41 protein-coding genes and 2 pseudogenes are annotated in these 57671 nt (G+C 68.3%); 25 read left to right on the top strand and 18 right to left on the bottom strand.

What is annotated here, in order from left to right; genetic code table 11:
- Nucleotides 1-246: 246 nt before the first annotated feature.
- The 5 genes from AC5L36_RS39200 to AC5L36_RS39180 form a co-directional block, all read right to left on the bottom strand.
- Complete coding sequence (locus AC5L36_RS39200; RefSeq protein ID WP_441223755.1) at nt 247-864, bottom strand: TetR/AcrR family transcriptional regulator; 618 nt, start codon at nt 862-864, stop codon at nt 247-249.
- Between the two features lie 23 nt (nt 865-887).
- Nucleotides 888-2030 carry a pyridoxal phosphate-dependent aminotransferase gene (locus tag AC5L36_RS39195; RefSeq protein WP_441223824.1) on the bottom strand — a complete coding sequence of 381 codons (1143 nt, stop codon included), beginning with the start codon at nt 2028-2030 and terminating at the stop codon, nt 888-890.
- 5 nt (nt 2031-2035) lie between these two features.
- Entirely contained in the window at nt 2036-2695 is a 660-nt protein-coding gene (locus AC5L36_RS39190; protein WP_441223754.1) for an RraA family protein, read from the bottom strand.
- 317 nt (nt 2696-3012) lie between these two features.
- Nucleotides 3013-5265, bottom strand: coding sequence for an ABC transporter permease (locus tag AC5L36_RS39185; protein ID WP_441223753.1), 2253 nt, complete (start codon nt 5263-5265; stop codon nt 3013-3015).
- Nucleotides 5265-6062, bottom strand: coding sequence for an ABC transporter ATP-binding protein (locus AC5L36_RS39180; protein WP_441223752.1), 798 nt, complete (start codon nt 6060-6062; stop codon nt 5265-5267). Before AC5L36_RS39180 ends, AC5L36_RS39185 begins: the two co-directional genes overlap by 1 nt.
- Before the next feature lie 201 nt (nt 6063-6263).
- Between AC5L36_RS39180 and AC5L36_RS39175 the strand changes: the two genes are divergently transcribed.
- The 4 genes and pseudogenes from AC5L36_RS39175 to AC5L36_RS39160 all read left to right on the top strand — a co-directional run bounded on the left by AC5L36_RS39175 (nt 6264) and on the right by AC5L36_RS39160 (nt 9450).
- Nucleotides 6264-7484, top strand: coding sequence for a sensor histidine kinase (locus tag AC5L36_RS39175; protein ID WP_441223751.1), 1221 nt, complete (start codon nt 6264-6266; stop codon nt 7482-7484).
- On the top strand, nt 7481-8170 hold the full coding sequence (locus AC5L36_RS39170) for a response regulator transcription factor (protein WP_441223750.1): 690 nt from the start codon (nt 7481-7483) through the stop codon (nt 8168-8170). The genes AC5L36_RS39175 and AC5L36_RS39170 overlap by 4 nt, the downstream gene beginning before the upstream one ends.
- A 157-nt stretch (nt 8171-8327) precedes the next feature.
- Nucleotides 8328-8930 (top strand): annotated as a pseudogene (locus AC5L36_RS39165) (sugar isomerase domain-containing protein); the annotation flags it as partial.
- Nucleotides 8931-9183: 253 nt separating this feature from the next.
- Nucleotides 9184-9450 carry a hypothetical protein gene (locus tag AC5L36_RS39160; protein WP_441223749.1) on the top strand — a complete coding sequence of 89 codons (267 nt, stop codon included), beginning with the start codon at nt 9184-9186 and terminating at the stop codon, nt 9448-9450.
- Between the two features lie 82 nt (nt 9451-9532).
- Here the strand turns inward: AC5L36_RS39160 and AC5L36_RS39155 are convergent, their stop codons facing one another.
- The 3 genes from AC5L36_RS39155 to AC5L36_RS39145 are packed head-to-tail and all read right to left on the bottom strand — an operon-like array spanning nt 9533 to nt 13611.
- Entirely contained in the window at nt 9533-10219 is a 687-nt protein-coding gene (locus AC5L36_RS39155) for a response regulator transcription factor (RefSeq protein ID WP_441223748.1), read from the bottom strand.
- Between the two features lie 17 nt (nt 10220-10236).
- Nucleotides 10237-11418, bottom strand: a complete 1182-nt coding sequence (locus AC5L36_RS39150; RefSeq protein ID WP_441223747.1) for a sensor histidine kinase — start codon at nt 11416-11418, stop codon at nt 10237-10239.
- Nucleotides 11419-11451: 33 nt separating this feature from the next.
- Nucleotides 11452-13611, bottom strand: coding sequence for an MMPL family transporter (locus AC5L36_RS39145; RefSeq protein WP_441223746.1), 2160 nt, complete (start codon nt 13609-13611; stop codon nt 11452-11454).
- Between the two features lie 416 nt (nt 13612-14027).
- Between AC5L36_RS39145 and AC5L36_RS39140 the strand changes: the two genes are divergently transcribed.
- Nucleotides 14028-15476 (top strand): serine hydrolase, encoded by a 1449-nt coding sequence (locus AC5L36_RS39140; RefSeq protein ID WP_441223745.1) that lies wholly within the window; start codon nt 14028-14030, stop codon nt 15474-15476.
- Here AC5L36_RS39140 and AC5L36_RS39135 read toward each other — a convergent pair.
- Nucleotides 15473-16528 (bottom strand): MFS transporter, encoded by a 1056-nt coding sequence (locus AC5L36_RS39135; protein WP_441223744.1) that lies wholly within the window; start codon nt 16526-16528, stop codon nt 15473-15475. The genes AC5L36_RS39140 and AC5L36_RS39135 overlap by 4 nt on opposite strands.
- Nucleotides 16450-17061, bottom strand: a complete 612-nt coding sequence (locus tag AC5L36_RS39130) for a sigma factor (RefSeq protein WP_441223823.1) — start codon at nt 17059-17061, stop codon at nt 16450-16452. Before AC5L36_RS39130 ends, AC5L36_RS39135 begins: the two co-directional genes overlap by 79 nt.
- Nucleotides 17062-17387: 326 nt before the next feature.
- Between AC5L36_RS39130 and AC5L36_RS39125 the strand changes: the two genes are divergently transcribed.
- The 3 genes from AC5L36_RS39125 (at nt 17388) to AC5L36_RS39115 (ending at nt 20845) form a co-directional block, all read left to right on the top strand.
- On the top strand, nt 17388-19394 hold the full coding sequence (locus tag AC5L36_RS39125) for a sensor histidine kinase (protein WP_441223743.1): 2007 nt from the start codon (nt 17388-17390) through the stop codon (nt 19392-19394).
- Nucleotides 19382-20047, top strand: a complete 666-nt coding sequence (locus AC5L36_RS39120; RefSeq protein ID WP_441223742.1) for a response regulator transcription factor — start codon at nt 19382-19384, stop codon at nt 20045-20047. The genes AC5L36_RS39125 and AC5L36_RS39120 overlap by 13 nt, the downstream gene beginning before the upstream one ends.
- A 114-nt stretch (nt 20048-20161) precedes the next feature.
- Nucleotides 20162-20845: a hypothetical protein gene (locus tag AC5L36_RS39115; RefSeq protein WP_441223741.1), complete on the top strand. Its 684-nt coding sequence runs from the start codon at nt 20162-20164 to the stop codon at nt 20843-20845.
- A gap of 326 nt (nt 20846-21171) precedes the next feature.
- Here the strand turns inward: AC5L36_RS39115 and AC5L36_RS39110 are convergent, their stop codons facing one another.
- Nucleotides 21172-23070 (bottom strand): PQQ-dependent sugar dehydrogenase, encoded by a 1899-nt coding sequence (locus tag AC5L36_RS39110; RefSeq protein WP_441223740.1) that lies wholly within the window; start codon nt 23068-23070, stop codon nt 21172-21174.
- 347 nt (nt 23071-23417) lie between these two features.
- On the opposite strand from AC5L36_RS39110, the gene AC5L36_RS39105 reads away from it, so the two are divergent.
- Nucleotides 23418-26192: a glycoside hydrolase family 30 protein gene (locus AC5L36_RS39105; RefSeq protein ID WP_441223739.1), complete on the top strand. Its 2775-nt coding sequence runs from the start codon at nt 23418-23420 to the stop codon at nt 26190-26192.
- Nucleotides 26193-26265: 73 nt separating this feature from the next.
- On the opposite strand, the gene AC5L36_RS39100 is transcribed toward AC5L36_RS39105, so the two are convergent.
- Nucleotides 26266-26457, bottom strand: coding sequence for a hypothetical protein (locus AC5L36_RS39100; protein ID WP_441223738.1), 192 nt, complete (start codon nt 26455-26457; stop codon nt 26266-26268).
- A 26-nt stretch (nt 26458-26483) separates the two neighbouring features.
- Nucleotides 26484-26633, bottom strand: a complete 150-nt coding sequence (locus AC5L36_RS39095; RefSeq protein WP_441223737.1) for a hypothetical protein — start codon at nt 26631-26633, stop codon at nt 26484-26486.
- A gap of 430 nt (nt 26634-27063) precedes the next feature.
- On the opposite strand from AC5L36_RS39095, the gene AC5L36_RS39090 reads away from it, so the two are divergent.
- Both AC5L36_RS39090 and AC5L36_RS39085 read left to right on the top strand, forming a co-directional pair.
- Nucleotides 27064-28572 carry a GDSL-type esterase/lipase family protein gene (locus AC5L36_RS39090; RefSeq protein WP_441223736.1) on the top strand — a complete coding sequence of 503 codons (1509 nt, stop codon included), beginning with the start codon at nt 27064-27066 and terminating at the stop codon, nt 28570-28572.
- 117 nt (nt 28573-28689) lie between these two features.
- Nucleotides 28690-30096, top strand: a complete 1407-nt coding sequence (locus AC5L36_RS39085; protein WP_441223735.1) for a GDSL-type esterase/lipase family protein — start codon at nt 28690-28692, stop codon at nt 30094-30096.
- Nucleotides 30097-30304: 208 nt separating this feature from the next.
- Here the strand turns inward: AC5L36_RS39085 and AC5L36_RS39080 are convergent, their stop codons facing one another.
- Together AC5L36_RS39080 and AC5L36_RS39075 are read right to left on the bottom strand one after the other, a co-directional pair.
- The gene (locus tag AC5L36_RS39080; protein WP_441223734.1) at nt 30305-31861 is read right to left on the bottom strand and encodes an RICIN domain-containing protein; all 1557 of its coding nucleotides are present in this window, start codon (nt 31859-31861) and stop codon (nt 30305-30307) included.
- An 86-nt stretch (nt 31862-31947) separates the two neighbouring features.
- The gene (locus tag AC5L36_RS39075) at nt 31948-33255 is read right to left on the bottom strand and encodes a BNR repeat-containing protein (RefSeq protein ID WP_441223733.1); all 1308 of its coding nucleotides are present in this window, start codon (nt 33253-33255) and stop codon (nt 31948-31950) included.
- Between the two features lie 648 nt (nt 33256-33903).
- On the opposite strand from AC5L36_RS39075, the gene AC5L36_RS39070 reads away from it, so the two are divergent.
- The 4 genes from AC5L36_RS39070 (at nt 33904) to AC5L36_RS39055 (ending at nt 39581) form a co-directional block, all read left to right on the top strand.
- Nucleotides 33904-35175: a carbohydrate-binding protein gene (locus AC5L36_RS39070; RefSeq protein ID WP_441223732.1), complete on the top strand. Its 1272-nt coding sequence runs from the start codon at nt 33904-33906 to the stop codon at nt 35173-35175.
- Between the two features lie 140 nt (nt 35176-35315).
- Entirely contained in the window at nt 35316-36692 is a 1377-nt protein-coding gene (locus AC5L36_RS39065; protein WP_441223731.1) for a cellulase family glycosylhydrolase, read from the top strand.
- Between the two features lie 16 nt (nt 36693-36708).
- Nucleotides 36709-38439, top strand: a complete 1731-nt coding sequence (locus AC5L36_RS39060) for a right-handed parallel beta-helix repeat-containing protein (RefSeq protein ID WP_441223730.1) — start codon at nt 36709-36711, stop codon at nt 38437-38439.
- Between the two features lie 107 nt (nt 38440-38546).
- A complete protein-coding gene (locus tag AC5L36_RS39055; RefSeq protein ID WP_441223729.1) occupies nt 38547-39581 on the top strand; it encodes a PaaX family transcriptional regulator in 1035 nt (344 codons plus the stop codon).
- Between the two features lie 95 nt (nt 39582-39676).
- On the opposite strand, the gene AC5L36_RS39050 is transcribed toward AC5L36_RS39055, so the two are convergent.
- Nucleotides 39677-41596 carry a glycosyl hydrolase 53 family protein gene (locus AC5L36_RS39050; protein ID WP_441223728.1) on the bottom strand — a complete coding sequence of 640 codons (1920 nt, stop codon included), beginning with the start codon at nt 41594-41596 and terminating at the stop codon, nt 39677-39679.
- A 216-nt stretch (nt 41597-41812) separates the two neighbouring features.
- Between AC5L36_RS39050 and AC5L36_RS39045 the strand changes: the two genes are divergently transcribed.
- Nucleotides 41813-43972 (top strand): carbohydrate-binding protein, encoded by a 2160-nt coding sequence (locus tag AC5L36_RS39045; RefSeq protein ID WP_441223727.1) that lies wholly within the window; start codon nt 41813-41815, stop codon nt 43970-43972.
- Between the two features lie 254 nt (nt 43973-44226).
- On the opposite strand, the gene AC5L36_RS39040 is transcribed toward AC5L36_RS39045, so the two are convergent.
- On the bottom strand, nt 44227-46218 hold the full coding sequence (locus AC5L36_RS39040) for a beta-galactosidase (protein ID WP_441223726.1): 1992 nt from the start codon (nt 46216-46218) through the stop codon (nt 44227-44229).
- Nucleotides 46219-46379: 161 nt separating this feature from the next.
- On the opposite strand from AC5L36_RS39040, the gene AC5L36_RS39035 reads away from it, so the two are divergent.
- From AC5L36_RS39035 to AC5L36_RS39000, 8 genes and pseudogenes are all read left to right on the top strand, one after another.
- Nucleotides 46380-47735 (top strand): ABC transporter substrate-binding protein, encoded by a 1356-nt coding sequence (locus AC5L36_RS39035; RefSeq protein WP_441223725.1) that lies wholly within the window; start codon nt 46380-46382, stop codon nt 47733-47735.
- Between the two features lie 8 nt (nt 47736-47743).
- Nucleotides 47744-48691: a carbohydrate ABC transporter permease gene (locus AC5L36_RS39030; RefSeq protein WP_441223724.1), complete on the top strand. Its 948-nt coding sequence runs from the start codon at nt 47744-47746 to the stop codon at nt 48689-48691.
- Nucleotides 48688-49581, top strand: coding sequence for a carbohydrate ABC transporter permease (locus AC5L36_RS39025; RefSeq protein WP_441223723.1), 894 nt, complete (start codon nt 48688-48690; stop codon nt 49579-49581). Before AC5L36_RS39030 ends, AC5L36_RS39025 begins: the two co-directional genes overlap by 4 nt.
- Nucleotides 49582-49927: 346 nt before the next feature.
- Complete coding sequence (locus AC5L36_RS39020) at nt 49928-51172, top strand: cellulose binding domain-containing protein (protein WP_441223722.1); 1245 nt, start codon at nt 49928-49930, stop codon at nt 51170-51172.
- A 182-nt stretch (nt 51173-51354) separates the two neighbouring features.
- A complete protein-coding gene (locus AC5L36_RS39015; protein WP_441223721.1) occupies nt 51355-53625 on the top strand; it encodes a rhamnogalacturonan lyase family protein in 2271 nt (756 codons plus the stop codon).
- 90 nt (nt 53626-53715) lie between these two features.
- Nucleotides 53716-54126 (top strand): annotated as a pseudogene (locus AC5L36_RS39010) (CBM35 domain-containing protein); the annotation flags it as partial.
- Between the two features lie 42 nt (nt 54127-54168).
- Nucleotides 54169-55215 carry a glycoside hydrolase family 53 protein gene (locus AC5L36_RS39005; protein WP_441223822.1) on the top strand — a complete coding sequence of 349 codons (1047 nt, stop codon included), beginning with the start codon at nt 54169-54171 and terminating at the stop codon, nt 55213-55215.
- 132 nt (nt 55216-55347) lie between these two features.
- A complete protein-coding gene (locus tag AC5L36_RS39000; protein WP_441223821.1) occupies nt 55348-56253 on the top strand; it encodes a non-reducing end alpha-L-arabinofuranosidase family hydrolase in 906 nt (301 codons plus the stop codon).
- Between the two features lie 58 nt (nt 56254-56311).
- Here AC5L36_RS39000 and AC5L36_RS38995 read toward each other — a convergent pair whose 3' ends face one another.
- Nucleotides 56312-56902, bottom strand: a complete 591-nt coding sequence (locus AC5L36_RS38995) for a TetR/AcrR family transcriptional regulator (RefSeq protein WP_441223720.1) — start codon at nt 56900-56902, stop codon at nt 56312-56314.
- Between the two features lie 51 nt (nt 56903-56953).
- Here AC5L36_RS38995 and AC5L36_RS38990 point away from each other — a divergent pair, with 51 nt between their 5' ends.
- Entirely contained in the window at nt 56954-57298 is a 345-nt protein-coding gene (locus tag AC5L36_RS38990) for a DoxX family protein (protein WP_441223719.1), read from the top strand.
- The last annotated feature ends 373 nt before the right edge of the window (nt 57299-57671 follow it).

Here is a 57671-nt window from a genome sequence, read left to right as displayed (position 1 = left end):
TAGTCGATGCGTGCGTCGCGCCGGGTTCGCGCTCAACCTGCTGCCTTACCACTGCTACCCCTGTCGAGAAATAGCGAGAGACATCCCTGACTTGAGAGGATCTTATCACATAAGAGGTGCCGGGAAAGGCCGCGCTCGCCACCGCTGAGTAACCGGATCAGCAGCAAGTGCGCCGCGCACGGAACAGCCGCGCACCGCCGGAGCCCGGCGCCGAGTTCGTCGGGTCGGCGCCTGCGCCCGGGACGATCAGCCGGCCCGGGCCCATCCACGCAGCGCGCCGCCGTAGGCCTCGGTCAGCCGCGTGATGACCTCGGGGCGGGACAGGTCCGTCTCCTGTAGCAGATCCTGGATTTCCCGCGGGTCGAACATCATGTTGGCGAGGAACACGGCGTACTCGATCATCTTGTCCGGGAGGCCGATGTCGTCGAGCAGCCCCTCCACCGGCCTGCTCCAGGCATCCCGCACCGCGACCATGATCTCGTTCCCATCATGGAGCCGCTCCAGATAACCTCGCCTGGATCGGAGCTGCACCAATGCCGGCCCGTGCTCGGCAAGCAGGTCCACCCATTTGTTCACGACGGAATCGAACAGCGGTCGCCCTTCCGCGGTCGATGCCGCACTGAAATCGCGGAGCTCCTCGACGACGCTGAGCACATAAGCCGCGAGCACCTCGTCCAGCGAGGAGTAGTAGCGGTAGGCGGTAGCTGGGCCGACCTCCGCGCGGGACGCGACGGCCTGCATGGTGAGCTGATCGGGCGCCTCCCGGGCAAGCTCGCCGACGGCCTTGAGGAGGCGCCGACGGTTGCGGCGGGTGTCACTGCGTGGCTGGCGCCCGCCGCGCCGGGAGGCCTGCTGATCGGTCATGGCCCCTCCGCCCTCGCCGAACCTCATTGGATTCTCTCATCGCCGAGATGACGGACGATGCGGGCCAGGCCGGTCCGCAGCTCCTCCTCAGAGGCCGCGAACGAGATCCGGACGTGCCCCTCGCCCGAGGGCCCGTACTCGGCGCCGGCCCGCACCATCACCTCCCGCTCGGCGAGCTCGCGAACGACCGCCTCGGAGGGCAGGTCGGCGTCGTAGCGAAGGAACCCGTAGAACGCTCCCTCCGGCGGAACCAGGTGCAGCCCGGGAATGCCGGACAGGTGGGCGACCACGAGCTCGCGACGCTGCCGGTACCTGTCGACCATGGCATCAACGACGCTGTCCGGCAGATCAAGAGCAGCAAGGGCCGCGTGCTGGACCGCCGTATTCAACGAGCCGTTGTAGGTCCGGTGCGCGTGCGCCACCGCGTCCACCACCGCACGCGGCCCGGTCAGGTACCCAACGCGCCAGCCGGTCATCGCGTAGGTCTTGGAGAACGTCTGCACGTACACCGTCCGATCGCGCAGCGATTCGATCTCCAACGCCGAGGTGAACACATGCCCCGGATAGACCAGCCGGTGGTACGCCTCATCGCTGACGACCAGGGTGTCGGAGCCGTCGAGCAGCTTCCCGAGGGCCTCGAGCTCCTCCTCGCGGTGCACGATGCCGGTCGGGTTCGACGGATTCGAGAACATCATCATCGCCGCCCCGGGAAGCGCGGCGGCCAACGCGTCGAGGTCCCAATGCAGGTCCGGGGCGAGCGGGACGAAGTCCACCGTCCCCCCGGCGAAAACGACCAGATCGGCGTAGAGCGAGTAGGCGGGCTCCGGAATGACGACACGGTCGCCGGGGTCGATCATCGCGAGCACGGTGGCCGCCAGCGCGGCAGTCGCGCCGTGCGTCACCACGACGTCCTCCGCGGTCCACGTCCGGCCCGGATGCGCCGGCAGCCTGGACGCCAACGCGGCGCGCAGCTCCGGCAGGCCCTTCTGGTCGGCGTAGTGCGTGTCTCCCCTGCGCAAGGCCGCCGCGGCGGCCTCGATCACCGGTGACGGTGTCGGGAAGTCCGGCTCGCCCATGGCAAGGGAGACAGCCCCCGGCGGTGCCGGGCCAAGGGCCGGGCGCCGCGAGCAGCGGCGCAGCTCCTCCATCCGGAGGGCGGGCACCATGGTGGTCACAGGGCCACCGCCGCACGGCCGGCGCGCGCGGCAAGGATGCGCTGCCGGAGCGCCTCCTCCTTCTCGCCGATCCCGTCGACCGCCTCCACGACCTCCATCACGCGGTGCCGTGGAACGACGACGACGCCGTCGGAATCACCGACAAGAACGTCACCTGCTGCCACCACCACGCCGCCGACCGCCACCGGCGCACCGATGGTGCCGGGCCCGTCCTTGAAAGGTCCGGCGGGGGTGACCGCACGCGCGTAGACGGCCAGGCCCAGCTCGGACAGCGCCTGGACGTCGCGGACGGCACCGTCGACCACCGCGCCGACGACCCCGGCATTCACCATGATCTCACCGATGAGGTCCCCGATCAGCGCACGGGTCATGTCCCCGTGCCCGTTGACCACCAGGACATCGCCCGGTCGGGCCTCGTCGAGCGCCCGGTGGATGGCCAGGTTGTCACCCGACCGCACGTCCACCGTCAGCGCGTTTCCAAGTAGCGCGGCGCGCTCGGTGAACAGCCGGATGCCGCCGTCCATGACGGTCATCCGCTGCAACGCGTCGCCGACGTTGGCCGCCGGCACCTGCCCCAGACGGCGAGTCTTCGCCACCGCCATGCGATCCCAGCTCGGAGCGATGAACAGCCTGTCCGTCGCCGCAACAATGAACACCGTGGGTTCCGTTCTCAAATAAGAGAGTCATCTCAGATAGGAGAACCATAGCCCACGAGGCGTCCGGCTACAACGACCCGAGCTGCCCGAGCTGCTCAACGCGCGGAGGGAGTCAGCCCGGAGCGGCCTCAACGGAGCGGCAGAAACCGCGAAGTAGGTCCGGATGGCCCACCTCGATGACCTCCGGACCTCCTCTGCGACTCACATCGGATTGGAAATAGGGCGTGAGTGGGATAGACCCGCAGCGGACCGAAGGCCGCTCCCTGCATCGCCGCGCCCGCAGCGTGAGGCTCTCAAAAGGCCGAGGTGTGCCGAGGCTATTCGATGGCGAGCGCCGCCTCGGCCGGCCGGCCACGCGTCGCCCGCCACGCGGGCAGGAGCATGGCTCCGAGCGTCAGCAGGACGGCGAGTGCGGCCGTCGAAACATAGATCCACGGGGAGCCAGCGGGTACGACCGAGTCGAGGCGCTTGAGGCTGACCGGCACCAGGACTCCGATCACGGCAACCGTGCCGAGCGCGATGCCGCTGGCGGCCAGGATCGCGCCCTCCAGGCCGACCATCCGCAGCACCTGGCCTCGAGTCGAGCCCGCGAGCCGCTGCAACCCGAACTCCCGCCGCCTCGCCGCTGTGCTCGACGCCAGAGTGTTGATCACCGTGATCGCCGCGTACCCGGCGATCATGAGGACCATGATGTAGATCGCGAAGTTGGCGGTCTGCTTCTGGTCGTCATGCTCCCTCAACAGGACGTCGCGTCCGGTGACGGCCAGTCCCTTCTCGGCGGAGGTCACCTCGGTCAGGTCCGCCACCAGCTGCTCGGGGTCGGTGTTCGGGCCAGATCTGACCAGGATGCGTGTCGGGTATCCCTCGGTGGTGTGGGCGGCCAGGGTGTCGGCGGGGAGCAACAGGGTGTCGTAGTCGTCCGGAGCGGAGAACAGCGCGGCCACCCGTACGTCGAGAGCGGTGTTGTCGCCCATCCGCAGCCTGATCGTGTCGCCGACATCGACGCCCAGCGTGTCGGCGTGCTGGTCCTCGATCGCGATCGTGTCGTCGTGCAGGTCGGCGATGCTGCCCGCGGTGACCTGGACCGGCGTGGTGGCGTCGGCGCCCTCGGCGGTGACGCCCTGAAGGGTCCAGCCCTCGTTCATCGGAGAGCTGTCCTTCGGACTCTCGATGAAGCCGACACTGTCGACGTACGCCGAGGCGCCGGCGACGCTCGGCAGGTCGTCGATCCGTTCCACCAGGTCTGCGTCGAAGCGGTCCTGAGTGGTCACCACGGCGTCGGCGACCAGGTTGTCGGCGAAGCTGCGCCGATCAGCCTGGTCGTTGGTCGCCTGTAGGTACAGGATGCCGGTCGACACTGCGGTCAGCAGGATGACCGGCCCCATCACGGCCGCCATCCGGCCGCTGCGGCCGCGTGCGTTGAGCACGGCGAGTTGGCCGGTCACCCCACCCAAGGCGCGCACGGGCCACTGCACGGCGAAGGTTGTGACCTTGGTCAGCACGGGTGCCAGCGAGGCGAACCCGATGGCGAGGAGGATCACGGCAGGTGCGGCGGTGGCCGGCGTGAGCGGTCCACTCATCACGGCGATGGTCACGATGGTCATGGCCAGCCCACCGCCGAGGAAGATCACCGCCAGCAGCAAGCGCCCGGCGCCGATCAGCCTGCCTTCGACGGAGACCTCCGTGAGCGCCTGGGTCGGCTTGACGCGCGACGCCCTTCTGCCGGCGCCCAAGGCACCGGCCAAGGCCGCGAGGATCGCCACCGCCATGGCGGCCGCGGTCGGGATCCAGCCTTGATGGAAGACCACGCCCTCCGCGGCGATCCCGCGCTCGGCCAGTTGGTCGAACACGAGCTCGCCCAGGAACTGGCCCGGGAGGTAGGCCAGTGCGGTGGCGAGCAGGGACAGCAGCAGCGTCTCGCGAAGGATGAGCCGGCGCAGTTGACGAGGTGTCGCTCCCACGGCTCGCAGCAACGCCAGGTCCTGCTGGCGCTGGGCGATCGCGAGGGCGAGCATGGAAGCCACCCCGAAGATCGAGACCAGGATCGCGTAGGCGGTGAGGACTCCGGCCAGGGCCATCACCGTGACGCCGCTCGCCTTGGCCTCGCGCAGTTCGGCCTGCCCGCGTTCGTCACCGACCAGGGTGATGGTCCCGCGGTCCAACTCGGCGTCGATCCGCTCCCGGAGCTCGCCGATGTCCACTCCCGGCTTGGCGATCACACCGATCGCGTCGACCGTACCCGCCGGCGGGTCACCCTCGAAGACGAAGCTTTCGGTCTTTCGCACACCGGGCAGCGCCGCGATCGTGTCGGCCAGCCCCGCGTCGATCCGGACCCGCTCGGGCAGGATCGGCGGTTCGTCAGGGTCGCCGCCGGAGTCGTGGTATTCCTGGTCGCCGGCGACGACGACGTCGGCCGAGGCCATCTGGCGCGGCGGCACAGCCGTGCGGATGCCGGTCTCGATCAGGCCGCCACAAGCCATCATGATGGCCGCTGCGATGAACATGGCGAGAAAGGCCGCCACGAACATGCCCGCGCGAAACCGCAGGGTGCGCAACGCGAACGCCAGCATCAGCGCTGCCCTCCCCGGCTCGTCGCCAACCGCGGGAGCGGGCCTTCGTCGGCGAAAGCACCCAGGTGGGTCATCCGGTCGGCCACGGACTGAGGAGTCGGCGCGTCCAGCTCACCAGCCAGCCGCCCGTCGGCGAGGAACAGGACGCGATCGGCGTACGAAGCCGCGACCGGATCGTGGGTCACCATCACGATCGTCTGGCCGGCCGCCTGTGACGCGTGCCGCAGCAGCGCGAGAATGTCACGCGCGGTCCTTGTGTCCAGCGCGCCAGTCGGCTCGTCGGCGAAGATGACGGCGGGTTCGCTGACCAACGCCCGAGCGATGGCGACCCGCTGCTGCTGCCCACCGGACAGCTCCGCCGGACGGTGGTTGCTCCGCTGGGCCAGGCCAACCTGCTCCAGGACGGTCGAGACCCGGCCCCGGGCCGGTTTGCGGCCGGCGAGCCGCAGCGGCAACGTCACGTTCTGCCGCACGGTGAGGACCGGCAGCAGGTTGAACGCCTGGAAGACGAAGCCGATCCGGTCTCGGCGCAGCTTCGTCAACTCGGTCTCGTTCATCTCGCTGAGCTCGTGCTCCTCGATCCGAACCGAACCCGACGTCGGCTGATCGAGCCCGGCCGCGCATTGCAGCAGGGTGCTCTTGCCGGAGCCCGAGGGCCCCATGATCGCTGTGAACGTTCCTCGGCCGAACCGCGTCGTCACGCCATCGAGCGCGACCACCTGGTTGTCGCGCCTCCCGTAGACCTTGCGGACGGCCGTCAGCCGCACCGCGTCGGTGATGTCTCCGGTGTCCTTCAACGTTTCTTCCCCGCCGCTTTGCCGTCCGACCCGGTGCCGGACGATTCACTCACCAACCCTGTCGTCCACCGCGGTGCCGCACATCGTTTGCCGAAACCGTCTTCGCCTGGTGCACGCGGACCAGCCCCAAACTGCTTCTAGTGCAGACGCACTACACGCGTACGCAGCCGGTACGGGGTGACCGTCCCGTACCCTGGCCGTGTGCTGCGTCGGTCAATGTCGAGGGCGTGGTGGTGGCGGGAGGCAGCGGTCGTCGCGGTAGCGTTCGCGCTCTGCCTGCTCGGAGGTTTGCTGCACGACGACGACACGTTGGCGCCGCCACCGGCGCCGACCTACCTCATCGCCGCGGTGTCGTCGGCGATGCTCCCAGCGCGGCACCGCGCGCCCATAGCCACCACCATGGCCACCACCGTGTGCGGCATGCTCGTCGCGCCGTTGGGCCTGTTGCCCAGCCCACTCATCGTGGCCCCCGCACTCATCAGCGCCTACTCGCTCGCCGTACGCCGCGAACTGCGGGTAGCGGCTGCGGTCCTGCTCCCATCGGCTGCGCTGCTGGTCGCCTTCACCCCCTTCTTCGAGACCGACTTCTCGTGGGAGGACACAAGTAGGCTGGTAACCGTGGCCGCGTCGCCGCTCGTGGCCGCCGTATTCGGCCGCTCGGCGCAGCACCGGCGGGCCTACCTGGCGCTCATGGAGGAGCGGGCGCGTCGGGCCGAGGAACGTCGGGACAGCGAGGCCCGCCGGAAGGTGGCCGAGGAACGGGTCCGCATCGCACGCGAGCTGCACGACCTGGTGGCCCATCAGATCACCCTGGCCAACGCGCAGGCCGCCGTCGCCGCCCACCTCTTCGACACCCGCCCGGAGCAGACCCGCGTCAGCCTCGAGGAACTGGTCAAGACCACCCGCCAGGCGCTCGACGACCTGCGGGCCACCGTCGGTCTGCTGCGCCAGCCCGACGACACATCCGCACCCACCGATCCGGCGCCCGGGCTGTCACAGGTCCCCACCCTGCTGAGGGCGTTCCGCCGCGCAGGCTTGGAGGTGTCGATGAACGAGGACGGCACAGCCAGGCCGCTACCACCGGCAGTGGACCTGACTGCCTACCGCATCATCCAAGAGGCCCTGACCAACGTGACCAAGCACGCTCCCACCAGTAGCGCCCAGGTGCGCCTCGCCTGGCACCGCGACCACGTGACCGTCACCGTCACCGACGACGGCAAGGGCTCTCCCACGCCGGAGCGCCCACCTGGCTACGGTCTGATCGGCATGCGTGAACGAGCAACCGCGGTCGGCGGAACCCTCACGGCTGGCGCGCGCATCCAGGGAGGCTTCCTCGTCTCCGCCCACCTGCCTCTTCCAGCTGCCGAGAACACAGCACGGAGGACTGACGGAGCACCAGCAGAGGCCAGGGATACGCTGTGACGCTCCGAGTGATCCTCGCCGACGACCAGGCGTTGCTACGCGGTGCTTTCCGCACTCTCCTCGACAGCGCCGACGACATCGCCGTGGTCGGCGAGGCAAGCGACGGCAGGGAGGCGGTGGCCCTGACCCGCGAGTTACGTCCCGACGTGGTGGTCATGGACATCCGGATGCCCGACATGGACGGCCTCACCGCCACCTTGGAGATCTGCGCCGATCCGGATCTGCGTGCCACCCGCGTACTGATCCTCACCACCTACGAGACCGACGAGTACGTCGCACAGGCCCTACGCGCAGGGGCCAGCGGCTTCATCGGCAAGGGAATCGAGGCCCAAGAGCTACTGAACGCCGTGCGTACGATCGCCGACGGCGACACCCTCCTGTCCCCGGCCGCGACCCGCTCCTTGGTGGCCCGCTTCCTCGCCACGCCGGTCGACACCACACCACGCCATCCCGAACAACTCGCCGCACTAACCCCGCGCGAACGCGAAATGGTCGCTCTTGTCGCGACCGGTCTGTCCAACATGGAGATCGCCGACCGGATGTATCTCAGCCCTTTCACCGTCCGCGCCCACGTGCAGCGCGCCATGACCAAACTGGAGGCACGCGACCGCGCCCAACTCGTCGTCATCGCCTACCAGACCGGTCTTGCCCGCGCCGACCCCAACGGCAGCACCAACCAGGTGTGACGGCCAAACGAGGAGCCAGTGAAGCGCCACGCAACACCCTCAGTTGCGCCAACAGCCAACCCTCCGACTCGATCGGCGTAAGACGCGACGTACACCCGAAAGAGAAGCGGGCTGGTGGCCGTTCCGGCCCAGCGAAGCCTAGTCAGCTTTCGGCACCGGGCACTCCGAGGCGGTCGCCCTGGAAGTCGCCGGCCGCGCGGGCGGCCTCGTGCCCACCAACAAGCTCGCGCTCCGCGACCTGGTGATCCTCGGCGGCGCCGCGCCCGAAAGCGTGGACACATACGCCGAACGGGATCCGGACACCGCGCGACGCGTATTCGAACTGCACGACATCGGCCCGTCGGACGCGTTCGTCATCGCCTCGAACTCCGGCGGCAACGGATCGACCGTCGAGATGGCAAGGCTTGCCCAGGAGAACCAACTGCCCGTCATCGCCATCACCTCGCTAGAGCATTCACGTGCGATCAGCTCGCGGCATCCTTCCGGGAAACGACTCTTCGAGATCGCGGACATCGTCATCGACAACCGAGCGCCTTACGGGGATGCCGTACTCGAGACAGAGCACGGCCCGGTCTGCGCGGTCTCGTCGATCACCTCGGCCATGGCCGTGCAGATGATGGTCGCCCACGCCATCGACCGGCTCATCGCCCGCGGGTTTCCGCCACCCATATACCTGTCCGCCAACATCGCCGGCTCGGACGAGCACAACCAGCGGCTGGAAGCCCGCTACAAGGGCCGCATCAACCGGAGCGCCCTGTGAGCATCGAACCATCGATCGCGGTGTTCTGGCCGCCACCGCCGGAGGAAACCACCGTCCAGCGGTACCAGGAGATCGCGGACCTCGGGCGCCAACCTGGTGATCACCGGCAACTGACCGGGCCGTACGAGGACTACGTCGGCGAGTTCGTCGACACCGTCGACCCCAGGGTGCTCTCACGCCGGTCGCCCACCAGCTGCGCGATCTGCGGTCCGTCCACGTCGGACACATCGACCAGGTGCCACGGGGCGCGGACGTGTTCCGCCCGGATTCGTGGATCCGCTCCATTGAGGGCTCCGCCATCGCCGGCACTTTCACCGGCACCGGTCCGGATCGGCAGCTGTTCGTCTGCAACGCGAGCCATCGAGACGCCAGCACGGTCATCGTTAGGCTGGACCGCGAAGCTTGCACGGCCGACAGGTTCGACCCGCGGATCCAGACCTACCAGCCGATCGCCGGCCCCGACGTCGTGCTGTCACTGCCGCCCGCCGCGGGCAGCCTTCTCCGGCTGCGGTCGGCGTAGCCCGGCCAGGGCGTCGGTGCGTGGCCGCCGCCGGCTTCGAGAAGCTGTCTGGGGCTTGCGAGCGCCTGGCTCAGTGGTGATGTCAGTCGTTGAAGGATGGCCGCTCGGGGCGGACCAGGCCGGTTTGGTAGGCGATGACCACGAGCTGAGTGCGGTCGCGAACGTGCAGTTTGGTCATGGCTCGCTGGATGTGAGTGCGGACGGTCAGCGGGCTGACCACGAGGTACCGCGCGATCTCGGCGTTGGATCTGCCCTGGGCGGCCAGGCTCATGACCTCGCGCTCCCGTGCGGTCAGTGCCTTCAGCTCCTCGATCGCTCGCGGGAGGGCATCCATCGGCGCGGTAGCGAGAAATCGGCTGATCAGGGCGCGGGTAGCGGTCGGGGAAAGCAGGGCGTCGCCGGCCGCGACGGTACGAATGCCGTCAAGCAGCGCGTCGGCCGAGACGTCCTTGCCGAGAAACCCGCTGGCGCCGGCGCGTAGGGCCTGAGCCACGTACTCGTCGGTCTCGAATGTGGTGAGGATGAGCACCCGCGTGTGGGAAAGGCTCGGGTCGGTACAGATCGTGGTGGTTGCGGTGAGGCCGTTGACTCGAGGCATGCGGATGTCCATGAGTACGACGGTGGGTTTGTGGGTCCTGGCCAACGCGACTGCCTCGTCGCCGTCGGCGGCTTCGCCTACGACCTCCATGTCAGGGGTGGCCTCGATAAGCATCCGGAAAGTCGCGCGCAAGAGCATTTGGTCGTCGGCGAGAAGGATGCGGATGGTCACGGATCGCCCTTCGATCGTCAGCGCAGGATCGGCAGCTCGGTGGCGACGGTGAAGCCCCCGTCGGGCTGAGGCCCCGCGTGGAACCGGCCGCCCACGGACTGGACCCGCTCTCGCATACCGACGATCCCGTAGCCGCCGCCGGCCGGCTGTGAAGCGGTGGACTTGGCTGGCCCAGCGCCGTTGGCGATGATTATGGTCAGCCGATCGTCGCCGTAGGCGAGCCACACCGCGGCGGTACTCGTGCTGGCGTGCTTGGCCACGTTGGTGAGTGCCTCCTGCACAATGCGGTACGCGGTCAGATCCACGCCCTCGGACAGCTGCCGTTGCTCGCCCTCGATGGTGATCTCGACGTCGAGCCCGGCCGAAGCGAACGTGGCAGTGAGGTCGGACAACTGTGCGAGGCCGGGCGCCGGCTCGAGTGGGGAGCTGACGTCATCGGGCTGGCGTAGTAGACCGACGGTGGCTTTGAGTTCGCGCAGCGCGGCGGAAGTCGTGCCAGTCAGCTCGGTAAGGATCCGTTCCACCCGATGTGGATGCTCGCGCGCGAGGTAGGCCGCCGTGCTGGCTTGGGCGTTGGCAAGCGCCAAGTGGTGGGCAACGACGTCGTGCAGCTCCCTGGCGATGCGCACCCGCTCCTCGGCAACCCGGTAGCGGGCCTCTTCTTCACGGTTGCGCTCGGCGTACTCCGCGCGCGCGGTAACGGCGGCAAGGTTTTCCTGGCGCAGCCGGGCGGACTCGGCCAGGACGACCGGCAGCAGGAAGAAAACGACAGGGTTCAGGATGGTGAGGAGCAACGGGTAGCCGTGCCGGTCGCCGGCCAATGCGGCCACGACGACCGCCACCGTGGCCACCAGGTAGTACCTGTGGGTGGTCCGGCCGGGCAGGCGTAGGGCCAACTCGTAGAGGGCGATCATGACGGGAGCCAGGAGTACCGGGGTAACCAGATAGCCGAACCCGCCCCCGGCGGCGGCGCAGGCCGCGGTGACCGCCACCACGATACGGGGGTGGCTTCGTCGCCACAGCAGCGGCAGTGAGCTGGCGAGCGCGAGCGGTATCGCGGACCGCCAGCTCAGGTTGTCGGTCGCGGACAGGTTGCTGTTGAGCGCGAAAGGGCCGGACGCGGCACAGAGCAACAGCGCGATCACCGCTACGTCGACGACCCGCGGATGGTCCTTGAGATACCGACGCCACCTAGTCACCGGTAATCCCTATCAGCGTGACGGCCACCATGATCAGCGTACCGCGCCGGACACCTCGGCAGCCGGGGATGGCTCGATCTCATTGGGCTCGATGTGTACACGGGGCAGCCAGTTCAGCGAACGGGGCAGCCGCCAGTTTCGATCGCCGAGGATGTACATCGTCGCCGGGACGAGGATAAAGCGGATCAGGAAGGCGTCGAGCGCGACCGCCACGGCCAGCCCGAAGCCAATCTCCTGGAGAAAGCGCTGCCCACCCAGCAAGAAGGAACAGAAGACCGCGATCATGATGACCGCCGCGCCGGTGATGATGCCGCTGACCCGCCCCATCCCGTCATGCACCGCTCGGTCGTTGTCGTGATGTGTGTTCCATTCCTCTTGGATACGGCTGAGCAGAAACACCTGGTAGTCGGTGGACAAGCCGAAGACGATAGCGAACATCATCACCGGCAACGCGAAATGAACCGGGCCGCCGGATAGACCCGTCCAGCCAAACTGGAACACCACAATGACAGCGCCGAGCGCTGCGCCTATGGACAACAGATTCATGACGGCGGCCGTGAGCGGGATAGCCACTGAGCGAAACACAATCAGTAGCACAAGGAACCCGATGGCGACGACGACCGCGATGAACGGCACGAGTCGGCTACCAAGCAGGGACGCGAGATCGACGAAGGTGGCAGTGGACCCACCGACGTGCACGGCGACGTGCGTGCCGGCGGTGGCCTGAGGGATGGTCGTGTCACGAAGCCTGTGGACAAGGTCCGTGGTCTCCTCGCTCTGCGGAGAAGTCAGCGGGTAGACCTGGAGGACGGCGGCAGTGCCTGTAGGGCTCATGCGCGGCGGACTCACCGAGCCGACCGCGGGGTCCGACTCGACGGCATCCGCGAGGCGTTGAAGCACGGCGGTGTCGGATGCGGCCGGCAACGTCGCGGCGAGCACGAGCGGGCCGTTGAAGCCTGGTCCGAACCCCTCGGCGAGCAAGGTGTAGGCCTTGTGGGTCGTCGTGTCGGGCGGGTTTGCGCTGGCATCGGAGCTGCCCAGCCGCATGGTGATGACCGGCAACGTGAGGACCCCCAGTACCAGGATCATCGCTATGGCGAGCGGCCACCTTCTGCGCCGCAGGAAGTTGGTCCAGCCCTCGAGTCGAGGAGAAGGCGTCGTGGATCCGGCCGGACGTCGGCCGGGAACCCGAAAACTGTTGATCCGCGGCCCAAGGAGGGAAAGGACAGCAGGAAGCAGCGTGAGCGCGGCGGCCATGGTAAACGCGACTTCCACCGCGGACGTGATGGCGATCCCGTTGGTAATGCCGACGCCCAGCAGCAACATGCCCAACAGGGCAAGCACCACAAGCGCCCCAGCGAACAACACCGCTCGCCCCGAGGTGTTCACCGCCCCGGCTGCCGCCTCTTTCGGGTCACGACCCTCCGCCAGGAGGCCACGGAACCGCGACACGACAAACAGCGAGTAGTCAACGCCTACGCCCAGGGCGATCATCAAGGCGATAGCCTCGGTAGCGGTATTGATGTCGATGACATGGCTGATGAGGGCGTTGACACTGATGCCCGCGGCGATCGCCACCAACGCGGTGAGAATCGGCATCAGCATCGCGGTCACCGATCCGAACAGCACCAGCAGCACCAGCGCTGCGACGCCGAGCCCGACTCCCGTGGCCAGCCCTGGCCCCTGCGACTCGGTCTGTTGGACCGCCTGCCCTCCCAGCTCCACCTGCACTGTGGAAGTACGCGCGGCCTGCGCGGTGCTGATCACCGCGGTGATGGCTTCTTCGGGTAGGTCATTGGCTTGCGCGTCGAAGGTGACGGTGGCAAACGCCGTCTTCCCGTCCTTCGAAATGGCCTGCCCGTTTGACGCGTAGGGATCCGTCACGGTGACGACGTGCGGAAGCTGCTCCACGCGCGCGAACATCGACCGCATTCGGCTCTGGACGGCAGCGTCTGTCACACGTCCCGTCTCGGTATGGAAGACGATCTGATCACTGTCCCCGGCGGCACGCGGAAACTCCTTCTCCAGCACCATCCGCGCGTCCTGCGAGTCGCGGCCCGAGAAACCGAAGCTGTTCTTGTGGACCGCGCCACCGGCCAGCTGTGACAGCACCACCAGCCCTGCGAGCAGCATCAGCCAGGCCCCGATCACCCACCACCGGTGACGCACCGACCACCGCGCGAATGCCTGCACCTCTAAACCCCCATATCCGAGGTCCGGAATCAGTCCCCCCAGAGTCACACCCCGGAACCGTCGCGTCGTCATGCGTTTGCAGGCACCTCGTACTGAAATCGCACTACTCCAGCCGCGGCCGGAGAGTGGTCGTGTGCCAACCACCTCGCCGCAAACCCAGACCTACCAGCCGATCGCCGGTCCCGGCGCCGTGCTGTCACTGCCGCCGGTCGCGGGCAGCCTCCTCCGGCTGCGGCCGACCTGACTCAGCCATGACGATCCCTCGTACACAGTGGACACTGATGGAGACGGGCGCCACCGACCAAAGGTTGCACAGAAAACAAGACTGAGTAATTGTCCACATTGTAGTCTCCCTCCCATTGATGGCGGCGTACGGTGCGACGCGACGACGTTGATCACAACGGGAAGGATTGACGATGCACGTACGCAAAGTCGGCCTGGTGGCGGCGGTCGCGGTCCTCGCCGTGGCGGCCGCCTCGGCTGGCGCTTCGGCGCAGGCGACGACGACTACGCCAGCGGCGAGCGGATCACGCGATGCCGTCGCCGTCGCCGAGTTTCTGCGGCAAACCTTGGACGGGCTAGCGTTCCAAGAGGTTGTCGACCTGGCGCCGCCCGCGACCGCGCAAGGCAAGGCGCTGAATGCCGACGTCGACACCGACGCGACCACACCTGAGCAGCGTGCGCAGCAGTACGCCGCGGTGGCCGCCGCCGCGCAGCCGATCGTCCAACAGCCGCAGATCGACGCGTCGGTGCTCGAACTGGATGACGCCGGGCGCATCGTGTCGTCGGGGACCGTCCTGATGAGCCCGCAGTATCCGCATGGTGTCGTGGTGCCGGTCGATGCCAATCACCACACCACGGCCGTGCGCTACCGCCAGTGGGACACCGCCGGCTGGTACGCCAACCAGGGGCAGGGCACGATCGACGTAGTGCCGGGCAGGGAGTCCGCGCCGCTCGATTTCATGTCGCCGTATCCGGCGTCGGTGCTCAAGCTGATGGTGAACTTCGGGATTCTGCGTCTGGTCGACCAGGGCGTCGTCGGATTGGACGACACGTACAGCTACCAGCCGGAGACCGTCAGCCCGCTGTGCGGGCCAGCCAGCAGCAACACCATCCGCGCGTACGTCGACGCCTCCCTGACCGCGTCCTCCAACGCCGCGACCTGCGCGCTGATCAAGCTGCTGTGGGACCACAACGCGATGGACGGGCTCAACCAGGCGTTCCAGGATCTCGGTCTCGAGACGTTGCAACTGGTCGGCACCCGGCCGTCCAACGGCGGCAACTGGTCCAACGCCATCACGATGAGCTCACTGGACACCGCCAAACTGCTGGTGCTCGTCAACGGCGCCCGGGGGAGGCTGTGGACCACTCCCGCCGGCGTCCCGGTGACCGCCTCGTCGGCGCTCAGCGCCCCGTCACGCCAACTGTTCGCCGCCAAGCTCGGGCAGCAAGGCTGGAACTGGATGCTGTCGACCACGAACTACTGCGGTCGCGGATATCCGGCACCCGGTATCCCGCAGACCACGGCGAGCCGATGGATCGCCCCGGACGGCACCGTGACCGTGGACGGCAACCGGTTCGGGCAGGACGTGCGGCCCTGCAACAAGGCCGCCCAGGTGAGCTTCGCGCACAAGCCCGGCTGGACCAGCAACGCCGGCGCGGACGCCGGCATCGTGAAGTCACTGCCCGGCAAACCACACCGCAGCTACGTCATCACCGTGTTCTCCAACCTCGGTGACCGATACCAGGACCCCCAGCGCCCGGCTACGCCCACCGGCGTCGTCCCGGTCGAGTACACGCAGAAGTTCGCCCAACTCGGCGCGGCGATCGACCAATACGAGGTACGCCGCTGCGCCGCCCGCTAACCGCGTCGATCGGGGTCGGGCGGCCCGGGGTTCGAAACCCTGGGCCGTCCGCCCATCCGCGGATCTCGGACGGTCCGGGCCGCGTACGTGACCGCCACCAGCAGCGGGATGATGCCTGCCAACGTCCACGTGAGCCCGACGGCGTCGGCGACCCAGCCGATCACCGCCGGGGCGATCAGAATGCCGGCATAGGTCATGCTGGTAAACCGCGCCACCATCGCCGCGGCACCAGCGTCGGCTCCGTGGTCGCGGTCCGCGCCGAGGCTGCCGACCACGCTGTACAGGACTGGCAAGCAGGTGGCCAAGCCCAAGCCCATCAACGCGAAGCCGACGATCGCCAGCACCACCCACGGGCTGACCACGACCACGGTCAGGCCGGCCGCGGCGACGCCGGCGCCGAGACGGAGCATGACCGACGCCGACGTCCGGGCCAGGATCGAGTCGCCGACCAGGCGGACCAAGGTCTGGCAGACGGCAAAGGCGGCGTAGCCAATGCCCGCCATACCCAGGGTCGCCCGCCGCTCGTGCAAGAACACGCCACTCCAGTTGGCGACAGCGGCCTCGGCGGTCAGCGCGATGGCGCCCATCGCGCCGAGCACGAGCACCGGCCTGCTCCAACCGGTCCGCCAGGTCAGACCTGTGTCCGGCCGCCCGCCCGCCGTCTCGCCGTCGGCGGCGTTCAGCAGAAACCGTCCGGTCACGACAACGAGTGGCACGAGCACCGCGGCGAGGATCGCATAGTGGACGCCGCGCGACAGTCCTATGTGGGCGGCACCCGCGCCGAGGAGCGCACCGCTGACGCTGCCGATACTCCAGGCGGCGTGACAGCCGTTCATAATGGGGCGCCCCAGAACCCGCTCGACCGTCACGGCATGGGCGTTGACGCTGACGTCCAGCAGCCCGACGACAGCACCGAGCATCAGCTGCACGGCAGCCAACGTCAAGACGTTGGGTGCGACACCCATGCCGACCATCAGCACCGGTTGCACGAGGGATGCCGCTCGCACGAGTGAGCGGCTGCCGAATCTGACCGTAAGGCCCCTGGCGGCCATCGGCTGTCGCGGCCACCCGCAGGGAGACCGGCTGCCCCGGCGCGGCGCCCGGCAGCGCGGCCGAGAACCGGTTGCCGGCCACCCTGCGCACCGGCGCCTCGGTCCAGGTGCTCCCGTCGTCCGTCGAGGTCCACGCCCGCAGGCCGGTGACCCGCTGCGGGGATGTGTCCCGTGCCTGGTGGACGGTGAAGGCGGTCGGGCCGCCGGCTGCCTGGTCTGCCGGTACGGCGTAGTCGACCGAGAGGAGCGGCACCGGCGTGGACCCGTTGCCGGAGGGTGGCGCCGACCGGAACGTCCACGCCGTACTGACCTTTGTGGAGCGTGCCGTTGACCAGCATCCGGCGCAGGTAGGCCTGCGGGTCGCCGCGCGCGGCGACCTTCCGCCAGCGCACGTACAGCTTCACCAGGCAGTCCTGGAGCAGCTCTTCCGCACGGAGGGGGTCGCCGGTCAGGAGCCGAGCCACCCGCAAGTGCTGGTCCCAGGCCGTGCGCACGAAGTCGGCGTAAGCGGCGTCGCTCGTCGGCGACGCCATCGCGTGATCACTCACACCCCTCACACGTGGCAGTGCCGCCAAGGGTTGTCCGCGCCGCGGATCAATTCAGCCGATGACGTGACGCTCGCGGCGGAACGTACTGGCCCGTCGCGACGTACGGGATGTAGATCTCCCGGCCGGTGTACCGATGGCCGGAGCCACGTGGTCGTGCCGCTGACGGCAGCGTTGTCGGGCACATTCCGGCTGCGGCGATCGACAGCGTGGAGCGTGGCGTGAGCTTTCCTGCCGCGTTCGGGCGTGACATGCGGTGATGAATCGGTGTTGGCACGGTTTCCTGGTCGGGTTGGGGCTGGGACGATCTACCGGTGGGCAAGCGTGTGGTCGGCGCGGTGGTGGGGCTGCTGGTGGTGGCGGCGACGGCGGTGGCTGCGGTGGTGACGGTTGGCACCTATGTGTCCGGGTTCCGGTATGGCGCCAATGCGCCGGTGTTCGCTGTGCCGTTGGCGGTCGGGGTGTTGGTGACCGCTGGCGGGGCGGGGTGGCTGTTCGGTCAGGGTGAGCGGCGGGTCGGCTGGTGGCTGGCCGGCACGGCGGGTTCGCTGCTGCTGTACCTGGTGCTTGCCGCGGCCGCGGCCGACTACGCGGGTGTACGCGGGCATCGGGACGCTCTGGCGCACCTGCTGGTGTTCGCGGTCGGCCTGGCCTACGCGCCACCCATCACGTTGCTTCAGCTGACGTTCCTCGCCGCGGTGGACCGGATCGACGGGGGGAGTGCGCGCCGTCGCCGGTTCGGTGTGGCCGCCTTGTGGTACGTAGCCGTTTACACCGGGCTGGGCGTGGCCACCGGGTTCGAGGATCCGGCCTACCCGGGCCTGCACGCGGGCCCGCTGGCGGCTCTGGCGCCGCTGGGTTGGGTGCTGTCGGTGCCTTGGATGGCTTCGGTGCTGCTCGGCCCGGTGGTGGCGTGGCGGTCGCTGCCGCGGCAGCGTGGTGAGCGCCGGTTCCGGCTGTTGCTGGTCGCGGTGCTGTCGATCGTGCCGATCTTGACCATTGTGTTCTGCGTGCTGTCCGGGCTGCTGGCGTACGCGTTCGGGGTGTTGTCCACATCGGCCGGTGAGTCGGGTCTGTCGGTGGCGTTCTGCCTGCCGTTCGCTTTGTGCGCGCCAGGTCTGGTGTTGGCGCTGCGGCCGGGTGAGTTGTGGCGGGTGCAGCGGATGACGCCGGCGGTGGCGAGCACCGTGCTGACGGTCGTGATGGGTGTGCTGTTCGCCATCGTGGTGGTCTCGCTGAGTGCGATCCTCGGCGCCCAGTTCGGGCCGGGTGCGCTGCTACCCGTCGTGTTGGCGACGCTCGCGGTGGCGGCGGTGTTCGCGCCGCTGCGCCGGCGGTTGGTGCGGCTGCTGGTGCTGCGCGCCGACCCGGTGCGGGCGAGGGCGGCCGTGCTGGTGCGGGAGGCCGGCGCGGATGCTCGGGTCCGTCCGGCGCACACCGCGGAGCAGATCCTGCGCCAAGCGCTGGGGGACCCTACCGCCCGCCTGGTGCTGCGCCTGCCCGATGGGCACGGCTGGGTCGACGTGGACACCGCGCCGACCGACCCACCTGTAGCGGAGTCGCTGACATGGGTGCCCGGCGGAGATGGCGGGCCGCATGCCGCGGTGGCGCACACCATGCCTGCGGTGGACGCGGCCGGCGCGGTCGCTGAGCTCGGCCCGCTGATCGACCAGGCGGTGCTGGAGGTCGCGGTCCGCGACCAGGCACGGCGCATCGCCGTGGAACGCGAGCGTGCCGACGAGGCGGCCGCCACGGAGCGGCGGCGGCTCGAGCGGGATCTACACGACGGGGTACAGGGTCGCCTGCTGGCGCTCGCGCTGGAGTTGCGGATGGCGCAGCGCGAGCTGGGTGACGGCGCTGCCCAGTTGGTGCTGTCCGACGCGGTCGACGGCCTCACCACGGCCATCGAGGAGCTGCGCACACTCGCCGCAGGTGCCACACCGGAGCTGCTGAGCCGCCGCGGGCTGCACGCCGCTCTGGTCGACCTGTCCCAACGGATACCCGTGCCGGTCACGCTCAACGTCCACTCCGGACGCTTGCCGCCACCTGTGGAGACCGTGGCTTACCTGGTGATCTGCGAAGCGGTCACCAATGCGCTCAAGCATTCGGCCGCCGCCGCGATCACCGTCGGCGTCGCGGTCGAGGATGGGGCCGCCGCGGTCACGGTGACCGACGACGGGCGCGGTGGGGCGGACATCCGCGCCGGGACGGGGCTGCGTGGGCTCGCCGAGCGAGTCGGTGCGGCAGGCGGCCGGCTGGTGGTCAGCGACGCCCGACCGAGGGGTACCACGGTGGAGGTGATCCTGCCGTGCGTGTGGTGATCGCCGAAGACCTGGTGTTGCTGCGGCAGAGCATCGCCCGCATGCTCGCCCACGACGGCATCGACGTCGTGGCGCAGGTCGGCGACGGCGGCGCGCTGGTGTCCACTGTGGTCGCTGAGCGGCCGGATCTGGTGATCGCGGATGTCCGGATGCCACCGGCGTTCACTGATGAGGGCGCTCGTGCCGTGCTGCTGCTACGCGACCGCTTCCCGGACCTCGCGGTGGTCGTGCTTTCCCACGTCGTGGAGCCGGCGCTGGCGATGAGGCTCGCGGCGGACCGGCCGGCTCGCTTCGGCTACCTGCTCAAGGACCGCGTGTTGGACATCGACGAGTTCGTCGCGGTCGTACGCCGGGTCGCTGCCGGCGGCACGGCCATCGACGAGCACGTCGTGCGGCACTACCTCGGCGCTGCGCGCGGTGCCGGGCTGGCCGCGCTCACCGAGCGGGAACGCGACGTGCTGGGCCTGCTCGCCCAAGGACTGAGCAATGCCGCGATCGCCGCCCGGCTCTATTTGTCCGAGCGCACGGTGGACTCCCACCTCGGCTCCATCTTCACCAAACTCGGCCTGCCGCCCAGCGCCGAGCAAAACCGACGGGTCCGGGCCGCGCTCGCCTGGCTTAGCGGCACGAGCGCGCATCCCGATCCAGCCTGACCGGCGCGGTTCGGTGCTAGCTCCGATGTGTACGGCGCCCTGGCGGCCATAGCGTCGAGGACGACCCCGCCCAGCAACTCCTGGTTTGAGGCGGGCGGACCAAGGAGCATCACCATGACCAGTACCACCGCTTCCGTTCAGACCACAGCGGCGACGGCCGGCGCGGGTGTCGGCTTCGGCCGCCGGGCGTTGGCCGTGCTCGCGCCGGTCGGGCCGCTGGCGATGGCCGGCTGGGCGCTGGCTGTGCCGTACGCGCTCACCGACGATCCCGCCGAATGGATCCCGAAGGTAGCCGACGACATGGGCCGCACCGAGCTTTCGTTCTGGTTGCTGCTGGTCTTCGCGGTCACCGCCGGGGCCGGCGCCATCGTCACTGGCATGGTGGCCCGCCGCGGCTCGCTGCGACTCGGCACGATCGGCATGGCATTGGCTTTTGCCGGATTCAGCGCGCTGAGCTTCAGCGGCGCCGGTTACGACGGCGCTGCCGCGGCCACCATCAACGCCGGCCTCGACGTGCCGACCGCCGAGAACGTGCTGCGGGAGATCGACGGTTACCAGGCCACCGCCGTCGGCGGCGCCCTGTTCATCCCGCTGATGTTCATCGGTGTCCTGCTGCTGGGCATCGCCCTCTGGCGGGGCCGCACGGTGCCGCGCTGGGCCGCCGCCGCTGTGCTCGTGGCGTTCCCGGTCATCCTGGCAGGCGGGTTCGTCGCGATGGTGGTCAACGCGCTGGGCTGGCTACTGCTCGCGGTCGGGTTCGCAGCAGCAGCCGCCGCATACGCCGGCCGCGTCGACTGACAGAGATGCGCGTCGTGCTCGCCCGGCTCGCCACGGGTCTGCGCCCGCCACCCCACCTACCGATACGTGCCGAGCTCGCGTGGACCGCCCTGTTCACCTGAGCAACAGCGGCTCAACGGCGCTTGACGGATCGGCCCATGGCCGGCTGTCGACGCGACAGGTGTATCGCGGTTCCACCATCGACCTGGGAGCGTTCGACCATGCGGTTCACGATCCGTCTGACGCCCGCACCCGGACAGCAGTTGGCGGACGACGAGGCGGAATCGTTGCTGCTGCCGCAGGAGCTACTCGAGGGCCCTGACAGTGGCGGTTCCCAAAACAGTGCCTTAACTGGATGTCCGGGTGGCGGTCACCTTCCAGATCCGGCCGTTGGCCTTGGCGAGCAGGTACAGCTCGCCCGCGCGGTCCACGCCGAGCCGCAGGTCCACTCGGGAGTCGCCGGCCAGCGCGGCCATCGACGTCTCGGTGCCAGTGGCGGTGAGGACGCGTAGCTGGTAGAGCGGCGCCAGCCCGCCGCCGCGGACCATCTCTGCCTCGTTGGTGTAGAAGACGCGGCCGTCGACGATGTCGCCGAAGACGTACTTGCCGCGCAGCGCTGGCAGCGCGCTGCCGCGGTAGACGAAGCCACCGACGATCGCCTTGCCGGCATCGTCGCCGCACGGGATGGTGGCGGCGTTGTGGTCGTACGCCGCGACCGGGTAGTCGTAGCCGAACCGGGCGTCGTCGGCTGGAAGCGAGTAGAGGTTGCACGGCGCCTGCCGGTCGAACACCCAAGAGCCTTCCCGTTCGCTCCAGCCGAGGTTGTCGCCGGCCCGAAGGTCGTAGACGCCCTCGATGTCGTGTTCGCCGATGTGGCCGAGGAACATCCGCCGGGTGCCGCCGGTGTCCCAGCTGAACCGGTGCGGGTCGCGCATGCCCAGCGCGTAGATCTCGCCCAGCGGGCCGCTGTTGCCGGTGAAGGGGTTGGCCGTTGGGATGCCGTACCGGCCGTTGGCGCTGTTCGTACCACTGGGGTCGATCCGCAGGACTTTGCCGTGGGGCACACCGAGTTGTTGCGGCACGGTCGAGGAGCTGCCACGTCCGCCGTCACCGACCGCGACGTACAGCAGGCCATAGTCGCCGCTACCCGGTACCGCGTTGGGGTTGAAGTCGATCTGTTGGATGGCGTGGATGTAGGTGGCGAACCCGATCCGCAGCAGCGTCCGGCGGGTGCCGCTGAAGGACGCGGCCGCCGGGTCGGTCGTCGTCCACTCGGTTAGCACGCTGTGGATGACCGCCCCGGACTGGGTCCAGTCCGGCGTGATCGACCCGAGCGCGCCCAGGGCCTCGGTGTGCACGGTGTAGAAGCGGCCGTTGGTGGCGAACTCGGGGTGGAAGGCGACGAAGCCGAAGCCGCTGCCCAGACCCCGGCCGGAGAAGAAGTTGGCGCCGACGGTCGCGGCCACGTCGAGGTAGACGGTCGGCGTGCCACCGGCCGCCGGCAGGGTGTACAGGCGGCCGTTGAGGTCGGGCGTGAACAGCCGGCTCCCGCCGGGAATCTGCCCGACGTAGTTGATCCGGGCTGTGCGCATCAGCCGCGGATCGGTGGGCGCCGGCACCGGGCTGGTCTGCGGGAACTGCGCAAACTGCGTCAGGACCAGCCCGAGCTCGGACCGGATCGGCGCCTGGGGGATCGGATCGGCGATTGGCGTGCGGGGCGGCACCGAGCCGGTGGGGGACACGCTGGGAGACGGCGAGGTCGGCAGCCCGTCGTCGTAGCTGAGGGAGTCGACGTTGGCCAGGCCGCGCGATGTCGTCGCGGCCAGGCGCACTACGTTGGCGCCAGCCGACAGGGAAGTGCTCAGCGTCTGGGTGCGCCAGGTCGACCAGCCGCCGGTGGCGGGAAACTGCAAGGTGGCCCGCAGGCTGCCGTTGACCGACACCGTCGCCGGACGGTTCGTGCGAGTGCCGTTGGCGTACCGGATGACGAGCGTCCGGGCACCGGCTGCCGGCACCGGCACCGCGAACTCGATGGCCGCCCCGACCGCGTTGGCACTGTTGACGTATCCGGTGCCGGTGAAACCGGGGTACTCGCGCTCCACCACACCGTTGACGATCGTGGCCTGCTCCGCCTCGTACCGTCGCTCGGCCGCCGTGGCCGCGTGGTGGTCGGGGACTGCCACGAGGGCGGCCAGGACGAGGGCCACCAGGCCCGTCCCAATGGCGGTGCGAACGGACGGTCTCATCTGTTCTCCAAAGCTGATCGCGGCGTCAGCCGGGCCGCATGGGGTGTAGCGATGTGAGCAGGGGACCTGCCGTCGCCCAGTTGAGCGACGGTCATCGATTGAGTGACCGAATCTTGCACCGGTGGGCGCCCAGCTGTAAAGGGTCGGGCGTCACTGGCGTCCGGCCCCAGCAATGTGAGGCACATCGATTGACAGTTGTGCGCCCGATCGGGACACTGCTTGATGCAAATGTGAACTCGGCAGGAGCGCTCACAGGTGGCAGCGAAGCCAACCACGCAGTTCAAGGGCGATTTGCTCGATTTGGACGCGCACGAGGGCCGCCGGTCGACGATGGTAGGAGACCACCCGTGACAGTCTCTTCTCGGCATCCGTGGCGACGCGTGCGTGTCCTCGCCGCCTCGACCGTTGCGGTGCTGTCCCTCGCGTTTGTCGGGCCGCCGGTACCGTCCGCCGCGGCGGGGCACCTCGCGGGGGAGACGACCTCGGCGACGACGCCGGAAGCGGGGCTGCCTGAGCTGCGCCTGGACGACCCGTCGATCGACTGGAAAGAGGTCGTCGTCGACGGCGGCGATGTCGAGCGCCGGCCGGGCGGCGCGGCGTACAACCTCTTTGGCGGATTCGGTTCGGTCTCGTGCAACAACACGTCCAACCTGCTGCTCGACTACAAGGAGGAGAACCCGCGCGCCTACTGGCAGATCATGCGGATGCTCTTCGACCCGGTCGAGGGGGCGGGGCTCACGCATATCAAGGTCGAGCTGGGCGCGGACAGCAACAGCTCGTCCGGAGCCGAGCCGGCGACGAAGCGCACCGCCGACGAGCCCGCGAATGTGCTGCGTGGTGCCGGCTTCCACTTCATCGCCGACGCCCTGTCGATCAACCGCGACGTCGAGGTGGAGGCCCTGCGCTGGGGTGAGCCCTCGTGGACCGGCAACGACTGGACCAAGCGGTACCAGTGGTACAAGGAGACGATCGACGCCGCCTACGACATGTTCGGTGTCGAGTTCGACTGGATGAGCCCGGCGCAGAACGAGGTCCGGCACGCCGAGTACCAAATTTCCGAGCTCAACTGGACGATCCAGTTCGCCAAGTGGCTCGAGCGTGACGCTGTCGCGCCGGACGCGCGCTACGACTACTCGCGGATCAAGATCGTCGCGCTCGACTCCTACCGGGACGGCAACAATGTCGCCGGGCGGATTCTCGCCAACCCGGAGGCACTGGCGCACGTCGACGCCCTCGGCTTCCACTACGACATCGTGGGTGGCCCGAACGTCACCCGGCTGAACAAGGAGTACGGTCTGCCGATCCTGTACTCCGAGGGTGTCGCCCCGATGATCGACCCGCAGTACCGCCTCGCCGCCGATCCGGCCCGGGGTGGCGTCGGCGGCACCGTATCCGCCGCCGACATCGCCGACCGGTTCATCAACGCCTACCGATGGAGTGGGGCGGGGAGCGACCCAGCGCACATGACGACGTTCCTCTTCCAGCCCGCCGTCAGCGCCATGTACGAAGGCACCCAGTATTCCCCCAAGCACCTTATCCGGGCCTCCGACCCGTGGTCGGGGTACTGGGAGGGCGACGTCGGGATCGCCACCGTGCGCCACTTCCATCAGTTCATCGACCGTGGTTGGGAGTACGTCGAAGGCGCTACCGGCGGCGACGGCACCAAGGGCGACGGCGGCACCAACGTCGACACCTCCACCCGCACCGTCCTCACGGCGCGGACGCCCGCGAGCGCCGGCGGCTCTCCAGAGTGGACACAGGTGCACGCCAACAACACCCGGACGGATCGGTACTTCGAGGTCAAGGTGGCGGACCTGGGCGAGCGGGGCCGTCCGCTGTACGCCTGGCAGACGCGCGGCCCGGATGCCGGGGAGTCGTACGACGCCAACTATTTCCAGAACATCGGCTACTACGCTCCCGTGCGCAGCGAGGTGATCGACGGCGTCGAGCACGACGTCTACCGCGTGCGGGTGCCGGCGTACTCGATCCTCACCCTGTCCACGCTTCGGCGCGGCGTCCACGGCACCACCGCGACGTACCGGCCGGGCGACTTCGCACCCCGGGCGCGGGACGAGATCCTCGCGTTGCCCTACCGAGACAACTTCGAGTACGACGACTACCCGACCACCGTTGTCGGCGGCCGCAAGATGACCTACCTCGAGCGCCGCGCCGGCACCCCGCGGTACACGGCCGACCAGGACGGCGCCTTCGAGGTGGTGGCGGCAGGCCGCCGCGGCGATCGCCACGTTTTGCGGCAGCAGAACCACGCCCACAACCGGGGCTACCTGTGGAACGTGTGGGGCGACGGCCGGCAGAACGTGCCGTCGACCGCCGCACCGTCGACAGTGCTCGGCGACCATCGGTGGGCAAATTACACCGCCACCGTCGACTTCCGGCTCGACCTCGTCGACCGGGATACGACGCTGGCGAACTTCGCGGGCCTGGGAGTGCGGCAGGTCCACGCCCGCGGCGGCGACCAGGCCACCTACGCCGTCCGTGTCCACGAAGACGGCCGGTGGGAGCTGCGCAAGCTCGACACCGTCGTCGCATCGGGCACCGTGGCGCTGTTCGACCCTGGGGCGTGGCATCGGCTATCGGTCGAGGCGCGCGATAACGTCATCACGGCGACGCTCGATGGCGCCCGGCTCACCTCGCACGTCGACACGTCGGTCAATCCGGTGATGGCCGGCCGGGTGGCTCTGGTGAGCGGGTACTACAACACCCTGTACGACAATCTCGCGGTTACGCCGATCAAGGGCCAGGCATGGAAGTCGACGAAGATCGACGACTCCGACCCCCGCATCGCCTACCCCGACGGCTTCACCTTCAACCAGGCCGGTTTCGCGCACTTCAACCGCACACAGCACGTGCTGGCGGCCGGCCAGTCGCTGGCGCTCGATTTCACCGGCACCGGGCTGAACCTGTTCGGGGCGACCGGCTCGGCGACCCTGGAGGTGCGCGTCGACAACCAAGCGCCCCAGACTGTGCAGGTCGGGACCGTCGGCACGAGGCAGACCTCGTACTGGCTGCGGGACCTGCCGCAACGCCACCACAACATCACGGTGCGCGTCGTCAGCGGGACTTTCACGCTCGATGGCATAGATGTCCTGAGCGGGCGTTGAGCACCTGCCAGATGCTGGCCGCCGCCTCCCCAACAAAACGGTGAACCCGGATCCGCCTGTGCATGGGGTCTGCTCACGTCGTCGTGGTCAGCGCGGCCCAGGACTCGGGGGGCATCGAGACGGTGACGGTGTCCGGCTCGGCGCCGGCGGTGGTGGCCAGCGGCGTGAAGCCGTAGGTGAAGGCGGTCGCGCGGACTCTTTCGTCGGCGACGAGGAGCCGCCCGGACCACGCGGTGCGGCTGGCGCCTCGGGACCGGATCGTCACGGTGGCCGGTTCGGCTGAGCGGTTGGTCAGGTACGCGCTGAGCCGCCCGGTGGAAGGGTCGAGGATGGCCGCGGCGGCGACGGCGGGTACGTCGCCGTGCCGGCCCGCTTGCGGCTGTGCTTGCGGCCGGCGACCGCGTCGATCGTGGCGGTGACGCCGGTGATGAAGTCGTCCATCGCCGCGCCGAGCCGGACCGTAACTGCCCCAGGACGGCGCGACCCAGGTGCCCGGACGAGGCGTGCTGTCCAGCACCAGCGGCTGGAGCGACGGCCTGGCGGTACCCCGCTGACCATCACGGTGCGCGGCTGGCGAGCCAAAGCCAGCTGCGCCAACAAGTCGAGGCGCATCGATTGACAGTTATGTGCTCGATCGCGACACTAGCTGATGCAGGCTAGCGATGGGAGCGCTCACAGATAGCTATTGGCCTCGACTACCCACCTGAACAAGCCGACGTAATCAGCATCGGGTCCCAAGCGGGCGAGTGCTTCTGTGAGCGCTCACTGTCGTTCCCCATCCGGCTGCACGGCCGGGGGCCCGCCCGCCACCGAACACTCAACTGCACAAGCCCCGTAGCGGGTCTCGTCATCATCCGATCTGGAGATCATCATGCTTTCACGCAGACAGCGCGTTGGGCTGCTCTCCGCCTGCGCGGCGGTGGCGGTGACGGGTGCCGCGGTGCTCACCGCCGCGGTGGCTTCCGCGGCGGTGACCCGCTACGAGGTCGAAAGCTCGCCGGCCACATGCGACGGTGTCATCGAGTCAAACCACACCGGCTACTCCGGTAGCGGCTTCTGCAACGGCGACAACACGGCGGGAGCGGCGGCCCAGTTCACCGTGACCGCGTCCGCCGCCGGCACGGCGACGATCGCCGTCCGGTACGCCAACGGCGCCACCGCCAACCGCCCCGCCGACGTGCTCGTCAATGGCGCCGCCGCACAGTCGGGCGCCGCGTTCAACGGCACCGGCGGGTGGACGACGTGGGCCACGGCGACCCTGACCGCATCGCTGAACGCGGGCAGCAATACCATCCGGCTCAGCCCCACCACCGCCACCGGGCTGGCCAACATCGACTATCTCGACGTCGAGGTCGGCGTTTCGCCGTCGCCCTCCGCGACCGCCTCACCCACCATGACGGCGTCGCCGCCGCCGGGTCGGCCCGCCCAGTGCACCGGGAGTTCGCCGATCACCTGCCACTTCGCTGTCTCCCCGGGCAACTACACGGTGACCGCATGGATCGGTGACCGCGCCTCGGCCGGCAACACGTCGATGTCCGTGGAGGCCCGCCGGCGGATCCTGCCGGCGGTCACCACCGCCGCGGGCACCATCACGCAGTACGTCTTCACCATCAACGTGCGACAGCCAGAAGGCCAACCCACCGGGCAAGGTGGCACCGGCACCCCGGGGCTGAGCGTGACGTTCGCAGGACCCGCGCCGAGACTGTCCGGGCTCACTGTGCAGCCGGCGAGTAATCCGCTGGTGGTGTACCTGGCCGGGGACTCCACGGTCTGCGATCAAATGCTCGCTCCATGGACCGGGTGGGGGCAGATCCTGCCCTTGCACGTTGCGGCCGGCGCGGTCGTCGCCAACTACTCCGACTCGGGCGAAAGCTCGGGCAGCTTCCTGAACAACTCGGCACTGTTCCCCGCGATGCGACCGTTGATCAGAAGCAACGACCTGGTGCTGATCCAGTTCGGCCACAACGACAAGTCCACGACCGCCTCGACCTTCCGCGGCAACCTCACCACGATGATCAACCAGGTGCGCGCCAGGGGCGGCACACCCGTCCTGGTCACCCCACCGGTGCGACGGCGGTTCGACGGCAACCAACTCGACGCCACCGCCCGGCACATCAACGGTGTCGGCGTAAACCTGCCGGCCGAGATGCGTAGCCTCGGCTCCTCGCTGGGCGTGCCGGTGATCGACTTGACCGCCAAGAGCGAAGCCCTGGTCGAGTCCATGGGCCCCACCAACTCCGCCCAGCTCTTCCTGCGCCAGTCGGTCGACGGCGTCACGGACAACACCCACTTTTCCGAGTATGGCGCCGGCAGGATGGCCGACCTGGTCGTCGAAGGCATCCGCGAACGCAACCTCTCCTTGGTCAGCTACCTGCGCTGACCACCCGTGGCGGCCCGGCGTGGTACGACGCGCCGGGCCGCCCGGGGCGACGTCGAATTTTGACCAGGCCGCGCCAGCGCGCGCCTGTGACGGACCGGTCTTACATCAGGAGAAGCCATGAGACTCAAGTCCTCGCTCATCGCGTGCACCCTGCTCGCCACGGCGGTCATGGTGCTGGAAGGCAACGCCGCGGTGGCGGCGCCGACCCGCTACGAGGCCGAGGTGGCGCCGGCGACCTGTACCGGCACGATCGACTCCAACCACACCGGCTATTCCGGGACCGGGTTCTGCAACGGTGACAACGCGGTAGGCGCGGCGGCCCAGTTCACGGTGAACGCGCCGGCGGCCGGGACGGCAACGCTCGGCATCCGTTTCGCCAACGGCACCACGACCGCCCGGCCTGCGGACGTCGTGGTGAACGGCTCGCGCGTCACGGGGGTGTCCTTCGAGGGCACAGGCGCGTGGACGACATGGGTGACCGCGACGCTGACGCTGTCGGTAAACTCCGGCAGCAACACGGTCCGGCTCAGCCCGACCACCGCGGGCGGCCTGCCGAATACCGACTACCTCGACTTCGAGGTGACCGGTGACCCCGTCGGCGGTAACGGCAGGCCGAACGACCCGAACATCCAGTACTACGGCCGCTGGAAAACATCGGATCCGGCGTACTACGCCATGGGCTGGGCCGGCGGCTACCTCGAGGCCCGCTTCACCGGAAGCTCCATCGGCGTACGCCAGCGAAACACCATCGACCTGTACTACTCCATCGATCAGGCGCCGATACAGTGGCGCCGCAACGTGTCCGGCAACATCACCCTCGCTAGTGGACTGACCGGCAGCTCGCACACCATCCGCATCGGCTACCGCGAGCGCGCCGGCTCGTACACGGGCGACCCGGTTTTCGGCGGCCTCATCCTCGCCAACGGAGCGCAGACCACCTCCATAGGACGGCCGACGAGCCTCGTCGAGTTCATCGGCGACTCGATCACGGTGGGTCAGCCCAACGCCAACCGTCCCTTCACCGCGTACCCGTGGCTCGCGGCCGAGGCGCTCGGCGCCGCTCACACCCAGGTCGCCCAGGGCGGCGCCTGCCTGGTCAGCCGGGACTGCTACGGAATGATGGACTGGTTTCGCCGCTCGTCGAACTCGGCGACCTACGACGACTGGAACTTCTCGACCTACCAGGCGACCGCGGTCGTGATCAACCTTGGCACCAACGACGTCGGCCATGGCGTGTCGACCACGCAGTTTCAGCAGGGCTACATCACCATGCTGGCGCGGGTCCGCCAAGCGTATCCAAACGCCGAGATCTTCGCGATGGGCGTCTTCCGCAACCGATACGTGACCGAGACCCGCAACGCCGTAGCGGCCCGCAACGCCGCCGGCGACACAAGGGTCCACTTCGTCGACACCGCTGGCTGGGTCAACCCGGCCACGGACACGAGCGACAACGTCCACCCGACCGACGCCGGCCACGCGAAGATCGCGCAGCGGTTGCGGCCGATCCTCGACCAGTACATCTGAGTGACAGCGCCCCGGAGGACCAACAGACGTCATAGTCGACGTGCCGTACGTACCGGTTGGTGAAGTTGCACGACTGCAACCGGTTGACCGGCACGGTGGGAGTGCTGCCGCCGACGCCTGTGCTGGTCCGCGCGACGCGTTGGATGGTGCCGTCGCCGCTCCCGCCCCTGCGTGACGGGAGTGGCGAACGGCATGCCACCCGAGCGAGTCAGCCCCACCGTTGGAGCAGCCGGTCGTACTCCGCCTGGGTGATAGGCAGCACCGTGCCGTGTCGTGGGCGGCCGGGCATCGTGTAGCTAGAGATCGCGGTCCACTGTCCGGAGTTCAGGTCGGTGGTGGTGAAGGGGATGTATCCGCGGCCGCCGTACTCGTCGATGAACATGTACCACCGCTCCTCGGTGTTCGATTTGAACACCGTTGGCCCCTCGCCCTGGCTGATCGTGCCTCGGCCGATGCATTCGGCGACGAAGGAGTAGCCGCGGTTGAGGATGGTGGTGGACTTCTCTTCGAGGATGAACTTGCCGCACGCCGACTGGGAGCTGCTCCGCTCGTCTTTGGTGAGCCGGTAGTACGTGCCGTTGTGTTTGGTGAGCGTCGAATCGATGGTCGAATAGCCCTTGTCCACCCACACCTGGGCCGTGCTGAAGGTCCGGAAGTCGCTCGTCGTGGCGTACATCATCCGGTTGTAGGTGGTGCCGGTGTGGTTCGGGTCGCTGGCGGAGTAAAGCTTCGAGGCCCAGAAGACGACGTACTGGCCGAGGCCCTCGTCGTAGTACGCCTCGGGCGCCCAGGTGTTGCCGGCCGTGTCGGGGGAGATCCGCTGGAGCCGTGGAGTGCTCCAGTTGACCAGGTCGGTGGATTCCCAGACCACGATGGACTTGCTGCCGGTGCGCTGCGCGGCGTCCCAGTTGCCGTTGCCGTAGATCCGGAGGTCGGTGGCGATCTGGTAGAACTTGTCGCCCTGCGGTGAGCGGATGATGAACGGATCCCGCACCCCGCGGGTCCCGATGCTCGAGGTCAGCACGGGTCGTCCACCGTTGAGTTGGCGCCACCGGGTCGGGTCGTTGCCCTGACTGAGTGCGAAGTAGACCTGCTCACCGGTGGAGGTGCCCTCGCCGGTGAAGTGGGTGAACAGATAGCCGGCGTACTTCTGGCCGGGCCCCGGGCTCGAGGTTGGAGTCACGCTCGGACTGGGGTCGGTGCCGACGCGGACGAGCTGCCACTGCTGGTTGGTCCCACCGTTGTCGGTGTACTGGGAGATCCGGGCGCCGTCGGCGGTGGACCGCTCCCACACGTCCAGCGCCTTGCCGCTGTTGCGGTTGATCAGCTTGACGTAGCCGCTGTCGGTGTCGACGACCCGGAAATGCTGGTTGATCCCGCCGTGGTCGGCCCACTGCACGACGTTCGCACCGTTCGCAGTGGACGCGCTCGCCACGTCTACCAATTTGCCGCTGTGCCGGGCCCGGATCTTGTAGTAGCCGCCGCCCGCGTCGACGAACTGGAACTGCTGGTTGGTCTGCTGGGTGCGGGTCCACTGCTGGACCGCGGCGCCGTCCGCGGTGGACTGGCCCGCAATATTGATCAGCTTGCCGCTGTGCCGCGACACGATCTCGTAGTGTGCCGACGTGTCGATCGTCGCCGCGTTTGCCCCGTGCGGCGCGAGCAGCACCGTCGCGCCGGCGACGACCGCCACGCCGATCAGCGCCAGCGCGGCCGGGTGTCGGCGTTGGCGGCGGTTACGGGCCGGGAGGGGAGAAGTTTTCATCGTTTGCCGTCCATCGATCCGTCGTTGCCTTGTGACCCGCGCGGGTCCTGAGCGCCCGGGCCGAGGAGTTACAGATTCTGTCGACATCAGTCGAGCCTGAAGTCGACGACTCGAATTGACGAGGGTGTGGTGCCGCTCGACCGCCGCTGGTACAGGATGGACAGCACCCCGTCGGTGGCCATCCGGGAGCGGTCGACGACGACCTCGCCGAAGGCGTTCAGGCCGGACCCGTCGAATCGGAGCGTCCAATCGGTCCAGCCGCTGGCTTTGCTGGCGGTGACGATGCGTCCGTAGGGCAGGACCACGTAGGCGTTGTCGGCGCTGTCGAGGACGATCTGGGAGCGGCCAAAGGCGTTCAACGCCACCGGAATCTCGATCTTGCGCCAGGTGCCCTGCGCGTTGCGGACGAGGTGGAACGCGCGCGCGCTCGAGCGCCGCTGGCTGGTGAAGTTGTTGACGCACTGGGTGAATCGGCCGGGCACGTAGCTGATGACCACGTGCGGCTGACCGGTGGAGTCGACGGTCTGGCTCTCCTGGTTGATCAGTGCGTGGTCGGCGTTCAGCGCGTCGACGACGTGCCCGGGGGAGGTGACCGAAACGAGGGTGCCGTTGGTGGTGCCGACCTGTTGGCCGGCGTTGTTGCGCCAGGTTCGGCCACGGTCGTCGCTGTAGACATAGCCTGTGTCGTGGTTGCTGAGTCCACCGCGGTTGCACATGACCGCGGCGTTCTGCTCCCGCCAGGTGAAGGCGGCGTGGAGCCGGCCGTTCGGCCCGTACGTGAGGCCGTGCAGGTACATGTTGCGGCGCGTACTGGTCGCGCCGTGCTGGCTCCAGTTGCCCGTGGCCGACGACCACCGGCCAAGGCGGCGCCAGGTGGAGCCGTCGTACTCGACCAGTTCGTTTGTGCCGTTGCCCGAGCTGCCGGTGCGGTAGCTGAGTTGCAGCCGGCGTTCCGGGGTGATGGCGAACTGGGGGTAGGTGATGGAGCCTAGCTCCAGGCCGTCGAGCGTGCGCTGTACTGGTCCGAACGTGGTGGCCACCCAGCTGCGGGAGCCGGCGTCGGTCAGGAGGCCGGCCTCGGACTTGACGTAGAAGACCCGGCTGTCGTGGGTGTCCATCGCCACGTGCAACCGGCCGTCCGACGGCGACACCCCAAGCGAGATGGAGTTGTGCGAGTCGTTGGTCGTCAACGAGTGGGGCAGTTGAAGTGTTTGCCACGCCCCGCTCGGGAGCTGCCGGCGCGCGATCACGACTCGGCGGCTGGCTGTGTACCACGCCGCGTACTGGTAGCCGCCGAAGGTGAGGATGCCGTCCTGCTGGTAGGAGGCGTTGTTCACGAGGCCGTCGTACGACACGAAGTACAGCGCCCGCGGGTCGAGCTCGGTGTCCGCCACCCGCGTCACCGTCGGCCCCGCGGCTGCGCTGACCGCCGCCGCGGCCGTCTGGGCGCTGCTTGCCGTTGCGACGGTGACCGGGATAGCAAGCCCCGCCACGAGGATGGACGCGGTCAGGGCTCTTCGGGTTGCACGCGTTCGAGATCCGATCATTGCGGGTTCCTTACGCCTGGGTGGCGGCATGGCCGCCGGAGAACGTCGAGATGACGGTCCAGTGCGCGCCAGGGGGTGTGGCCGCTCGGTCAGGTCCCTGTGAGCGCTCCCAGGCCCGCGCCGTATCAGACAGTGTTCCGGCCGAACAGCTAACTGTCAATCGATAGACATCGACCGAATGGATGACTGGGTGCTGCGCTGAGCCTTGGTGTGCGACCACGCGGCCTGCGGCGGTCTCGCGCGTCGCGCCGTCAAACCGGGTGACGGCCGTGACGGCTGCCCGGCGGCCATGGCTGACGTGGATCAGTTGACAATTCGATGTCCGGCGGTAACATTCGTTGACACATATGAATGTGAGCGCTCACAGTATCGGAGCACGGGTGGCGCGAGGCCGTCGCCAGCCGGACGTTGGCGGGCCCGATCCGCTGCGCCGGCGGCCCGAAGCGGCAGGCCTGCCGAACTACCTATAAACCCCACGAAGGAGTCATTGTGTCGATGCGACGACGGACGTTTCTCAAGGCGGGCGCTGCGGGTGCGGTGGCCGTGGGAGGTGCGGCCGTGCTGGGTAACTGGCAGGCGAACGCCTCGGCTGCCGCCTTGGATCCCGCGCCGACCACGCCGTTCAGGGTGGGCGTACGCCGGTACAACTGGACGCGGGGCAGCCGCCCGTGTACCACGTATGTCTACTACCCGGCCACCGGCACCCCCGGCGGCAACCCCGTCACCGACGCCCCCGTCGCGGCCGGAGTCTTCCCTGTCTACAACTTCACCCATGGCTACGACAGCAGCCCGCAGAACTCGCTGTTCATCATCCGGGCACTGGCGGCGGCGGGGTTCGTCGTGCCGGCCCCGCACTTCCAGCACAACTTCGGCGATGTCAACAACGGCAACACCTCCAGAGACGTCTCGGAAATCATCACCCGGACCCTGGCCCTCAACAGCAGCGGACCGCTGGCCGGGCACATCAACACCAGCATCGGTGTGGGCGTGTCGGGTCACTCCCTGGGTGGTATGACCACGCACGGGCTGCTGACCTCCTGGCCGGACAGCCGGATCGTTTCGGCCAACCCGCAGTCGTGCACAGACATGGGCAACCCGGCCAGCTCGGTTGCGGCCAAGGTGCTGTTCGTCCACGGCGACCGGGACGACCTCACGCAGTACTCCTCGGCCCGGCAGGCGTACTCGGAGATGCCCGCGCCCAAGGCGTTCCTGACCTTCGTGGGTGGCAGCCACACCAGTTTCTGGAGTGACAGCCGGTTCCCGGCCACGGTCGTGGACTGGGCGCGCTGGAGCATGTACGGCGACACCGCCGCCCGGGACCGCCTCCCGTCCGACGCGGCCGGCTCCAACACCAGATGGGAAGCCAACCTGGGCATCCCGCCTGCGGGGCAGCGGTACGAGGCGGAAAACTCGCCGGCGGTGTGCCAGGGCACGATCGATTCCAACCACACCGGCTACTCCGGCAGCGGGTTCTGCAATGGCACCAACGCGCTCGGCGCCTACTCCGAACTCACGGTCAACGCGGCAGCGGCGGGCACGGCCACGCTCGCAGTCCGGTTCGCCAACGGCGCCGGCGGCGCGCGTCCGGCGAACCTGGTCGTCAATGGATCCACGGTGGCGACGGTGTCCTTCGAGAGCACCGGCACCTGGACGGCATGGTCCACCAAGACCCTGACCGCCGCGGTGAACGCCGGCAGCAACACGGTCCGGCTCGTTCCCACCACGGCGGCCGGATTGCCGAACGTCGACTACATCGACGTTCGATAGGCCGGCGCCTGTCGCCACTCATCAGCACAACATCCATGAGATAGGGCAACGTCATGCCACCCAGCCGTACCGACAGTCCCTCACCGGCTCGCCCCCGTTCCCGCCGCCGCGTTCTGGCTAGCGTTCTGAGCGCACTGGCCGTGTTGCCGGCCGCCGTCGTCGTTGCCAGCGCCTCACCGGCAAGCGCGGACACCAGCCAGTTCCGGGGCGTGAACTGGGCCGTGCCGGGCGACAACTTCAAGAAGGTCCCCCTCGTCCTCGACGGGCTGAGCCAATCGGACAGCTACGCGACCGTCCGGGCCAAGGCGGACGCCGTCTACAGCGGGTTCGCGAGCCAACTCGGCGTCAACACCGTCCGGTTGCCGGTCAACACCCACACCGTCAGTTCGTCGTGGTGGAACGCCTATCGGGGGACCATCGACGCCGCGACCGCCAAAGGATTCAAAGTCATCCTCGCGTACTGGGAGGACGGAGCGGCGTCCGCCGGCAGGATCACCAACACGGCCGCCTTCAACTCGATGTGGAACACCGTGACTACCCAGTATGGCCCCAACAGCCTGGTCTATTTCGAGCCGATGAACGAACCCCACGGCTACAGCGCCTCCGAGTGGACCAACCTCGCCGTCTCGTGGATCAACGCTCGCCCGTCGATCCCGAAAAGCCGGATCCTCGTCGGCGGCACCGGCTACAGCCAGGACATCAGGCCGGTCTGCGCCGACAGCCGCCTCAACGGCACGCTGCTGTCGTACCACCACTACGCGTTCTTCTATGGGACGAAGGACTACGCCGGATGGGTCCAGAGCTTCCGGGAGCGGCTGGGCAACTGCGCCTCGCGTGCGATCCTGACCGAGTTCGGTGCGCCGATGGATACCGGCCTCAACTACAACAACGCGAACAGCACCGACAACTTCGTCCGGTACCTCCGCGCGGACACCGACTCCCTGCGGGAACTCCGCATGGGTGCGGTCTACTGGCCCGCGCTCGGCGGCAAGATCACCGCCGGCCAGAACTACGACTGGTACTCCATGTTCGCGCTCCACGGCAGCGGCACCAACCTGAGCGTGAGCATCCGCAACTCCACCGGCGCCGATCGCCTCAAGCACGGCTGGGGCTCCGACGGTCCGACGACACCTCGGCACGAGGCGGAGAGTGCCCCGGCAGTGTGTACGGGCTCCATCGACTCGAACTGGTCGGGTTACTCGGGCACCGGGTTCTGTAACGGTGACAACACGACGGGGGCGTTCGCTCAGTTCACGATCGAAGCGTCAAGTGCGGGTACGGCCACGTTAGGGATCCGGTTCGCCAACGGCACGACCGGAGCGCGGCCGGCGGACCTGGTCGTGAACGGGTCGATGGCGCAGGGCGTGTCGTTCGACAGTACGGGGTCCTGGACCGGCTGGACCACGAAGACCGTAATGGTGCCGGTGCAGGCGGGCAGCAACACGATCCGGCTGAATCCGACCACTGCCAACGGCCTGCCGAACCTCGACTACCTGGACCTGTTCCTCAACGTCTGACCGTCTGGAGTGGATGATGAGACGCGCAGGTGCACTGATCGCGGCACTCACGATAGGGCCTTTCGCGGTCGTCGCGGTCTCGGCGACGGTCAGCACGGCCGCGGCCGTGCAGACCTATTACGTAGCCCCGAACGGCAGTGACAGCGCGGCAGGCTCGCAGGCTGCCCCGTGGGCGTCCATCGCCCGTGCGCAGACCGCCGCCCAAGCGGGCGACACGGTTTATTTCCGGGGCGGCACCTACGCGTACACCCGCGCCAACAGCGCCTGCGCGAGCCAGACAGCCAGAGTGGACGCGATCAGCCTGAACAAGAGCGGCAGCTCCGGCAACCCGATCCGCTACTGGGCGTACCCGGGCGAGAAGCCGATCTTCAACTTCTCACGCATGACGGACAACTGCCGGATCAAGGGCTTCAACGTCACCGGCAGTTGGATCCACCTCAAAGGGCTGGAAGTCACCGGCGTGCCGCAGAACAACAACCTGAACGCCGAGTCCTGGGGGCTCTGGATCTCGGGCAGCAACAACATCTTCGAGCAGATCAACACCCACCACCACATGGGAACCGGCCTGTTCGTCAACGGTGGAGGCGGCAACCTCGTCCTCAACACGGATTCACACGACAACTACGACCCGCGCAGCAGCGACGGACCCGGCGAAAACGCCGACGGGTTCGGCTCGCACTACACACCGGCAGGCCGTCCGGCGAACGTGTTCCGCGGATCGCGCGCCTGGTGGAACGCCGACGACGGCTACGACCTCATCTCCACCTACTCGCCCGTAACGATCGAGCACTCGTGGGCCTGGCGCAACGGGTACGTGCCGGGGACGTCGACGCCGTCGGGCAACGGCGCCGGGTTCAAGGTCGGAGGCTTCGGCGCCGAGTACGACGCCGGCGCGGTCAAGCACACCGTCCGCTTCTCGGTGGCGTTCCTCAACAAGGCGGCCGGCTTCTATTCCAACCACCACCCGGTGGCCAACGACTACTTCAACAACACCAGCTACGGAAACCACCCCGACTTCAACATGCTCGGCATCAACTCGAGCGGCGGCGCGGTCGGCCGGGGCAACCTGCGCAACAACGTCGCCTACACCGGCACGCTCACCTCGAACATGAGCGGTACCAGCTCCGCCTACAACTCCTGGGATCTGGGCATCACCCTGTCGGATGCCCAGTTCCAGAGTGTGTCGACGTCCGGCTGGGACGCGCCCCGCCAGGCCGACGGCAGCCTGCCCGTGCTGCCCCACCTCCGCCTCGCGGCGAACAGCACTCTCATCGACAAGGGCACCAACGTCGGCATGCGGTACACCGGGGCGGCACCGGACCTTGGCGCCTTCGAATCCGGTGACACACCGCCACCGTCGACGCGGTACGAGGCGGAGACCCCGCCGGCGGTGTGCCAAGGCACGATCGATGCCAATCAAGCCGGCTATTCCGGCAGCGGCTTCTGCAACGGCAACGCCGCGGTCGGCGCCTACGCCCAGTTCACGGTGAACGCGTCCGCGGCCGGCACGGCGACGCTGGGAATCCGGTTCGCCAACGGCGCCAGCGGCGGTGCCGCGCGACCGGCGAACGTCATCGTCAACGGGACCACGGTCGGGACGGTCTCGTTCGAAACCACAGGCGCGTGGACGGCATGGGTCACCAAGACCGCAACCGTCTCGCTTGGCGCCGGCAGCAACACCATCCGGCTGGAGCCGACCACGTCAGCCGGACTGCCCAACCTCGACTACCTCGACACCACCGGTTGAAAGGCCACGGCGGCCTGAGCTTCGACATGTTGCTGGACGAAGCCTGTGGAGTCCTCGGTCCGAACTGATCGATCGTTAATGGCGCGCCCCCGGTGCCGGCACCCAGCATGGACCGCAGCACCCGTTACAGTCGGTGCAACGTTGCAACCCACCGGCATCGGGAGCGCGCAGTGGTACGCCCGTTTGATATCGAGGAGGTCTTTCCCGAGGTCGCCGCTGGATCGCCGCGGCGGCGGCGCCGACAGTCGGGCAGCTCGGCCCAGGGCGTGGCGGTTACGCTCATCGCTGACTACACCGTGCGTACCCGGGCCTGGTTGCCTTCGGCGGCGATCGTGGCGTTGCTGGGTGAGTTCGGGGTTACCAGTGGCGCCGCCCGCACGGCCATCAGCAGGCTGGCCCGTCGGGGGATCCTGGAGGGCAGCCGGCAGGGGCGTCACAGCTCGTACCGCCTGACCGAGGACGCCGCCAGCGATCTAGCGAAAGGCGGCACCGCCATCGGCGCTGTCGGCGCGGACGCCGAATCCTGGGACGGTTCGTGGACGGTCGTGGTCTTCTCCATGCCGGAGCAGGAGAGCACGCGACGGCGTGCACTACGGGATCACTTGCGTTGGAACGGTTACGCCCCGTTGTACGACGGGGTATGGATCTCGCCGGATCCGTTGCCGCCGGCAGGGCGAGCGGAATTGGCGGCTGCGGCGCGCGGCTCTTTGACGGTGTTTCGCGCGCAGCATCTGGAGCTGCGAGCGGAGGCTGACCGCAGTCCGGTTGAGGCCTGGGACCTGCCGGGCATCGCGAAAGAGTACGACACGTTCATCGATCGGTGGAGCCCGCTGCTCCCGCGGATAGCTGCCGGCGAGGTGACCGGTGCGGCAGCGGTCCGGACCCGCACCGAGGTGATGGATGTCTACCGACGCTTTCCGGTGCTCGACCCGATGCTGCCGGTTGCCCTCATGCCGCCTGACTGGCCACGCAGACGTGCCCGGGCAGTGTTCGTCGCGATCTACGACGGGCTGCTCGAACCGGCGCAGGACCACATCCGCGCGGTGGTTGCCCGTGTCGCGGACGGGCCCTGGCCCGACATCCAGGCACACACGGTCGCGCACATGGCCGCCGGGGTTCGCCACGGCTCGGCCCGCCGCTGACGCGGACCCGGGAAATCTCCCCGGCCAGCAGAGTGGGCCGCCGCGCCCAGTGACGCGGCGGCCCGATCGTTTACAGTCCGTTACAGAGTCGGGTGTCAGGAAAGCGCCCCGGGACGCTCGACGACGTCGATGACCGCCGTTACGGCACCGAACCTGGTCATACCGGTGACGAGCACCTCACCTGGTGCGTCGGTCGCGCCGGCCGGCAGCGCCTGCCATCGGACGGGGACGGTGGTGACGGTATCCCGCGCGGTGGTGAGTACGCGGATTGCGGTGGGCAGCGCCGGAACCTCGCCGATCCTGGTGGCGGTGTAGACGGTGTCTTCCCGGATGTGCTTGGCCCGGCTGGCGTTGAACACGTTGATGGACGCGTGTGGCTCCCAGGTATTGGGCAGCTCGGGCACGGCCCGGAACATCGTCTGCCATCCCGCCGGTTCCCAGACCAGCACTGCGCTGCCCTGGTTGTTGACCACGTCGTTGGCGGCCTGGAAGACCCGCTGGATCGCGTCCGCCTGGCCTTGGATGGTGCGCGGGAAGGGCGAGTTGGGCAGCGGTGAGCCGTCCCCGCCGGAGGCGGGGTAGGAGGTCTCGGCGACGTCGATCTCGTAGTCGGGGTAGGTGGTCGCCATCGTGTGCAGGTTGAGGTCCAGCGCCTCGGGTGTGCCGTGCCACTCCGGGTAGTAGGAGATGGCCAGCACGTCGGGGTTTTGGCCCTTTGCCTTGACCCGGGTGAGGAACTGGTGCCAGAACTCCATGGTCTTGGGGAGCCGGTTCCTGTCGACGATCACGTGGATTTCGACCTTGGATTTCGGGGACGCGTCACGGACGGCCTCGATCCCGGATGCGGCCAGGGTGGTGAACCGGTCCCACGCTTGGTCGTACAGCTGCTGTTCGGCCGGGTCGGTCGATCCCCAGTACCGCCACAGCAGGCCACCGCCGGGCTCGGACTGGTAGATGTCGGCCTCGTTGGTGAAGTACGGCGGGTTGGTGGTGCCGATGAGGGCCGCCTCGCTGCCGTACATGAAGCCGTTGATGATCTCGTTACCGACGGCGACCTTCTCCGGTCTGGTGCCCTGCCGGATCAGCCGGCGCAGGTAGTCGGCGGTGAAGTCGTACACAGCCTCGGTGAGCTCGTCGAATTCCAGTTCGGCCCAGGCGCGGGGTTTGGGTTGCTTGCTCGGGTCCGCCCAGGAGTCCGCGTAGTGGAAGTCGATGCCGAGGCCCATGTCTCGTTCCTTGATCCATTGGGCTGACTCCAGGGACCGCTCCGGGCCCTGGCGTGGGATCGGCGTTAGTTGGCCGGTGGTCTCGTCTCTTGGCTCGTTGAAGATCCGCAGCCGGGCGTACTCCATGCCTCGATCCTTGGCCACGTCGAGCAGGTGGGGCCCGGCCCCCCGGTTGGCGGCCAAGGGGTCGACCCAGTACTGCCGGGTCTGGAAGTCGTCCACCCAGGACAGGTCGGCACCGAGGGTGAGGTCGCTGCGTAGATAGTTGAAGACCTGGAGCTCGCTGACGCCGACCTTGGCGTGCCGGGACGCGCCGGTGATCGTGAGCCGCACGAAGCGCGTATCCGGCCGGGTGAACAGGTGCACCGCCCCCCGCGAGACGGTTCGGTTGCGGGAATGGTCGGCGATCGTCTGCCACCGGCGAGCGTCGGACGAGGCATCGACGACGTACCGGTACACCGCGCCACGGTCCGGGAAGACCACCCTGACCTTGCGCAGGTTGTCGTAGGCGCCGCCAAGGTCGACCGTCAGCCGCTGGTGGGCGCCGGGGCTGTCCGCATACCACGACGTCGCCGGGTCGCCGTCGGTGGCCAGGCGAGCGGTGGACGCGCCGCTGCTGGCCGTCGCCGAGGCCCAGAACTTGGCGGCGATGTTGCTTTCGATGGGCTTGATGTCAGCGGTGCCGAAGACGGCGTGCGCCGGGGTGGGCGCCGCAAGCATCCCCGCGCTCACCAGCGCCGCGAGTGCGGTCACCGCCACGGCTGTGCGAGCGGGGTTCCTGACCCCCATACCTTCTCCTAACCCGTGCGGGCTCTGGCTTCAGAACCATGCTGCACGTCGAGGCCTATCGATTGACAAGTGTGCGTCCGACCGTAACACTTCTTGAAACATTTGTGTGGGAGCGCTCACAGAACCCGCGTCGACTCCCTCGCTCGCCGTGTCCACGTCGTAGCGCACTACGCGCGGCGACCGGCACACAGAGCGACGACAGTGAAAGGCAGCGTCATGATCCGTTCCACCCGCAAGACACTGAAACGGGCGGGCCTAGCCGCCGCCGCGGCACTGCTGTTCGTGTCGGTGGCGGCTGGCGGTGGCTTCGCCGCGGCGGCGACCACGACCAGCGGCGAGGCGGTCTTGGCAGAGCAGGCGGGGGGCCTGGGGAGTCTGGTCGCGGACTACAAAACCCGCTCCGCGAGCAGGTACACCGGCGACTCCTGGGCGCCCTTCGCCAAGGCGTTGGAGACCGCAACCGATGTCGCCGCTGACGCGTCGGCGACCGCGCCGGAAGTCGCCGCCGCGAAGACGGCGCTCATGAGCGCAGCCGGCGAGTTGGAGGCGGCCGACGAGGGCACCTTCCAGACCATCACGAACAACACCTTCTGGAACGACACCAGCGGCAGCCCCATCTATTCGCAAGGCGGGGGCGTCTTCAAGTTCGGCGACACCTACTACTGGTACGGCGTGCACTACCTGGGCGCTGAGAGCTACCGGGCCAACCCGACCCAGAAGTACGACAACCAGGTCTCCTTCGTCTCGATCCCCGTGTACTCCTCGAGGGATCTGGTGAACTGGAAGTTCGAGAACCGTGTCGCGACGCGCTCGACCCCGATCAACAACGGCGCCACCCTTGGTCAGGCAGGGTGGGTTGGGCGGCTCGGCGTCTCGTACAACGAGAACACCGGCAAGTACGTGCTCGCCACCCAGGCCTATGTCGGAGGCGGGCACGGGGTTCTGTTCCTACAGGGCGACTCGCCCACCGACACCTTCGACTACGCCTACTTCCAGACCCAGATCACCAACTCGCCGACGACGGGCACCGGGGACCAGACCGTGTTCACCGATGACGACGGCAAGGACTACCTGATCTTCTCCAACCGCGAAGGACGTTCTCGCGCGTTTGTCAGCAAGTTCAGGGAGTCCGACTCGCTGCGGCTCGAGCCGGGAGCGCAGATCGGCCAAAACTCTTCTGGGCGTGAGGGCAACGCCATGTTCAAGCTCGACGGAAAGTACTACCACGCGGCCTCGGACCTGCACGGCTGGAACACTTCAGTCAACTACGTGATCGAGTCGAGCAGCGTGCAGAGCGGTTACTCGGGTGAGTACGTCCTCGCCGGCACTGAGATGGACTACAGCCACGTGACCCAGACCGGGTTCTTCGTGACGGTCAAGGGCACCAAGCAGAACACGGTGATCTACGCCGGTGACCGGTGGGCGGACTTCGCGTGGAACGGTATCGGCTACAACCAGTGGGTGCCGATCACCAGGACCGGCGCGCGGCCCCAGTTCCACTCGATGACCCAGTGGCAGTTCAACGTCACGACCGGGGAGTGGCGGGTCGGTCCGGCGAACAACTACATCCTGAACCCGAACATTCAGGCCGACCGCATCGTCGTCTCCCAGGTGCGGGGCTGGACCAACACCGGCGGGGGCGTGACCAACGTCAGCCCTGGCGCGAACGGCAGCCGCTTCGCGCTCCAGCTCGGCTCCGGATCGGCCGGCGTCCGGCAACAGATCACCGTGCCGGCCGGCACCTACAAGCTGTCCACGTACGCCAAAACCGCTGGCTCGGTCAGCGGCGCACAGTTGTCGGTCACCGACGCCACCGGCGCCACGCGCACGCTGAGCATCCCGTCATCCAGCGGCTGGACCCGGCGCGACTCCGCGGAGTTCCAGCTGGCCGCTGGCGCCGCCACCGTCAACGTCCGAACCAGCGGCGGAACCCTCACCGTCGACGACCTCGCACTGGTCAAGACGTCCGGCGACGACCCGCCGCCGGTGGGGCAGCGGTATGAGGCGGAGACCGCGCCAGCGGTGTGTCAGGGCACGATCGATTCCAATCATGCTGGCTTCACTGGCACCGGATTCTGCAACGCCAGCAACGCCGTAGGCTCGTACGCGCAGTTCACCGCGAACGCGGCGGCGGCCGGTACCACGACGCTGGGAGTGCGGTTCGCCAACGGTGGCAGCGCGGCGCGGACGGCGAATCTGATCGTCAACGGTTCGACCGTCGCGACCGTCTCGTTCGAGAACACCGGCGGGTGGACGACATGGTCCACGAAGAGCCTGACCGTCTCGCTCAACGCCGGCAGCAACACCATCCAGCTGAGTCCAACCGTTGCCGACGGACTGCCGAACATCGACCACCTCAACGTCGGCTCCGCCTGACCTACCCCTGGTAAGGCCGGCGCGTCCGCGGCACCGCTGATCCGGGCTAGCGGTGCCGCGGATGCGCTGGCAACTCTTTGGCAGCCGGATCACGGGGGCTGGCTAGCGGGAACCGGCCGCAACGGCACCAACCGCGAAACCACCATCGACCGCATGGAGTTCAACACCCGACGGCACCATCCGGCCGATCCTGCCCACCCTTTAGGAGTTGTCCTCATCGGGCCCCGCGCGCGTTCTGCGCGCGGGTCCCGAGCTCACGAAGTAGTGCGCAGGACGCGGACGTCTCCCGCGGGTACCGGTAGCGTCCCGTGGCACGGGGCGCCGGTGATGAGCTCCTTGCCGGAGGCGGCCAGCTCCGCGTCGCGGTCGCTGTGGTTGATGGCGATGAGATAGCTCGCGGAGTCGCCGACCCGGCGGACCAGCTCCAGGCCGTCCGGCAGCCCGGCGTGGGGGACCAGCCCGGCCTCGGTCAGCACGGCGTCGAGATCGCGGCCGTTCAGGCGGGTGGAGACATACCAGGCGGTGCCTTCGCCGCAGCGGTGCCGGGTGATGGCGGGTTCGCCGGCGGCCGGGCCGTCCAGGTACCGCCGCACCGATTCGGCCCCGGCGAGGACCAGCCGCTCGGTCCAGACATCCGCGGTCAGGTCACCGTCCAGCCGCACGCGGGAACCGGCCCGCAACGGCAGGAACTCCTCGACAGACAGGCCGAGCAGGTCGCGCAGAGCGCCCGGATAGCCGCCGGGGTGCACGGTATCGGTCTCGTCGACGATGCCGGAGAAGTAGGAAACGACCAGCGTCCCGCCGTCCCGGACGTAGGCGGCCAGATTGGCGGCCGCGGCCGACGACATCAGGTACAGGCTGGGCACCAGCACCATCGGGTACCTGGACAGGTCGCCTTCGGGATGGACGAAGTCGACGGTGCGGTGGGCCCGCCAGGCGCGGTCGTAGTAGGCGGACAGCCGGTCTAGGTAGCCGAGGTCGACCGAGGGGCGCCACTCCAGCTCGAGCGCCCACCACGCCTCCCAGTCCCAGACGACGGCGAGATCGGGGACGACCCTGGTGCCGACCAACTCGTCCATGTTGGACAGATCCGCCCCCAGCCGCGCGACGTCGCGCCACATCCGGCTGCTGGTGCCGGCGTGCGGCAGCATGGCGGAGTGGAACTTCTCCGCGCCGAAGCGGGAGGCGCGCCATTGGAAGAAGAGCGCGGAGTCGGCGCCGCGGGCGATGTGGGCGAAGCTGTTGCGGCGCATCTCGCCGGGGGCCTTGGCGATGTTGCGGGGCTGCCAGTTGACCGCGCCGGTGGAGTGCTCCATGAGCAGCCAGGGCCGGCCGCCGGCCAGCGACCGCGTGAGGTCGGCGGCCATGGCGAGCTCGATGTGGTTGTCGGTCCGCTCGGCTTGCAGGTAGTGGTCGTTGGAGATGACGTCCACCTCGGCCGCCCACCGCCAGTAGTCCATCCACTTGCAGTTGGGCGCCATGAAGTTGGTCGTCACAGGTACGCCTGGCGCGAGCCGGTGCAGCACGTCGCGCTCGTCGCGGAAGCACGCCAGGTACTCGTCGGAGGAGAAACGAAGGAAGTCGAGCTGCTGGGTCGGGTTGACACCAGGCGGCGCGAGCCGAGGCGGGTCGATCTCGGTCCAGTCACCGTACCGCTGGCCCCAGAAGCTGGTGCCCCACGCCGCGTTGAGCTCATCGAGCGTGCCGTAACGCAGGCGCAGCCACTCACGAAACGCTGATGCCGAGGCCTCGCAGTAGCAGGCCGAGTTGGCCCAACCGTACTCGTTGTGCGCGTGCCACAGCGCCAGGGCGGGGTGGTCGCCGTAGCGGCGGGCCAGTTGTGCGGTGATTCCGGCGGCCGCCTTCCGGTAAGCCGGTGAGCTGGGGCAGAACGCGTGCCGGGCGCCGCCGCCGAGTACGTGCCCTTCCCGGGTGACCTGGCGGGCCTGCGGGTGGCGCTGGAAGAACCACGCGGGCGGCGCGGCCGTAGGGGTGGCGAGGTTGACCGCGATGCCGGCGTCGTGCAGCATCGCGATGACCCGGTCCAGCCAGCCGAAGTCGTAATCGCCGGGGGCGGGCTCCAGCAGCGCCCACGCGAAGATCCCAACGCTCACCTGGTTGACGCCCGCCTCGCGCATGAGCCGCACGTCCTCGTGCCAGACCGCCTCGGGCCACTGCTCGGGGGTGTAGTCGCCGCCGTACCCGATTTTCCCGAGGCGGGGCAGGGCCCGCGTGCCGCCGTTCATAGGCCTCCAGATTGTGAGCGCCCACAGAGATGTCCGTCATCATGACACAACACTCAACAGTTACGAGACCGGCAGGTGTGGGTCTTGACACACCCGGCAGGTGGGGCGAACACTGTGAGCGCTCACAAGTGATTTCCGCCGGGTTAACGGAGGAGAGCTCCATGCTCGATAGAGACATCAGCCGGCGCCGCTTCCTCACCGGTTCGGCGCTCGCCGCGGGCGGCGCCTTCGGTGTGCCGCTGCTCGGCGCGTGTGACGCCAGCTCGGGCCGTGATTCGTCCGGTGACGGCAAGACCGTGACGCTCACCGTCATGTACAAGAACAACGAGCTGACCAAAGAGCACATCGCCGACTTCGAGGCGAAGCACCCTGGCATCAAGATCAGCTTCATCGAGTTCGACGAGACGCGGCTCAACGCGATGCTGGCGTCCAACGAGCCACCGGACTTCGTCCGCGCGCCGGCGGTGGGCAGCGCCGCCAACAACGCCCAGGGCTTGACCACCGCGCTCGACCCGTACCTGGACAAGAGCACGGTGCTCACAAAAGACAGCCTGATGGCGGTCAACGAGAGCTTCCGCTGGGACGGCACGCGCACCGGCCAGGGTCCGTACTACGGCATCACCAAGGACTGGAGCCAGGACGCCACGCTCTGGTACAACCGGGCGCTATTCGAGCAGGCCAAGATCCCGCCGCTGAGCACCACCGAGCCCATCTCGTACGACGAGCTGCTGGAGATCGCGAAGAAGCTGACCAAGAAGAGCGGCGGCAAGACCCAGGTCTACGGCCTCGGCGTGGAGTGGGCGTGGGGACTGTCCTCACCGATCTTCATGATGATCCTCCAGCAGGGCGGCCAGGTTTACAACGCCGACCTGACCGAGACCGACATGACCACGCCGGAGGCCAGGCGGGCCATCCAGTGGTACGTCGACTTCGGGCAGGCGGGCGTCGGGCCGACCACCCTCGACCCGGCCCCGGACGGCGCCGACCTGTCGCTGTTCTTGGCCAAGCGGATGGCGATCACCCAGGACGGCTACTGGTACGGCGGCAACTTCGTCAAGGAGTCCGAGGAGGTCAAGAACAGCGTGGCGATGGCGCCGGCGCCGGTGATGGGCGACAAGCGGATCAGTCCCACGTACGTCGGTTGGGGCGCCATGATCCCGGCCAAGGCCGGGAACAAGGACGAGGCCTGGAAGCTCATGGAGTACTTCATGGCCGGGCCACCGTCGGAGGAGCGGGCCAAGAGTGGCTGGGGCTTGCCGAGCCTGAAATCGCAGCTGTCGCTGCTGCCGCAGGAGCTGCCATACCAGAAGCAGGCCTACCAGACCACGCAGGCCGAGCTGGAGTACGCCGGGCAACTGCCGGACTCGCCATACATAACGGGGGGCGGCTGGTTGCCCGTGCTCGACAAGCACATCACCCGCGCCATCAAGAAGGAGATCACCGTCGACGCCGCCTGCAAGGCGATCACCGACGAGATCAACAAACTGCTCAAGCTGGGCAAGGACCAGATCAGATAGTGGTCGCCATGGAAGCGGAGAGGGCGGGACGCGGGCGGCAGCGCCGCTGGTCGCGGTACCCCAGCCGGACCTTCTACCTGTTCGTCTCGCCCTGGGTCCTCGGTTTCGCGCTGCTCACCGCGTTGCCGCTCGGGTACGCGCTGCTGGTCAGCTTCACCAACTTCAACGGCCGCAACAGCCGGTGGCGTTGGGTCGGCCTGCGCAACTACACCGAGCTGGTACGCGACGCCGACGTCATCTCCAGCATGGTCCGCACGCTGGCGTACACGGCGATCACGGTGCCGCTGATGGTGGCCGGCGGGCTGGGCCTGGCCGTGCTGCTCAACCGGCGGCTGAAGGCGGTCGGCCTGTTCCGGACGATTTTCTTCCTGCCCTCGGTGGTGCCGGTGGTCGCCATGGCGATCATGTGGAAGCTGATCTTCAACCGGGACGCCGGCATCCTCAACGCGATACTCGAGAAGGTCAGCGTGGGGCCGACCGCCTGGTTGGTCGACCCGTACGCGTTCTACGCGCTGATCATCCTCACCCTGTGGGGACTGGGCGGCGGCATGGTCATCATGCTCGCCGCTCTCCAGGGTGTGCCGGTCGAGCTGGAGGAGGCGGCGGTCGTCGACGGCGCCAGCCGCTGGCACGTGTTTCGCCACGTCACCGTGCCGATGATCTCGCCGGTCATCTTCTTCCAGGTGGTCACCGGCATCATCGCGTCATTCCAGATCATCATCCAGCCGCTGCTGCTCGCCGAGGCCAACCAGGTCGGCTCGGTGGCCCTGGTGCCGCAGAGCACCCACCTGTACATGGTGCAGGTCTACGAGGAGTTCTTTCTCAACAACCGCTACGGCTACGGCTCCGCCATGCTTTGGGTGTTCTTCGTGGTCATCCTGGCTATCACCCTCGTGGTGCTGCGGTCCAGCCGGCTGTGGGTGCACTACCAGGTGGACAGCGAGGCCGAACGATGACGATGGTCCGTGACCCCGCACGCCCGGCGATCAAGCCGGCCTCGTCGACGCCGGCGCGGCGACCCCGGCGCAGGGCCAACGCGGCGGGTACCTACCTGCTGCTGATGACGCTGGCGGTGCTGTTCGCCGGGCCGTTCGCCTGGCTGGTGCTCGCCGCGTTGAAGACCAAGACGGAGTGGGTCGCGATCCCGGCGAAGATCCTGCCGGAGACTCCGCAGTGGGGAAACTTCACGCAGGCGCTCACCGAGATCAACTTTACGGCGTACCTCGGGAACTCGCTCTTCCTGTCGTTCCTGTACGCGGTGCTGGTGACGTTCTCCAGCGCGGCCGTCGGCTTCGGTTTCGCGCGGCTGCGCGGGCGGGGCAAGCGTCCGCTGTTCGTGGTGCTGCTCTCCACCATGATGCTGCCGCAGATCCTCACCCTGATCCCCACCTATGTGCTGTTCGCCCGGGTCGGGCTGGTCAACACGTACTGGCCGTGGGTGCTGTGGGGCCTGGCCGCCTCGCCCTACCTTGTCTTCCTGTTCCGCCAGTTCTTCGCCGCCATCCCCGCCGAGCTGGAGGACGCGGCCATCATCGACGGCTGCGGATACGGCCGGATCTTCGTACAGATCTTCCTGCCGCTGTCCCGACCCGTGCTGGTGACCTCGTTCCTGCTCTCGTTCACCTGGATCTGGGGCGACTACATCGCCCCCGCCCTCTTCCTCGACCCCGACCACACCACGCTGTCCGTGGCCATCTCGGCGTTCTACCGCGACCCGCACGGCAACCCCGACACCACGCTCCAGGCGGCCGCCGCCACGCTCTACGTGGTACCCGTCCTGGTCATCTTCCTGTTCGCGCAGCGCTACTTCATCCGCGGCGTCCTCGGCTCCGGTGTGAAGGGATAACTCACGACGCGCCGATACCGGTCGACGTCTTCGTCGCCCGGGGGTCGACCACGCCCAGTGACGTCGTTCGGGCAGGTCGACGGCCGCGATCGGCCTTCCGTCAGCTGGCAATGGGCGCTGACATCCGTCGATTGACAAGTAGCTGTCCGACAGTGACACTCTTTGATATATCTGAATGGGAGCGCTCACAGCGCGTTCTGGCAGGGCACCAGGACGAGGGCGCGTTGAGCGGTTGGGCCGTTTTCCGTGCCAGCTGTTGGTGTGCCTTTGATCTGCTGCGTGCGGCGGATGGAGGGGCGGGGTCGGCTGAGGTATCTGTAAATCCCACGAAGGAGTCATTGTGTTGATGCGACGACGGACGTTTCTGAAGGCGGGTGCTGGGGGTGTGGTGGCGGTGGGAGGCGCGGCCGTGCTGGGTAGCTGGCAGGCGAACGCCTCGGCTGCCGCCCTGGATACCGCGCCGGTCACACCGTTCGCGGTGGGCGTGCGCCGGTACGACTGGACGCGGGGCAGCCGCCCGTGCACGACCTACGTCTACTACCCGGCCACCGGCACCCCCGGCGGCAACCCGGTCACCAACGCGCCGGTCGCGGCGGGGGTGTTTCCGGTTTACAACTTCACCCACGGCTATGGCAGCAGCCCGCAGAACTCGCTGTTCGTCATCCGGGCGTTGGCGGCGGCGGGGTTCGTCGTGCCGGCCCCGCACTTCCAGCACAACTTCGGTGATGTCAACAACGGCAACACCTCCAAAGATGTCTCAGAGATCCTGACCCGGACGTTGGCGTTGAATGGGAGTGGGCCGCTGGCCGGGCACATCAACACCGGTATCGGTGTGGGTGTGTCGGGTCACTCGCTGGGCGGTATGACCACCCACGGCCTGCTGACCTCCTGGCCGGACAGCCGGATCGTCTCCGCCAACCCACAGTCCTGTGTGGACATGGGCAACCCCGCCAGCTCGGTCTCGGCCAAGGTCCTGTTCGTCCACGGCGACCGGGACTCGACCACGCAGTATTCCTCGGCTCGGCAGGCGTACACCGAGATGCCGGCGCCGAAGGCGTTCCTGACCTTCGTCGGCGGCAGTCACACCAGTTTCTGGAGTGACAGCCGTTTCCCGGCCACGGTCGTGGACTGGGCACGTTGGAGCATGTACGGCGACACCGCCGCCCGGGACCGCCTCCCATCGGACGCGGCCGGCTCCAACACCCGATGGGAAGCCAACCTGGGCACGCCACCGACCTCAGCACCGGCGACCACGGCACCCCCGACGACACCGCCCCCGACGACCTCGGCACCCGGCGGGGCGGTCAGCGCCACCTACCGGACCGTCAACAGCTGGCAGGGCGGCTACCAGGCCGAGGTGACCGTGGCGGCGGGCAGCTCACCGATCAGCGGCTGGACCGTCCAGTGGAGCCTCGCCAGCGGCCAGAGCATCAGCCAGCTCTGGAACGGCACGTTGAACGCCAGCGGCTCGGCGGTAACGGTTCGCAACACCTCGTACAACGGATCGCTGGCCGCCAACGCCTCGACCACCTTCGGGTTCGTCGGCACGGGCTCGCCGTCGACTCCCTCGTTGACCGCGACCACGCCGTAGCAAGGAACCGCGCCAACGCAGCCTCGGCGCCGCCGGCGCAAGCCGCGGCCGTCCGTCAACGGCGCGGACGTCGGGATCGACGACGTTCGGCTTCATCGGCGGCGGCGGGACGCCGGCCACCCCGACACCCACCCGCACCAGCCCGTGATGGGCATCGCCATCATCTCACTCTGGAGATCATCATGTTTTCACGCAGACAGCGCGTCGCGTTGCTGTCCGCCGGCGCGGCGATAGCGGTGGCGGGCGCAGGGGTGCTCACCGCCGCGGTGGCTTCCGCGGCGGCGACCCGCTACGAGGCGGAAACCGCACCCTCCACATGCGACGGTGTCATCGAGTCCAACCACACCGGCTACTCCGGCAGTGGATTCTGCAACGCCAACAACGCGGTCGGCGCGGCGGCGCAGTTCACGGTGACCGCATCCGCCGCCGGGGAGGCCACCGTAGCGGTGCGGTACGCCAACGGCACGACCAGCAACCGTCCGGCGGACGTGGTGGTCAACGGCGCGGTCGCGCAGTCGGGTGCCGCGTTCAACGGCACCGGCGCGTGGACGACCTGGGCCACCACGACGCTGACCGTATCGGTGAACGCCGGCAGCAATACGATCCGGCTCAGCCCGACCACGGCCAACGGCCTCGCCAACATCGACTACGTCGACTTCGAGGTCGGTGGCACGCCACCCACGTCGCCACCGCCCAGTTCGCCGGCGCCCGGATCGGGCAAGCAGATGGAGGACCTCAACCGCGGGCTGGTCAGCGTCCGCTCCGGCAGCGGCAACCTGGTCTCCTGGCGACTGCTCGGCACCGAGGCCGCGAACACCGGCTTCAACGTGTACCGCGGTTCGACGAAGGTGAACTCGTCGCCGATCACCAACTCCACCAACTACCTCGACTCCGGCGCGGCGGCGGACGCGTCGTACACGGTCCGCGCGGTCGTGGACGGCGTCGAGCAGGCGGCGTCGGAGGCGTCGCTGCGGTTCGCCGGCGGCAACTACCTCGACGTGCCGATCTCCCGTCCGGGCAGCAGCTACACCGCCGGTGACGCGAGCGTCGGTGACGCGGACGGCGACGGCCAGTACGAGATCTTCCTCAAGTGGGACCCTTCCAACCAGAAGGATCCTGCTCAGGATGGGGTCACCAGCAACGTCTACATCGACGCGTACCGGCTCAACGGCACCCGGCTGTGGCGCATCGACATGGGTCCCAACATCCGAGCCGGGGCGCACTACACCCAGTTCCAGGTGTACGACTACGACGGCGACGGCCGGGCCGAGATGGCGGTGCGGACCTCCGACGGGACCCGCTCCGGGACCGGTCAGGTGATCGGTAACGCCAGCGCCGTGCACCGCAACTCGACCGGGCATGTCAACGCCGGACCGGAGTTCTTGACGATGTTCGACGGGCTCACCGGTGCGGTGCGCTCGACGGTGACCTTCGAACCGGTCCGGGGCAACATCGCCGACTGGGGCGACACCAAGGGCAACCGCGGTAACCGGTTCCTGGCCGGGACCGCCTACCTCGACGGTCAGCGTCCCACTGTCATCATGAGCCGCGGCGTCTACGAGAGGACCGCGATCGCGGCCTACGACTTCCGCAACGGTCAACTGTCACTGCGGTGGAAGTTCGACTCCCGCACCGCCGGTAGCCAGTGGGCCGGCAAGGGGGCGCACTCGCTGTCGATCGCCGACGTCGACCGCAACGGCACCGACGAGATCGTCTTCGGTGCTATGGTCATCAACTCCAACGGCACCGGCCGCCACTCCACCAGCTTCTACGGCCACGGTGACGCGCTGCACGTCAGTGACTTCGTGCCCAGCCGGACCGGCCAGGAAATCTGGATGATCCACGAGGCGGCCCAAAGCCCGGCGGCGACCCTGCGGGATGCGAACACCGGCGCGGTCATCATGCAGAAGAACAACACCTGCAACTGTGAGGGCCCGGCCCGTGGTGTGGCCGGTGACATCCACGCCGGCAACGCCGGCGGCGAATTCTGGGGCAGCGGGACCGGACTTGGCAACCTGTTCAACGCCTCCGGTGGCTCGGTGGGTCGCAACCCGAGCAGCAACAACTTCCTCGCCTGGTGGGACGGCGACCCGGTACGGGAACTGCTCAACGGCAACTACGTCGACAAGTACGGCACCGGCGGCGACACCCGCCTCATGACCGGTTCCGGCGCCCACTCCATCAACGGCACCAAATCCACTCCGTCGCTGTCGGGTGACCTGTTCGGCGACTGGCGCGAAGAGATCATCCTTCCGCGTGACGACAACAACGCACTGCGCATCTACTCCACCCCCACCCAGACCGACCGGCGCATCTACACCCTGTTGCACGACGCCCAGTACCGCGTCGCGATCGCCTGGCAGAACACCACCTACAACCAGCCGCCGCACCCGAGCTTCTTCCTCGGCAACGGCATGACCAACCCGCCACAACCGAACATCCACGTCCGCTGACTCCTTTTAGGGCGCGCCGGCCGCTGGGCCGGCGCGCCCCAAGGGGTCCCCTAGAACGGATCCAGCCATGGGCACAGCTCGGAATCATCGATGAAGTGGTTTTCGAAGGCTTCGGCAATCATGGTGGCGGCGACGACTCTGTCCGGCATCGCCGCCATCGTCGCGATCCCCGCGCATGCCGCGACAACTCGGTACGAGGCGGAGTCCGCACCCGCCACGTGCGGCGGCTCTGTCGCCTCCAACCATTCCGGCTTCTCCGGTAGCGGTTTCTGTGACACGACCAACGCCGCCGGTGCCGCCGTCCAGTTCACCGCGAACGTGCCGGCCGCGGGCACCGCGAGGCTGGACATCCGGTACGCCAACGGCAGCACCGCGAACCGGCCGGCGGACGTCAGCGTCAACGGGACGGTGGTGCAGTCCGGCTTCGGGTTCGAGGTCACCGGCGCTTGGACCAGCTGGGCGACCAGGAGCATCACCGTCCAGCTGAACGCGGGCAGCAACACCGTGCGGCTCGCCGCGACGACCGCCGGCGGGCTCGGCAATATCGATTACCTTGACGTCGTGACCGATGACACCGGAGGCAGCCCGATCATGCAGGGCGCGGACGTCTCCACCCTGCGGCGCGCCGCCGACCTGGGCGCCAGGTTCTCCTACGCCGACGGCACCCAGGGTGACCCGCTGGACATCCTCAAGAGCGTCGGCGTCAACTACGTGCGGCTGCGGATCTGGAACAACCCGCGCAGCGGCTACAACAACAAGGACAAGGTCCTACAGTACGCCCGGACGGTGAAGGCCAAGGGCCTGAAGCTGATGGTCGACTTCCACTACTCGGACACCTGGGCCGACCCTGGCAAGCAGTTCAAGCCGGCCGCCTGGGCCAGCCACGGGATCAGCCAGCTGCCGACCGACGTCTACAACTACACCTACGACGTGTGCAACAGCCTGAAGGCGCAGGGCACCACGCCGGACAGCGTGCAGATCGGCAACGAAATCAACACCGGCATGCTCTGGGAAGACGGCCGCGTGGTCAACAACAACTTCACCAACCTCGGGTTGTTGCTGAAGGCGGGTTACAACGCCACCAAGGCGTGCAACAGCGGCACCCAGGTGATCATCCACACCGCCCGGGTGGAAAGCGGTGCCCGCTGGTTCTACGACGGCATCCGCTCCCAGGGCGTCCAATGGGACATCACCGCCCTGTCGTACTACTGCATGTGGCACGGCAGCTTGTCCAATATGGCCAGTGTCGTCTCCGACATGCGCTCCCGGTACGGCAAGCCGGTCATCATCGCCGAGACCGCCTACCCGTACACGACCGCAAATGCCGACGGCACCGCCAACGTCGTGACCAGCGGCTGCTCCGGCTACGCGGTTTCACAGACGGGGCAGCAGGCCAACTTCGCCGCGGTACAGAACACCGCCCGCAACGCCGGCGCCATCGGCGTCTTCTACTGGGAGCCCACCTGGTACGCCGTGCCCGGCAACGGCTGGAATCCGGCCGACATCAACAACTCCGGCAACGAGTGGGACAACATGGCCGTCTTCGACCGGAACGGTCGCCTCAACCCCAACATCCGGTGGCTCCCCTGACGACGTGACTGGGGACGGCCTTACCCGCGGCGCCGAGCGCCTCCGGCGCGACCTGCTCGCGCTCGGCGCCATGACCTCTTCGCTACACCGATGCCTTTGTGAACGAGTCCTCATGAGTCGGTTGCTGAGGCTATCGGTCATACCGGTGGTGGCGGTGCTGGCCGCCGCCGGTGTGGCGCTCGCACCGAGCGCGCACGCGCAGGCGACGCGGTACGAGCGTGGAGCGCGCCGACGCGGTTTTACTCGAGCACGCCGCAGATCGTGCTGGACAACATGGGCAGCGGCCAGTGGCTGGACTTCTGGATCATCTGCGACACCGTGAACTGCCACATGTACTCCTCCGACGACAACGGGCAGCTGTACCGCGCACAGACCACGGTGGCGACCTTCCCGAACGGCTTCTCCACCCCGATCATCGCCATGCAGGACACCAACAAGTTCTGGCTGTTCGAGGGCGCCAACGTGTACCGACTGGGCGCCGCGAACGAGTACCTGCTGCTGGTCGAGGCCATCGGCGAAGGGCGCCGGATGTTCCGATCCTGGAAGGCACCCAGCGCCTCCGGACCCTGGACCCCGCTGGCCGACACGAAGGAAAACCCGTTCGCCCGCCACAACAACGTCACCCACACCGGCACCGACTGGACCAACGACTACAGCGACGGGGAAATGATCCGCAGCGGCATCGATCAGAACATTGTGGAACGGGCACTGGTGGCTGGCGGAGCAGAGACCGACAGCCAACGCCCTGACAAGATCCAGCACACTCTCTCATGCTGCGAAGCCCGCCGAGCAGCGGTGTTGCGGACGCGCTCGGTCGCCGATTTCTGCAAGATCGTATGCGCGGGATCTGCCGCCGATCGGGTGTCACGGTTCGTGGCGCGGCACCGCTCAGCGCGCGTCGGGAGGGCCCCGCCGGCCCGTGCCGCGAGATGGTGTGAGGTGGGTGTGGCGGCGGGTTCACGCCGCGCGTCGCGGTGGAAAGCGACGACTAGGCGACCGCGCAGGGCTTCGTGGCCGCCGGCCTCGGCGTCGCACTGATGCCCGCGACAGGGCTGGGCAACCGCCACCCGCAGCCTTGCCGCCCCGGTCGCCGCGTTCACTCCTCCGACGGCATGACGCGGCGCAGGCGCGCCTGAGCGCGGGCCATCCGCTCCCCCTCGATCGCGAGGCCGGGATCGAGGAGCGCCTGGAAGAGCAGGCCGTCGAAGAGGGCCAGTGCCAGCCCGCCCGCATCCCGGCCGACCGGGTCCGGCCCGAGACCGAGCACCCGGGCGACCTCTTGCCGGCTACGCCGGAAGCCCTCCGCCAGCAGCGCCTGGATCCGCTCGTCGTGCAGCGCCTTGGCCATCGCCGCGAGGAAGGTGCGGGCCAGCCCCTCGTGCTCCCGCCGGGTCTCCTCGACCACCGCCGTCGCCGCGCGAAGGCGCTCGACCGCCGACCCGGGGTTCTCCACAGGCACCACCCCGTCCAGGCGCCGCCCGATCTCGGCCAGCCACCGGTCGAGCCCCGCGACGACCGCCTCGGTGACGAGCTCGTCCTTCGACCCGAAGTGGTAGGTGATCGAGGCGAGGTTGGCGCCTGACTCGTCCGCGATCGCCCGCGCGGTGACCCGCTCCGGCGGGAGGCGCTCCAGGCAGCGGAGCGTCCCCTCGATCAGCTGGGCGCGGTTGCTGCGCTGCGGGCTCATGGGGTTAAATTGTACAAGCGTATAGATTCGTGCTCCCGGAAGGACACGCCCATGTCCGTCGCCACGGCCGCGGTCTCCCTGCTGCTCGCCGCCCTGCTGGTGTTCACGGCGCTCCGCAAGCTGAGCCACCGCCCCGAGGTCGTCGCGACGTACACGCGGGTGGGCGTTCCGGAAGAAAGGCTGAACCTACTCGCCGCGCTGCTTCTGGCCGGTGCGGCCGCACTGGTCGCCGGCCTGTGGTGGCGCCCCGTGGGCATCGCGTCCGCGGCGGCGCTGGTGGCCTATTTCGTGCTCGCGATCGGGGCCCACGTGCGCGCCCGCGACGCCGCCAACGCTTACATGCCGGCCGTCTACCTCCTGCTGGTGCTGGTCACGCTCGTCCTGTTCACGGTCTAGCGGTGGGCCGGCCGGAAAGATCTCGGGCAGTTGCCCGTGACTGTTGGGGCTGTCAGTGAGGATTCGAAGCCGTCGTGGCGGGTTGAGCATCGCTACCGGGCGGTGATGGATGCGTTGTCCGGGCAGGCGGTGACCGCGGTGGCGGCCAGGTACGGACGTCGCGGCGGACGATCTACTCCTGGGTTGAGCGGTACCGCGACGCAAACGGGTTCCACACCCCGGTCAACCAGCGCCTACGAACCCGAACCGCCCACGACCAGGAAGGCCCGAGGGCACCTCACCGCCCCCGTGCCATCCCGCAGGACCGCGGTCTTCCGCGGTCCGGACTACGGTCGAGCGCATGATTCCCGACATCCACATCGTGTTCGACTGC

This window comes from Phytohabitans sp. LZ39 (assembly GCF_059359075.1).
The sequence above is the reverse complement of the archived record's forward strand: the minus strand, read 5'-3'. Positions and strand labels throughout refer to the sequence as shown.

Coding starts and splice junctions, on each gene's coding strand:
- AC5L36_RS39200 (WP_441223755.1), bottom strand. CDS start 864: ATGACCGATCAGCAGGCCTCCCGGCGCGGCGGGCGCCAGCCACGCAGT.
- AC5L36_RS39195 (WP_441223824.1), bottom strand. CDS start 2,030: ATGGTGCCCGCCCTCCGGATGGAGGAGCTGCGCCGCTGCTCGCGGCGC.
- AC5L36_RS39185 (WP_441223753.1), bottom strand. CDS start 5,265: ATGCTGGCGTTCGCGTTGCGCACCCTGCGGTTTCGCGCGGGCATGTTC.
- AC5L36_RS39140 (WP_441223745.1), top strand. CDS start 14,028: ATGCACGTACGCAAAGTCGGCCTGGTGGCGGCGGTCGCGGTCCTCGCC.
- AC5L36_RS39135 (WP_441223744.1), bottom strand. CDS start 16,528: ATGGCCGCCAGGGGCCTTACGGTCAGATTCGGCAGCCGCTCACTCGTG.
- AC5L36_RS39130 (WP_441223823.1), bottom strand. CDS start 17,061: ATGGCGTCGCCGACGAGCGACGCCGCTTACGCCGACTTCGTGCGCACG.
- AC5L36_RS39115 (WP_441223741.1), top strand. CDS start 20,162: ATGACCAGTACCACCGCTTCCGTTCAGACCACAGCGGCGACGGCCGGC.
- AC5L36_RS39110 (WP_441223740.1), bottom strand. CDS start 23,070: ATGAGACCGTCCGTTCGCACCGCCATTGGGACGGGCCTGGTGGCCCTC.
- AC5L36_RS39095 (WP_441223737.1), bottom strand. CDS start 26,633: ATGGACGACTTCATCACCGGCGTCACCGCCACGATCGACGCGGTCGCC.
- AC5L36_RS39090 (WP_441223736.1), top strand. CDS start 27,064: ATGCTTTCACGCAGACAGCGCGTTGGGCTGCTCTCCGCCTGCGCGGCG.
- AC5L36_RS39085 (WP_441223735.1), top strand. CDS start 28,690: ATGAGACTCAAGTCCTCGCTCATCGCGTGCACCCTGCTCGCCACGGCG.
- AC5L36_RS39080 (WP_441223734.1), bottom strand. CDS start 31,861: ATGAAAACTTCTCCCCTCCCGGCCCGTAACCGCCGCCAACGCCGACAC.
- AC5L36_RS39070 (WP_441223732.1), top strand. CDS start 33,904: ATGCGACGACGGACGTTTCTCAAGGCGGGCGCTGCGGGTGCGGTGGCC.
- AC5L36_RS39060 (WP_441223730.1), top strand. CDS start 36,709: ATGAGACGCGCAGGTGCACTGATCGCGGCACTCACGATAGGGCCTTTC.
- AC5L36_RS39055 (WP_441223729.1), top strand. CDS start 38,547: ATGGACCGCAGCACCCGTTACAGTCGGTGCAACGTTGCAACCCACCGG.
- AC5L36_RS39050 (WP_441223728.1), bottom strand. CDS start 41,596: ATGGGGGTCAGGAACCCCGCTCGCACAGCCGTGGCGGTGACCGCACTC.
- AC5L36_RS39045 (WP_441223727.1), top strand. CDS start 41,813: ATGATCCGTTCCACCCGCAAGACACTGAAACGGGCGGGCCTAGCCGCC.
- AC5L36_RS39040 (WP_441223726.1), bottom strand. CDS start 46,218: ATGAACGGCGGCACGCGGGCCCTGCCCCGCCTCGGGAAAATCGGGTAC.
- AC5L36_RS39035 (WP_441223725.1), top strand. CDS start 46,380: ATGCTCGATAGAGACATCAGCCGGCGCCGCTTCCTCACCGGTTCGGCG.
- AC5L36_RS39030 (WP_441223724.1), top strand. CDS start 47,744: ATGGAAGCGGAGAGGGCGGGACGCGGGCGGCAGCGCCGCTGGTCGCGG.
- AC5L36_RS39025 (WP_441223723.1), top strand. CDS start 48,688: ATGACGATGGTCCGTGACCCCGCACGCCCGGCGATCAAGCCGGCCTCG.
- AC5L36_RS39020 (WP_441223722.1), top strand. CDS start 49,928: ATGCGACGACGGACGTTTCTGAAGGCGGGTGCTGGGGGTGTGGTGGCG.
- AC5L36_RS39015 (WP_441223721.1), top strand. CDS start 51,355: ATGTTTTCACGCAGACAGCGCGTCGCGTTGCTGTCCGCCGGCGCGGCG.
- AC5L36_RS38995 (WP_441223720.1), bottom strand. CDS start 56,902: ATGAGCCCGCAGCGCAGCAACCGCGCCCAGCTGATCGAGGGGACGCTC.
- AC5L36_RS38990 (WP_441223719.1), top strand. CDS start 56,954: ATGTCCGTCGCCACGGCCGCGGTCTCCCTGCTGCTCGCCGCCCTGCTG.